At 70.3% G+C, this 57,671-nt stretch carries 48 protein-coding genes and 2 tRNA genes (2 of these 50 running past the window's edge); 31 read left to right on the top strand and 19 right to left on the bottom strand.

Going from position 1 to position 57,671, the window contains the following annotated elements; genetic code table 11:
- Window positions 1-566: the final stretch of an FAD-dependent monooxygenase gene (locus AB0E91_RS12615; RefSeq protein ID WP_361779342.1), read on the top strand. The gene continues 892 nt to the left of window position 1, outside the view; 566 of the gene's 1,458 nt are visible here — the last part of the coding sequence; its start codon lies off the left edge, out of view; it ends in the stop codon at window positions 564-566.
- Window positions 567-572: 6 nt separating this feature from the next.
- On the opposite strand, the gene AB0E91_RS12610 is transcribed toward AB0E91_RS12615, so the two are convergent.
- A complete protein-coding gene (locus AB0E91_RS12610; protein WP_361779339.1) occupies window positions 573-1,136 on the bottom strand; it encodes a PadR family transcriptional regulator in 564 nt (187 codons plus the stop codon).
- 114 nt (window positions 1,137-1,250) lie between these two features.
- Between AB0E91_RS12610 and AB0E91_RS12605 the strand changes: the two genes are divergently transcribed.
- Window positions 1,251-1,676: a nuclear transport factor 2 family protein gene (locus AB0E91_RS12605; protein ID WP_361779336.1), complete on the top strand. Its 426-nt coding sequence runs from the start codon at window positions 1,251-1,253 to the stop codon at window positions 1,674-1,676.
- 30 nt (window positions 1,677-1,706) lie between these two features.
- Here AB0E91_RS12605 and AB0E91_RS12600 read toward each other — a convergent pair whose 3' ends face one another.
- Both AB0E91_RS12600 and AB0E91_RS12595 read right to left on the bottom strand, forming a co-directional pair.
- Window positions 1,707-2,486, bottom strand: coding sequence for a GntR family transcriptional regulator (locus tag AB0E91_RS12600; protein WP_361779333.1), 780 nt, complete (start codon window positions 2,484-2,486; stop codon window positions 1,707-1,709).
- Window positions 2,483-3,025, bottom strand: a complete 543-nt coding sequence (locus tag AB0E91_RS12595; RefSeq protein ID WP_361779330.1) for a UTRA domain-containing protein — start codon at window positions 3,023-3,025, stop codon at window positions 2,483-2,485. The genes AB0E91_RS12600 and AB0E91_RS12595 overlap by 4 nt, the downstream gene beginning before the upstream one ends.
- 144 nt (window positions 3,026-3,169) lie before the next feature.
- Between AB0E91_RS12595 and AB0E91_RS12590 the strand changes: the two genes are divergently transcribed.
- Window positions 3,170-3,607, top strand: coding sequence for an ATP-binding protein (locus AB0E91_RS12590; RefSeq protein ID WP_361779327.1), 438 nt, complete (start codon window positions 3,170-3,172; stop codon window positions 3,605-3,607).
- Here the strand turns inward: AB0E91_RS12590 and AB0E91_RS12585 are convergent.
- Window positions 3,585-4,118 (bottom strand): NUDIX hydrolase, encoded by a 534-nt coding sequence (locus AB0E91_RS12585; RefSeq protein WP_361779324.1) that lies wholly within the window; start codon window positions 4,116-4,118, stop codon window positions 3,585-3,587. The two genes, AB0E91_RS12590 and AB0E91_RS12585, sit on opposite strands and share 23 nt — an antisense overlap.
- Before the next feature lie 837 nt (window positions 4,119-4,955).
- On the opposite strand from AB0E91_RS12585, the gene AB0E91_RS12580 reads away from it, so the two are divergent.
- Window positions 4,956-5,666, top strand: coding sequence for a DUF4145 domain-containing protein (locus AB0E91_RS12580; RefSeq protein ID WP_361779321.1), 711 nt, complete (start codon window positions 4,956-4,958; stop codon window positions 5,664-5,666).
- Window positions 5,667-5,753: 87 nt separating this feature from the next.
- On the opposite strand, the gene pepN (AB0E91_RS12575) is transcribed toward AB0E91_RS12580, so the two are convergent.
- Window positions 5,754-8,327, bottom strand: coding sequence for an aminopeptidase N (pepN, locus tag AB0E91_RS12575; protein WP_361779318.1), 2,574 nt, complete (start codon window positions 8,325-8,327; stop codon window positions 5,754-5,756).
- Between the two features lie 112 nt (window positions 8,328-8,439).
- On the opposite strand from pepN (AB0E91_RS12575), the gene AB0E91_RS12570 reads away from it, so the two are divergent.
- Window positions 8,440-8,931 carry a DUF1203 domain-containing protein gene (locus AB0E91_RS12570; protein WP_361779315.1) on the top strand — a complete coding sequence of 164 codons (492 nt, stop codon included), beginning with the start codon at window positions 8,440-8,442 and terminating at the stop codon, window positions 8,929-8,931.
- A 57-nt stretch (window positions 8,932-8,988) separates the two neighbouring features.
- Here AB0E91_RS12570 and AB0E91_RS12565 read toward each other — a convergent pair whose 3' ends face one another.
- Window positions 8,989-10,005, bottom strand: coding sequence for an aspartate-semialdehyde dehydrogenase (locus AB0E91_RS12565; RefSeq protein ID WP_361779312.1), 1,017 nt, complete (start codon window positions 10,003-10,005; stop codon window positions 8,989-8,991).
- Between the two features lie 308 nt (window positions 10,006-10,313).
- Here AB0E91_RS12565 and AB0E91_RS12560 point away from each other — a divergent pair, with 308 nt between their 5' ends.
- The gene (locus tag AB0E91_RS12560; RefSeq protein WP_361779309.1) at window positions 10,314-10,862 is read left to right on the top strand and encodes a sigma-70 family RNA polymerase sigma factor; all 549 of its coding nucleotides are present in this window, start codon (window positions 10,314-10,316) and stop codon (window positions 10,860-10,862) included.
- A gap of 1 nt (window position 10,863) precedes the next feature.
- A complete protein-coding gene (locus AB0E91_RS12555; protein WP_361779306.1) occupies window positions 10,864-11,664 on the top strand; it encodes a hypothetical protein in 801 nt (266 codons plus the stop codon).
- A gap of 99 nt (window positions 11,665-11,763) precedes the next feature.
- Here the strand turns inward: AB0E91_RS12555 and AB0E91_RS12550 are convergent, their stop codons facing one another.
- Window positions 11,764-15,075 (bottom strand): S8 family serine peptidase, encoded by a 3,312-nt coding sequence (locus AB0E91_RS12550; protein ID WP_361779303.1) that lies wholly within the window; start codon window positions 15,073-15,075, stop codon window positions 11,764-11,766.
- A 178-nt stretch (window positions 15,076-15,253) separates the two neighbouring features.
- Window positions 15,254-15,796, bottom strand: coding sequence for a CGNR zinc finger domain-containing protein (locus AB0E91_RS12545; RefSeq protein WP_361779300.1), 543 nt, complete (start codon window positions 15,794-15,796; stop codon window positions 15,254-15,256).
- A 136-nt stretch (window positions 15,797-15,932) separates the two neighbouring features.
- On the opposite strand from AB0E91_RS12545, the gene AB0E91_RS12540 reads away from it, so the two are divergent.
- From AB0E91_RS12540 to AB0E91_RS12530, 3 genes are read left to right on the top strand one after another with little or no spacing between them, the layout of a single operon-like run.
- Window positions 15,933-16,382: a VOC family protein gene (locus AB0E91_RS12540; protein ID WP_361779297.1), complete on the top strand. Its 450-nt coding sequence runs from the start codon at window positions 15,933-15,935 to the stop codon at window positions 16,380-16,382.
- A 2-nt stretch (window positions 16,383-16,384) separates the two neighbouring features.
- A complete protein-coding gene (locus AB0E91_RS12535; protein ID WP_361779294.1) occupies window positions 16,385-17,293 on the top strand; it encodes a pyridoxamine 5'-phosphate oxidase family protein in 909 nt (302 codons plus the stop codon).
- 9 nt (window positions 17,294-17,302) lie between these two features.
- Window positions 17,303-17,782, top strand: coding sequence for an NUDIX hydrolase (locus AB0E91_RS12530; protein ID WP_361779291.1), 480 nt, complete (start codon window positions 17,303-17,305; stop codon window positions 17,780-17,782).
- A gap of 207 nt (window positions 17,783-17,989) precedes the next feature.
- On the opposite strand, the gene AB0E91_RS12525 is transcribed toward AB0E91_RS12530, so the two are convergent.
- Entirely contained in the window at window positions 17,990-19,027 is a 1,038-nt protein-coding gene (locus AB0E91_RS12525; RefSeq protein WP_361779289.1) for a hypothetical protein, read from the bottom strand.
- 232 nt (window positions 19,028-19,259) lie between these two features.
- Window positions 19,260-21,845, bottom strand: a complete 2,586-nt coding sequence (pepN, locus tag AB0E91_RS12520; protein WP_361779286.1) for an aminopeptidase N — start codon at window positions 21,843-21,845, stop codon at window positions 19,260-19,262.
- Between the two features lie 138 nt (window positions 21,846-21,983).
- On the opposite strand from pepN (AB0E91_RS12520), the gene AB0E91_RS12515 reads away from it, so the two are divergent.
- On the top strand, window positions 21,984-22,646 hold the full coding sequence (locus AB0E91_RS12515) for a DsbA family protein (RefSeq protein WP_361779283.1): 663 nt from the start codon (window positions 21,984-21,986) through the stop codon (window positions 22,644-22,646).
- A gap of 208 nt (window positions 22,647-22,854) precedes the next feature.
- On the opposite strand, the gene AB0E91_RS12510 is transcribed toward AB0E91_RS12515, so the two are convergent.
- From AB0E91_RS12510 to AB0E91_RS12490, 5 genes are all read right to left on the bottom strand, one after another.
- Entirely contained in the window at window positions 22,855-23,493 is a 639-nt protein-coding gene (locus tag AB0E91_RS12510) for a response regulator transcription factor (RefSeq protein WP_361779280.1), read from the bottom strand.
- 37 nt (window positions 23,494-23,530) lie between these two features.
- Entirely contained in the window at window positions 23,531-24,721 is a 1,191-nt protein-coding gene (locus AB0E91_RS12505; RefSeq protein WP_361779277.1) for a sensor histidine kinase, read from the bottom strand.
- 5 nt (window positions 24,722-24,726) lie between these two features.
- On the bottom strand, window positions 24,727-26,910 hold the full coding sequence (locus AB0E91_RS12500; RefSeq protein WP_361779274.1) for an MMPL family transporter: 2,184 nt from the start codon (window positions 26,908-26,910) through the stop codon (window positions 24,727-24,729).
- Window positions 26,911-27,123: 213 nt separating this feature from the next.
- Window positions 27,124-27,771, bottom strand: a complete 648-nt coding sequence (locus AB0E91_RS12495; protein ID WP_361779271.1) for a superoxide dismutase — start codon at window positions 27,769-27,771, stop codon at window positions 27,124-27,126.
- A gap of 133 nt (window positions 27,772-27,904) precedes the next feature.
- Window positions 27,905-29,290 (bottom strand): amino acid permease, encoded by a 1,386-nt coding sequence (locus AB0E91_RS12490; protein WP_361779268.1) that lies wholly within the window; start codon window positions 29,288-29,290, stop codon window positions 27,905-27,907.
- Window positions 29,291-29,611: 321 nt separating this feature from the next.
- Here AB0E91_RS12490 and AB0E91_RS12485 point away from each other — a divergent pair, with 321 nt between their 5' ends.
- Window positions 29,612-30,193, top strand: coding sequence for a biotin transporter BioY (locus AB0E91_RS12485; RefSeq protein ID WP_361779265.1), 582 nt, complete (start codon window positions 29,612-29,614; stop codon window positions 30,191-30,193).
- A 107-nt stretch (window positions 30,194-30,300) separates the two neighbouring features.
- Here the strand turns inward: AB0E91_RS12485 and AB0E91_RS12480 are convergent, their stop codons facing one another.
- Both AB0E91_RS12480 and AB0E91_RS12475 read right to left on the bottom strand, forming a co-directional pair.
- Window positions 30,301-32,514, bottom strand: a complete 2,214-nt coding sequence (locus AB0E91_RS12480; protein ID WP_361779262.1) for a trypsin-like serine protease — start codon at window positions 32,512-32,514, stop codon at window positions 30,301-30,303.
- Between the two features lie 1,974 nt (window positions 32,515-34,488).
- The gene (locus AB0E91_RS12475; RefSeq protein WP_161183442.1) at window positions 34,489-35,913 is read right to left on the bottom strand and encodes an amino acid permease; all 1,425 of its coding nucleotides are present in this window, start codon (window positions 35,911-35,913) and stop codon (window positions 34,489-34,491) included.
- Window positions 35,914-36,161: 248 nt separating this feature from the next.
- Here AB0E91_RS12475 and AB0E91_RS12470 point away from each other — a divergent pair, with 248 nt between their 5' ends.
- The 5 genes from AB0E91_RS12470 (at window position 36,162) to AB0E91_RS12450 (ending at window position 40,033) form a co-directional block, all read left to right on the top strand.
- Window positions 36,162-36,647: a ribose-5-phosphate isomerase gene (locus tag AB0E91_RS12470; RefSeq protein WP_361779258.1), complete on the top strand. Its 486-nt coding sequence runs from the start codon at window positions 36,162-36,164 to the stop codon at window positions 36,645-36,647.
- A 130-nt stretch (window positions 36,648-36,777) separates the two neighbouring features.
- Complete coding sequence (locus AB0E91_RS12465) at window positions 36,778-37,587, top strand: DNA-formamidopyrimidine glycosylase family protein (RefSeq protein WP_361779255.1); 810 nt, start codon at window positions 36,778-36,780, stop codon at window positions 37,585-37,587.
- A 198-nt stretch (window positions 37,588-37,785) separates the two neighbouring features.
- On the top strand, window positions 37,786-38,955 hold the full coding sequence (locus tag AB0E91_RS12460; protein WP_361779252.1) for a PP2C family protein-serine/threonine phosphatase: 1,170 nt from the start codon (window positions 37,786-37,788) through the stop codon (window positions 38,953-38,955).
- A gap of 9 nt (window positions 38,956-38,964) precedes the next feature.
- Window positions 38,965-39,432 carry an HD domain-containing protein gene (locus AB0E91_RS12455; RefSeq protein WP_361779249.1) on the top strand — a complete coding sequence of 156 codons (468 nt, stop codon included), beginning with the start codon at window positions 38,965-38,967 and terminating at the stop codon, window positions 39,430-39,432.
- A gap of 406 nt (window positions 39,433-39,838) precedes the next feature.
- Window positions 39,839-40,033 carry a hypothetical protein gene (locus tag AB0E91_RS12450; RefSeq protein ID WP_018545110.1) on the top strand — a complete coding sequence of 65 codons (195 nt, stop codon included), beginning with the start codon at window positions 39,839-39,841 and terminating at the stop codon, window positions 40,031-40,033.
- 88 nt (window positions 40,034-40,121) lie between these two features.
- Here the strand turns inward: AB0E91_RS12450 and AB0E91_RS12445 are convergent.
- A tRNA-Gly gene (locus tag AB0E91_RS12445) sits at window positions 40,122-40,195 on the bottom strand.
- A gap of 160 nt (window positions 40,196-40,355) precedes the next feature.
- On the opposite strand from AB0E91_RS12445, the gene AB0E91_RS12440 reads away from it, so the two are divergent.
- The 5 genes from AB0E91_RS12440 to clpX all read left to right on the top strand — a co-directional run bounded on the left by AB0E91_RS12440 (window position 40,356) and on the right by clpX (window position 45,147).
- Window positions 40,356-40,432, top strand: a tRNA-Pro gene (locus AB0E91_RS12440).
- A 174-nt stretch (window positions 40,433-40,606) separates the two neighbouring features.
- Window positions 40,607-41,971 carry a trigger factor gene (gene tig / locus AB0E91_RS12435; protein WP_361779245.1) on the top strand — a complete coding sequence of 455 codons (1,365 nt, stop codon included), beginning with the start codon at window positions 40,607-40,609 and terminating at the stop codon, window positions 41,969-41,971.
- A 379-nt stretch (window positions 41,972-42,350) separates the two neighbouring features.
- A complete protein-coding gene (locus AB0E91_RS12430; RefSeq protein WP_031182283.1) occupies window positions 42,351-42,956 on the top strand; it encodes an ATP-dependent Clp protease proteolytic subunit in 606 nt (201 codons plus the stop codon).
- Between the two features lie 70 nt (window positions 42,957-43,026).
- Complete coding sequence (locus AB0E91_RS12425; protein WP_018545113.1) at window positions 43,027-43,692, top strand: ATP-dependent Clp protease proteolytic subunit; 666 nt, start codon at window positions 43,027-43,029, stop codon at window positions 43,690-43,692.
- Window positions 43,693-43,860: 168 nt separating this feature from the next.
- Window positions 43,861-45,147, top strand: coding sequence for an ATP-dependent Clp protease ATP-binding subunit ClpX (gene clpX / locus AB0E91_RS12420; RefSeq protein WP_161183435.1), 1,287 nt, complete (start codon window positions 43,861-43,863; stop codon window positions 45,145-45,147).
- Window positions 45,148-45,218: 71 nt separating this feature from the next.
- Here clpX and AB0E91_RS12415 read toward each other — a convergent pair whose 3' ends face one another.
- A complete protein-coding gene (locus AB0E91_RS12415) occupies window positions 45,219-46,256 on the bottom strand; it encodes a hypothetical protein (protein ID WP_361779240.1) in 1,038 nt (345 codons plus the stop codon).
- A 137-nt stretch (window positions 46,257-46,393) separates the two neighbouring features.
- Here AB0E91_RS12415 and AB0E91_RS12410 point away from each other — a divergent pair, with 137 nt between their 5' ends.
- The 9 genes from AB0E91_RS12410 to rodA all read left to right on the top strand — a co-directional run.
- Window positions 46,394-49,018: a valine--tRNA ligase gene (locus AB0E91_RS12410; RefSeq protein ID WP_361779237.1), complete on the top strand. Its 2,625-nt coding sequence runs from the start codon at window positions 46,394-46,396 to the stop codon at window positions 49,016-49,018.
- 338 nt (window positions 49,019-49,356) lie between these two features.
- The gene (locus AB0E91_RS12405) at window positions 49,357-50,862 is read left to right on the top strand and encodes a folylpolyglutamate synthase/dihydrofolate synthase family protein (RefSeq protein WP_361779234.1); all 1,506 of its coding nucleotides are present in this window, start codon (window positions 49,357-49,359) and stop codon (window positions 50,860-50,862) included.
- A gap of 11 nt (window positions 50,863-50,873) precedes the next feature.
- Window positions 50,874-51,233, top strand: coding sequence for a DUF4233 domain-containing protein (locus tag AB0E91_RS12400; RefSeq protein ID WP_199587156.1), 360 nt, complete (start codon window positions 50,874-50,876; stop codon window positions 51,231-51,233).
- 63 nt (window positions 51,234-51,296) lie between these two features.
- Window positions 51,297-51,710 carry a nucleoside-diphosphate kinase gene (gene ndk / locus AB0E91_RS12395; protein ID WP_361779231.1) on the top strand — a complete coding sequence of 138 codons (414 nt, stop codon included), beginning with the start codon at window positions 51,297-51,299 and terminating at the stop codon, window positions 51,708-51,710.
- Between the two features lie 338 nt (window positions 51,711-52,048).
- Window positions 52,049-53,068, top strand: coding sequence for a rod shape-determining protein (locus tag AB0E91_RS12390; protein ID WP_014672705.1), 1,020 nt, complete (start codon window positions 52,049-52,051; stop codon window positions 53,066-53,068).
- A 168-nt stretch (window positions 53,069-53,236) separates the two neighbouring features.
- Window positions 53,237-54,181 carry a rod shape-determining protein MreC gene (mreC, locus tag AB0E91_RS12385; RefSeq protein WP_361779227.1) on the top strand — a complete coding sequence of 315 codons (945 nt, stop codon included), beginning with the start codon at window positions 53,237-53,239 and terminating at the stop codon, window positions 54,179-54,181.
- Between the two features lie 13 nt (window positions 54,182-54,194).
- Window positions 54,195-54,869, top strand: a complete 675-nt coding sequence (gene mreD, locus AB0E91_RS12380) for a rod shape-determining protein MreD (RefSeq protein WP_361779224.1) — start codon at window positions 54,195-54,197, stop codon at window positions 54,867-54,869.
- A 134-nt stretch (window positions 54,870-55,003) separates the two neighbouring features.
- Entirely contained in the window at window positions 55,004-57,253 is a 2,250-nt protein-coding gene (gene mrdA / locus AB0E91_RS12375; RefSeq protein ID WP_361779221.1) for a penicillin-binding protein 2, read from the top strand.
- On the top strand, window positions 57,250-57,671 hold the beginning of the coding sequence (rodA, locus tag AB0E91_RS12370) for a rod shape-determining protein RodA (RefSeq protein WP_361779218.1). 778 nt of this gene lie beyond the right edge of the window; only the first 422 of its 1,200 coding nucleotides appear in the window; its start codon is at window positions 57,250-57,252; its stop codon lies beyond the right edge, outside the window. The genes mrdA and rodA overlap by 4 nt, the downstream gene beginning before the upstream one ends.

Below are 57,671 nucleotides of genomic sequence, written 5' to 3'. Positions count from 1 at the left end.
GCATGAACACCGGCCTCCAGGACGCGGCCAACCTGAGCTGGAAACTGGCGGCGGTCCTGAACGGCCAGGCGTCCCCCGCCCTCCTCGACACCTACCAGTCCGAACGCCACCCCGTCGGCCGCACGGTCCTGCGCAGCAGCGGCGGCATCATCCGCCTGGCGATGGCGAAACACCCCTGGTCCCTCGCGGCCCGCGAGGCCCTGGCGACCCTCCTGTCCGCGTGCCCGCCCCTGCGCCACAAGGCGACCTCCCAGATCACCGGCCTCGGCTACCGCTACCCCGCCCCACGCGGCGCCCACCCCCTGACCGGCCGCCGGGCCCCGGACATCGCCCTCGCGGAGAACACGCGGCTGTACGAGGCGCTGCGCGGCGGCCGCTTCGTGCTGATCACGCCGGGGCGGTACGAGGGGGCACGCCCGGCGAACCTGACGGCGGCGGAGTGGCGCAGCGGCCGTCGTACGACGCTGCTCGTACGCCCGGACGGCTATGTGGCGTGGGCGTCGGACGATGCGGACCCGGGGGAGACGGAGCGGGCGGTGCGGGAGCACGTGGGCGCGGCGGCGTAGTCGTTCTTATGGCCGACTTCGCTGTCGCTCGGTCAGAACGGCGACCGTACGCTCGCACCAGTCACGGTTGCCCTCCTCGTGGGCGAGGCCGCGCAGGCAGGTGAGGTACGGCCCGACGCGCTCGCCGTGCCGCAGGAAGTCCTCCTCGCTCCGGCCGCCCCGGAGGTTGCGCAACAGCTTGCCGAAGAGGTCGATCTTGGCCTGGGCGAAGGCGGCGCGCTCCTGGAGCCTGCCGATCAGGGTGCCGGTGTCGACGTGGTCGGCGGCCTGGACCTTGACGAGCAGGTCGTCCCGGATGAAGGACGGCTTGTCGGAGGCGCCCGCGAACGCCTCCAGCTCCGCGAGACCGGCGCCGGTCACCTGGAACAGCCGCTTGTTGGGCCGCCCCTCCTGCACGACTTCCCGCCCCGCGACGAGCCCCGCCCCTTCCAGCCGGGTCAGCTCGGCGTAGAGCTGCTGGGGCTGGGCGTACCAGAAGTTGGCCACACCGACGTCGAACGCCTTGGCCAGCTGGTAGCCGCTGAGCTCGCCGTCGAGGAGCGCGGCGAGAACCGCGTGCCGTAGTGCCATGAGGGCCGCTCCTCACATAACTCTGTTGCCTCGGTTACCTCTGTCGCCCGGCCGGTCGACCGTGCTACTCATATTAATGAGTACTCACATTCATGACTATGAAGGAGTGGGCCCGTGAACACCGCCGACCGTTTCCGCACCGCCGTCGAGAAGGGCGAACTCGCCGCCCTGGACGACCTCTTCACCGACGACATCCGCTTCTACAGCCCGGTGAAGTTCACCCCCTTCGAGGGCAAGCCGATGGTCCTCGGCCTCTTCGGCGTCCTGCTCCGCACCTTCGAGAACTTCCGCTACATCGGCGACCACACGGGCACGGCGGAGACGCACGCGGACCCCACCTCGACTCCCTCGGCGGTCCTCCTCTTCCGCGCGGAGGTGAACGGCCGCGAGATCCACGGCATAGACCTCCTCCACTTCGCCTCCGACGGCCGCATCAAGGAGTTCACGGTCATGGTCCGCCCCCTGTCGGCCGTCCAGACCCTCAGCGCGGCGGTCCTTGCGGGGCTGGTGGCGGACGGGTTGGTCCCGGCGCAGCCGTAGTCGACCGACTTCGGTAGCGGCTCGCCTCGCCTACTCGGCGGTGAACTCGTACTGCAACTCGTAGAGGTGGCCCGCCTTGACCATGACGGTGGCTTCCACGGGACGCTCCTCGTCGCTGTACACCGTGCGAAGCGTCCGCAGCACTGGAAGGTCGCTGGGCAGCCTGAGCACCTGATATTGCTCCTGGGTCGGCACCCTCGCGGAGACGCGGTCCACGCTCGTACGCGGGGGATGGCCGAGCTCGGCCAAGAGCGCGGGCGTGCCGCCCCTGATCTTCCGCTTCTCGGTGAGGGCGGTTCCGCGTGCGATGGCCATCGGGTAGTAGGACTTGACCAGTTCGACGGGTTCTTCGTCGAGGGAGAGGACCTGGTGCCGGAGCAGGACGGTCTCGTCGTCGGCGATGCGCAGGGCGGCTGCGACGTCGGCGGGTGCGGTCGTCTCCCGTACGTCCAGCAGTGTGCTGTGGGCCCGCGTTCCGAGCTTCGCGGTCTCGGTCAGCCAGCGGTATGGCTCACCGGGGCGGGCGGGGGTCATGTACGACGCGGGGCGGATCGTCCGCTGCCGGTGCTCGCGGACGGTGACGGCAGCTCCGGCCCTGCCGACCACCAACTGCTCGTCCTTCAGTATCTGCAGGGCCTTCTGGATGGTGGCGTTGGAGGCGCCGAACCGCTCCTTGAGCTGGGTCGTGGAGGGCAGGCTGGCCCCTGCGGCAAGGTCGCCGCTCATGATCTCGTCGCGCAGGTCGGCGGCGATCCGCTCATGGAGCGAGCGGCGGTCCTGAGTGCCGGTGTCGGTGGCGGGCATGGTCATCCGATCCGCATCTCGTAGCGCAGCCGCTGCCGGTGGGCCGGCATGACCATCAGGTCCGCCTGAATGGGCAGGTCGGCCTCGTCCAGTGTGACCCTGCTCAGCAGCAGAACGGGTTCGTCCGGCGCCATCCTCAGCGCCTCGCACTCCTCGGCGCCGGGCATACGAGCGGTCACGTCCTCCCGGACCCGTACGCCACGATGCCCGAGCTGCGCGAGCAGCGTGACGGCCCCACCGGGAATCTTCCCGCGCTCGGCGAGACGGGTGCCGCGAGCGATGTCGGCGGGGTAGTAGGTGTCCGTCAATTCACAGGGCACCCCGTCAAGTTCAATGACCCGACGCCGCACGACAACGACGTCCCCTTGGTGCACCCCGAGCAGCCCGGCCACCTCCTCCGAAGCCGCCACCTCCCCCGCGTGCAGGATGCGCTGCCCGCCCTTCCCGCCACGAGCCGCCGCCTCCGCACCCCACGCGTCCGGTTGTCCCTGCTTCCGAGGCGTCAGATACGGCATTGAGGTACTGACCCACCTGCTGTCGCTCACGGCGTCCTCCTGTGTCGGCGCTTGCCGGACTACACGGTAGGCGACCCGTATCGGGTGCTCTCATGCAGAGTACCTTTCTGCTTTTCGTGAATAGTGGTACGGTTCTGCCGATCTCGTATCCCGGTGGCAAGTAGGTGATGAGCCATGCCTTTGTTACGGCAACGACGATTCCCGCGCGCTCGCAAGTCGGTAGGAGCTGCACGGGTGTTCGTCATCGAGACCCTGCGGGAGTGGGGGTATGACGACCGGCACGACGACATCCGGCTGTGTGTCTCGGAGTTGGCCACGAATGCCGTGTTGCACGGTGTGCCGCCGGGGCGGGAGTTCGCCCTCGTACTCACCGGCGACGACGCCTTCATCCGGGTGGAGGTGCGCGACAGTGGTGACGGCGTTCCGGAAGTCAGGGAAGGCGGAGTCGAGCACTGCGGCGGCAGGGGGCTTCGCCTGGTGAAGGCGCTTTCCGATGACTTCGGCGTGACGACTCACACCCCCGGTAAAACGGTCTGGACGGTGTTCAAGACCGTCCAGACGGTGACGGACGCCCAGCTGCCCTGCCAAGTCAGCGGATCGCCTCGTCCATGAGCAGATACAGCAGCCCCACCAGGGAACCGCTGCTGATGATCTCCCGGCGGTCGATCATGCCCCGGATGTCGGCGAGGGCAATCCACTCGATCCGGTCCGACTCGTTCTTCTCGGTCGGCGGGCCCTCGTACGTCGCTCCGTCGGCGCGGAAGACGTGGTGCTGGGAGTCGGTGATGCCGTTGGCGGGTTCGGCGTAGATCAGCGGCTTGACGGGGGCGGGGCGCCAGCCCGTTTCCTCCAGGACCTCACGGGCGGCCGCGTCGGCGGGGGTCTCGCCCTCCTCGACCAGGCCCATGGGGAGTTCCCACGCCCAGGCGTCGGTGATGAAGCGGTGCCGCCACATCATCAGGACCTCGTGCCGCTCGTTGAGCACGGCGGCCACGGCGAGGTGGCGGAGCTTGACGACGTGGTGCTCCCAGCGGTTGCCGTCCGGCGTCTCGATGTCGGTGAGCCACAGGTTCACCCACCTGTTCTCGTAGATCGGACGTTCCCCGTGGATCTTCCACTGCATCGCTGCGGCCCTCTCGATCGACCTCCAGCATTGCAGGACCCCTGCGACTACCGCTGAGGTCATACCGATTCACGCCGGGGCGACGAGTGCTCTAGTCGGCATGAGGAACGGGAGCTCGAGTGATTGACCCTCGCTCAAGGCCGCGAGTGAGGGTCAATCGCCCCTCAGGTGGCTATGGGGCTAGCGGCAGTTGTTGTTGCCACCTCCCTGACCGCGACGCCTGCGCCAGCGGTTGAGCGCACTCCGGCCTGCGAGTACGCCGATAGGGGTGACAGTGCTTGCCGCGAGGTTGGCGAGGATGTCGACAAGGAAGCCCTGCATGTGCTCTCCATGGGCAGCTTGAAGCTACCCACCGGATGAGCGGGCTTGCAGCGAATGCCGCTTACGCGACTGGAAAATAACCCCGTCCTCGCCCAGGGACTGCCTTGGTCGTACGGCAGCAGGCTCATGGTAGCAACGAGACATCCAGCTCAGTGAAGCCTGCAGCCCTCATCTCATCAACGATCTGCCACCACCTTGTCGCTTCAACCTGGGGAGTGCGCGGGCACGCAGGGCATCTGAAGATGTACGAGTTACGTCCAATCATGGACCCCGGTTTGGCGTCGTGCATGGGCGACGCAAAGTACATGAACGCGTAAGTCATCCCACGGCTACCATCAGCTTCACGCCGAGCCATCGTCAGGCGAACCCGCGCGTGTTGGCCCTTGTCGGTGCAAACGATGGCCACCCGGTACTCCACTGCCATGCCGTCAGTCTCCTACGACTTCCCAAAACCGATGCATCCGGTTGGCTTGGCAGCGATGATCGAGAGTTCCATCACGAAGTTGGAGGGCTGATATGCCTAACCAGGAACATGTCCTTTCGTACGCGCGCTCGCTCGCCGAGACCCTTCGAGAAGACTTGGTGTGGAATCCTGGCCGGAATCAGGACGGTCGGGGCTGGTGGGAGATAAATGACCGCAGGCTGCTTCCGGCCCTGATGGCAAATGCGTTCGCCGGCATGGAGTTTCTGCGACAGTACGCGGGCGAGGACAGCTTCTGGACCTCCCGCGCTGCCGAGGTGTACCAGAGCAAGGGAGACAACCAATCCACTGAGTCGGGCGCACGCGCTGTTGGTGACGTCCTGCTCACCTGGGTTCGGCAGGTCGAAGCCGGCGTTGGTGAAATCGTGGGGGCTCGTGCTTGGTCGGAGGTCGGTCTGATCAGCACGGAGACGATGGGGCAGGTGCGTCGACTGCTGGAGGACAGGCAAACACATCCCGCGGCAGCCATCGTCTTGTGCGGCGCAGCTTTGGAGAGCGCTCTGCGGTCGCTGATCGAGGCCCGCGGGCTAGAGTTGACGGAGCGTCCTTCGCTCGGCGCATACACACGGCTTCTCCGTAAGGAGGAGCTGATCACGAAACAGGAAGCTAAGGATCTCGATCAGGTCGGCGGGCTCCGTAACGCAGCGGCTCACGGCGAGTTCGACGAGCTGAGTCGTGAGCGTGCTGGTCTTATGGAGCAGCAGACAAACCTCTTGCTCAGTAAGATCTCCGAGCTTCAGCTGTAGACCAGACAGGGCTTTGAAGCACCCCCATGACAACGGGCGCCCAGCCAAAAAACCGGGCGCCCGTCACGCAAACAACCGCAGGGCGAGTTACGCGGAAGCCCCCGCGTCCGCCGCCTGCGCCCGCAGCGCGCGCTCGATGCCCGAGCGGGACTCGGAGACCAGGCGACGCAGGGCCGCGTTCGGGGCGGCGGAGGAGAGCCAGGCGTCCGTCTTCGTCAGGGTCTCCCCGGAGACCTGGATCGCCGGGTAGAGGCCGACCGCGATCTGCTGGGCCATCTCGTGGGAGCGGGAGTCCCAGGCGTCCTTGAGGACCTCGAAGTAGCGGTCCGTGTAGGGGGCCAGGAGTTCGCGCTGGTCGGTCTGGATGAAACCGCCGATCACCGCTTCCTGGACGGCGTTCGGGAGCTTGTCGGACTCCACCACCGAGGCCCAGGCCTCCGCCTTCGCCTCGGCGGTCGGGCGGGACGCCCGGGCCGTTGCTGCGTGGCGTTCGCCCGCCGCCGTGCGGTCGCGGTCGTACTCCGCCGCGATCTCCGCCTCGTCGAAGCGGCCGACGGCCGCCAGGCGCTGGACGAAGGCCCAGCGCAGCTCCGTGTCGACGACCAGGCCCTCGACGGTCTGGGTGCCTTCGAGGAGCGCGTCCAGGAGGTCCAGCTGCTCCGGCGTGCGGGCCGTCGCCGCGAAGGCGCGGGCCCAGGCCAGCTGGTGGTCGCTGCCCGGCTCGGCGGTGCGCAGGTGGGTGAGGGTCGCCTCGGTCCAGCGCGTGAGCAGGGCCTCGCGGGCGGCCGGGTCGGCGTAGAGGTCGATGGCCAGCTTCACCTGCCGCTGGAGCGACTGCACGACACCGATGTCGGACTCCTTGGCGATGCCGGAGAGCACCAGGGAGAGGTAGTCGCGGGTGGCGAGTTCGCCGTCGCGGGTCATGTCCCAGGCGGAGGCCCAGCACAGCGCGCGCGGCAGGGACTCCGCGAAGTCGCCGAGGTGCTCGGTGACGACCGCCAGGGACTCCTCGTCCAGGCGGACCTTGGCGTACGACAGGTCGTCGTCGTTGAGCAGGATCACCGAAGGGCGGCGCACGCCGGACAGCTCGGGTACGACCGTCAGCTCGCCGTCCACGTCGAGCTCGACGCGCTTCACGCGCACCAGCTTGCCCGCGTCGTCCAGGTCGTACAGGCCGATCGCGATGCGGTGCGGCCGCAGGGTCGGCTCGCCCTTGGCGCCGGCGGGCAGCGCGGGCGCCTCCTGGCGGACGGCGAAGGAGGTGATGACACCGTCCGCGTCCGTCTCCACCTCGGGGCGCAGCACGTTGATGCCCGCCGTCTCCAGCCACTTCTTCGACCAGGTCTTCAGGTCGCGCCCGGAGGTCTCCTCCAGCGCGCCGAGGAGGTCGGACAGGCGCGTGTTGCCGAACGCGTGCTGCTTGAAGTACGCCTGCACGCCGTTGAAGAACTCGTCCTCACCGACGTACGCCACGAGCTGCTTCAGCACGGAGGCGCCCTTGGCGTACGTGATGCCGTCGAAGTTGACCAGCACGTCGTCCAGGTCGCGGATGTCCGCCATGATCGGGTGCGTGGACGGCAGCTGGTCCTGGCGGTACGCCCACGTCTTCATGGAGTTGGCGAACGTGGTCCACGAGTGCGGCCACCGCGAACCCGGCGCGGACGCCTGGCAGGCGATGGAGGTGAAGGTGGCGAACGACTCGTTCAGCCACAGGTCGTTCCACCACTCCATGGTGACCAGGTCGCCGAACCACATGTGGGCCAGCTCGTGCAGGATGGTCTCCGCACGCATCTCGTACGCCGCGTCGGTCACCTTGGACCGGAAGACGTACTGGTCGCGGATGGTCACCGCGCCCGCGTTCTCCATCGCGCCCGCGTTGAACTCCGGTACGAAGAGCTGGTCGTACTTCTTGAACGGGTACGCGTAGTCGAACTTCTCCTGGAACCAGTCGAAGCCCTGCCGCGTGACCTCGAAGATCGCGTCCGAGTCCAGGTACTCCGCGAGCGAGGGACGGCAGTAGATGCCGAGCGGCACGGACTGGCCGTCCTTCTCGTACACGCTGTGCACCGAGTGGTACGGGCCCACGATCAGCGCCGTGATGTACGACGAGATGCGCGGGGTCGGCTCAAAGGCCCAGACGTTGTCCTTGGGCTCCGGGGTGGGGGAGTTGGAGATGACCGTCCAGCCCTCGGGCGCCTTCACCGTGAACTGGAACGTCGCCTTGAGGTCCGGCTGCTCGAACGAGGCGAACACGCGCCGCGCGTCCGGCACCTCGAACTGCGTGTACAGGTACGCCTGTTCGTCCACCGGGTCCACGAACCGGTGCAGTCCCTCACCGGTGTTGGTGTACGCGCAGTCCGCGATCACGCGCAGGACGTTCCGCCCCTGAAGCAGCCCGGGCAGCGCGATCCGCGAGTCCTTGAAGACCTCCGCCGGGTCCAGCGCGTCACCGTTCAGCGTCACCTCGTGCACGGCCGGGGCGACCAGGTCGATGAAGGACTCGACGTTGTTCTCGGCCACGTCGAAGCGCACGGTGGTCACGGACCGGTAGGTCCCGCCCTCTTGCGCACCGGAAAGGTCGAGATCGATCTCGTACGAGTCAACGGTGAGCAGCTGCGCCCGCTGCCGCGCCTCTTCGCGAGTCAGGTTTGTGCCAGGCACGCGGTCATCTCCTCGTTATGTGTGGGTTGCGCCATCCTTCCACGCAACTTCCGCGAACGCGATGTCCATATCCCGCCGGTCACCGGGCCGCCCGGCGGCAAACCTGGGGAGCATGACCACCCACACGACGACCACTCACATCCCGCGCGCCATTACGGAGCCGGTCCTCGCCGAGCTGCGTACGGCCGACGACGCGGGACGCGCCCTCACCGCCGTCACCGACCCGGAGGGCGGCGCCCCGCTCCGCTGCTGTCTGCGCCGCAGCGAACCCGGGGAGCGCATCGCCCTGGTCTCCTACGCGCCCCTCCGCCGCTGGGCCGCCGAGAGCGGGGCCGTGCCGGGGGCGTACGACGAGCAGGGGCCGGTGTTCATCCACGCCGAGGCGTGCGGTGGTCCGGAGTCCGAGGGGCTCGCCTTCACCGAGGCGCACCGGGTGCTGCGGCGCTACTCCCGGGACGGCCGGATTCTCGGCGGTCGGCTGGTCACCCCGCCCGAGGACTTCGAGGCCGCGCTGAGCGAGGCGTTCACCGACCCCGAGGTGACGCTCGTGCACGTCAGGGCGGTGGAGTACGGCTGCTTCCTGTACGAGGTGCGCAGGCCGTAGGGGGCAGGTGTCGGGGGCGCGCGTCACTCCAGGCGCGCGCCCCCGATACCGGGCGGGTCAGCCCTTCAGCTCGGCCGCCACCAGCTCCGCGATCTGGACCGCGTTCAGCGCGGCGCCCTTGCGGAGGTTGTCGTTGGAGATGAAGAGGGCGATGCCGTTGTCCACCGTCTCGTCGGCGCGGATGCGGCCCACGTAGGACGGGTCCTGGCCGGCCGCCTGGAGGGGGGTCGGGATGTCGGACAGGGCGACACCCGGGGCCTCGGCCAGCAGCTCGGTCGCGCGCTCCGGGGAGATCGGGCGGGCGAAGCGGGCGTTGACCTGGAGGGAGTGGCCGGAGAAGACCGGGACACGGACACAGGTGCCGGAGACCTTCAGGCCGGGGATCTCCAGGATCTTGCGGGACTCGTGGCGGAGCTTCTGCTCCTCGTCGGTCTCGTTCAGGCCGTCGTCCACGATCGAGCCCGCCAGCGGGAGCACGTTGAAGGCGATCGGGCGCTTGTAGACCTGCGGCTCCGGGAAGTCGACCGCGCCGCCGTCGTGGGTCAGTTTGTCGGCGTCGGCCACGACCTTCTGCGCCTGGCCGTGCAGCTCCGCGACGCCCGCGAGGCCCGAGCCGGACACCGCCTGGTAGGTCGACACGACCAGCGCCTCCAGGCCGGCCTCCGCGTGCAGCACCTTCAGGACCGGCATCGCGGCCATCGTGGTGCAGTTCGGGTTGGCGATGATGCCCTTGGGGCGGTCCGCGATCGCGTGCGGGTTCACCTCGGAGACGACCAGCGGCACCTCGGGGTCCTTGCGCCACGCCGAGGAGTTGTCGATCACGACCGCGCCCTGCGAGGCGACCTTCTCGGCCAGCGCCTTCGAGGTCGCGCCGCCCGCGGAGAAGATGACGATGTCCAGGCCGGAGTAGTCGGCGGTCGCCGCGTCCTCCACCGTCACGCCGTCCAGTACGGTCCCGGCCGAGCGGGCGGAGGCGAACAGACGCAGCTCGGTGACCGGGAACTCCCGCTCCTCGAGGATCCTGCGCACAACCGTGCCGACCTGACCGGTGGCTCCGACGATTCCGACCCTCACGGCGACTCCCTTGGTTCTGGCTGTCTCTTGCTGCTGTGCCACATCGTTGACCGGGGCTTTTCCATCATGCGGCCGACCCCGGGCCCTCTGTCCAATTCTTTGCCCGGCTTCGCCCGGCCTGTCCCGAGGGGTGGGACACGATCACGGGGGCGGCCCGGTCCCCGACGACGTCCCGCCGACCCTGCCCGCGACCGACCCTGCCCGTGACCGCCCCGGCCACACGGCCGTGTGACGTACGCCTCGGCGGGCGCGGCCGAACGTTTCCCACCCCTGCCGCGTCGTAGGGGCGGACGGTGAGGGGGTGGCTGGTGCTGCGCGGAAGAGCGCGCCGCGGCCAGGGGGCATACGCCGGTGCGGAGAGCGCCGGGGACGATCCGCTGGACGCGGCACAGGAACGCCGGGTGCGGGCGGTGCTCGCGCTCGGCGGGGTGCCGCAGTCGGACCTGCCGGACGGGGTGCAGCAGGTCCGGCTGCGGCTCCTGGAGCGGGCCGCGAGCGGGCAGGAGGCGCCCCGGGACGTCTCGGCGTGGGCGGCGGTGGTCGCCTCCAACCTGGCCATGGACTGGCATCGCGCCAAGCGGCGCCAGGAACGTCTGGGGGAGCGCCTGGTCGCCCTGCGCGGGCCCGAGCAGCTCCCCTCCGGCGAGGAGGCCAGCGTGCTGTCCCTCGCCGTCGCCCAGGGGCTGGACGAGCTGCCGGACGCCCAGCGCCAGGTGGTGATCCTGCGCTTCTACGCCGACCTGCCGGTGCGCTCGATCGCCGAGCAGCTCGGCGTCCCCGAGGGCACGGTCAAGAGCAGGCTGCACACGGCGGTCCGCGCGCTGCGCGCCCGGCTGCACGAGGACGAGGTGGTGTGACATGACCGCCGGACACAAGGACCATGAGGACCACGAGGGCGACGAGGGCACGGGGGCCTACGGCGGACTGGACGCGCTGATAGCCGCGATCACCGGCGAGGAGCCGTCCGAGGAGGCCCGCCGGGACGACCGCTTCCGGCGCGAGCACCGCGCGGCCGAGGCGGACGTGGCCGTACTGCGGCGGGAGCTGACCCGGATCGCGGAGACGCTGGCCGGGGACGAACCGGCCGAGGAGGCACCCGAAGCGGCGGCCACCACCAAGACCACTCCACCCCGCCCATCCCGTCCACCCCGCCCCCGCCGACGCCTGCGCGCAGCCCTCCTCACCCTCGCCGCCTCCGCCGCCGTCGGCCTGTTCGGCGTCGGGATCTCCTGGCTGGGGGCCCACAACGCCGGGGGCGGTACGAGCGCGGACTCCGTCGCCTCGGGTGCCAAGCTCACCCCGGAGGGCGTGATCGCCTGCGCCCGCGCGGTCGCCGAGGGCACGGTCGAGCGGGTCGAACCGGCAGGGCAGGACGGGGCGTTCACCGTCTCCCTGAAGGTGGACCACGCGTACAAGGGCGCCGGTCACCCTGAGCTGACATTCACCGTCCACGGCACCGGCGCACCCCGCTATTACCGCACCGGCGTCCGGATGCTCGTCGTGGTGCCCGCCTCCTCCGCCGAGGACCCGGAGACCTTCCGCGCGGGCGACCCGCCCCCCGAGCCGGACGGCTCCCGGGACGACCTGGAGTGGGGCCGCGCCTGGGTCACCGGGGCGCTGCCGGGGGCAGGCCACCTGTCCTGCCCGGACGGAGGCTGAGCACGCGGAGGCTGAGCACGCGGAGGCTGAGCATGCCGGAGGGGCGGGCACCGAAGAAGTGTGCCCGCCCCTCCGCTCACGTCATCTCATGTCACCCCGTTACGGCGTGACCGAGCCGATCTTCACACTGCCGCTGCCCGCGACCGTGCCGTGCGCGTTCACCAGCCGGACCCGGCCGAAGAACTCACGCCCGGCCGGGGCCTCGGTGTTGGCCGTGACCTGGCCGGTGACGGTGGCCGAGGCGCCGGTGCCCAGCTCGACCGCCGTGTCCGGGACCGTCACGGTGCCGAGGGCCGCGGAGAAGAACAGGTCCCGGTAGTCGTACTCGGTCGTGCCCGAGGGCACCGCGTACCCGTCGACCTTGATCGTGTACGTCCCGGCGGCGGGGGACGGCACCGAGACCGCCTCCTCCGAGTCGCCGTCGGCGGACTGGGCGACCTGCTTGCCGTTCGCGTCGTACACGGTGAGGTCCAGGTCGGCGGACGGGTCGGAGACGTTGCCGATGGCCACGTCCAGGGACTCGGCGCCCTCCGGGACGGTCACGGTGGTGGTCCGGGTCTCGCCCTCCTTGATCGAGGGGCGGGCGGACTCCGAGGAGCCCAGGGGGCCGCCGACGAGCTTGCCGTCCAGGGCGGCGTACTTGTTGGTGACCTTCCAGGAGGCGTCGGCCGGGACGCCGGCCTTGGCCTCGGGCACCGTCACGGTCTCCGGGTCGAAGGCCGCGCCGAGGACGGAGACGTCCAGCTTGTACGGGTTGTCGAGGAGCGGCGAGGTGCGCCGGGCCTCCACCTCGACCTCCCAGACGCCGGGCTGCGGGTCGGCGTAGGAGCGCACGTCGGGCTTGCAGCCGTTGCCGTCGAGGTAGTTGTTGTAGCAGTACGGCGTGCTGGTGTTGTCCACCGGAGTGCCGTACGGGTGGATCGCGATGAACCGGGTCTGGCTCCCCGTCTTCAGGCCGCCGATCGCGACCTCCAGCGCCTTGGCGCCCGCGGGGACGGTCAGGAAGTAGGAGCGGGTGCTGTTGCGCTGCACCGAGCCGGTGAGGGAGCGGGTGTAGTCGACCGGGCTCGCCACCACGACCGTGCTGAGAATCTGCTTGTCGACGCCCTCGGTGAACGGGTCGTCCACCTCGAGGATCGCGCTCTTGAGACCGGCGGCCTTCGGAGCGGCCTGCACCTTGACGGTGACCGGCTGGTTCAGCGGGAGCCGCACCAGGGGGCTGCCGAGGACGCGGAAGGTGTGCTCCGGGTCGTTGACGAAGCGCAGCGTGTGCCAGACCGCGCGGTCGGGGCCGGAGGTGCGGGTCACCGTGACGTCGTACGTCTTGCGCTGGCCGCTCTTCAGGCCGCCCTCGCGGTCGTAGAGGCCGGTGCCGAAGCCGGGGGTCTTCAGGGCGTCGTCGAGCGCGGTGTCGACCGGGGCCTTGACCGTGTACTCGTGCGCGGTGGCGCCGTCCCGGATGGAGTCCCAGGCGTCCACGACGTCGATCAGGCCCGCGCCCTCCTCGTACGCCTGCGCGCCCTTGATGTGGTGCGCGGTCGAGGTGAGCGCGGTGCGCAGCACGGCCGGGGTGAGGGCGATGCCCTTCTGCTTGGCGGCGCTGAGCAGCAGTGCGCTCGCGCCCGCGGCCTGCGGGGAGGCCATGGACGTGCCCTGGAGCATCGAGTAACCGGCGGGCAGGGTGTAGCCCGCCTCGGCGACCGGGGAGCCGGGCAGCCAGGTCTGGGTGGTGTTGATCGCGGCGCCGGGCGCGGTGATCGTGGGCGTGAAGCCGCCGTCCTCACGCGGGCCGCGCGAGGAGAACGGCATCAGGGCGTACGGGGTCGTCACCGCCGAGCCGTAGTTCGCGGCCCAGGTCTCCTTGGAGATGGCCGCGCCGACCGAGATGACCTTGTCGGCGAGGCCGGGGTCGCCGATGGTGTTGGCGCCGGGGCCCGAGTTGCCCGCCGAGATGACCAGCTGGACGCCGTAGTCGTCGATGAGCCGGGTGTAGAGCGCGGCACGCGCGTTGGCGCCGTCGTTCAGCGCGGGCAGGCCGCCGATGGACATGTTGACGATGTCCACGCCCCGCTTGGTCACCAGGTCGATCATGCCCTCGGTGAGTGCGATGTTGGTGCAGCCGCCGGACCAGGTGCAGGCGCGCGAGGAGACGATCTTCGCGCCGGGGGCGGCGCCGTTCATCTTCCCGCCGAACAGGCCGTTGGCGGCGGTGATGCCCGCGACATGGGTGCCGTGCTCGGACTCGATCACGCCGATGTTGACGTAGTCGGCCGTGGCGCCCGAGGAGTTGTAGACGACGTCCTTGCGGATCTCGACCACGAACGGGATGCGCTCGGCGACGTCGGTCTTCGGGTCGTCGGTGCCGAAGTAGCCGATCTGGTAGCCGTCCTTGTACGGCTTCATCGGCGGGTTGTTCGTGAAGTCCAGGTCGTCGTCGGTGTCGACGCGGACCGTGCCGGTGGCCGGGTCGTACAGCACGCCCCAGGCGTCGGTGGTGTCGCCGTCGCGGTTGAGGTCGCCCTGCATGTCGCCGCCGGTGGTGGCGGACTCGTACAGGTAGTTGAACTTGTAGGCGCCGGCCGGGGCCTTGAAGGTCTCCGCGGCCGTGCCGGAGCCGACCGAGAAGGACGGGCCGGAGACGGCCGCGGTCATCCGCCGCCAGGTGCCGTCGCCGTCGCTCACCGGGTCGGTCGCGGTCACCCAGTCGACGATCTTGCGCTCGCCGGTGGTGGTCTTCTGCAGCGCCGGGTGGCCGAGGTCCACGCCGGAGTCGAGGATGCCGATGGTGACACCCCGGCCGTCGGCCTTGGGGTGGTCCTTGACGAAGTCGACGGCACCGGTCTCGAAGGACGGGTTGTACGGGTTCTTCGCCGGGGTCTTGCTGTCCGGCGCGGGGTAAGTGGTGGCCGTACGGCCCGACTTGGCGTCCTTGGCGGTGTCCGCGCCCGGGGCCGGGTCGTCCAGCGGGATCTCCTGGCGCAGGTCGATCGCCTGCACCGAGGAGAGCTTGGCGGCGGCGGCGATGGCCGAGGCCGCCTTGGCGGTGGGGACGGTGGCGCGGACGTAGCCGACCTTGTCGTAGGTGCGGCCCACGGTGCCGCCGTTCACCGCGTCCAGCTCGTCCGCGACCTGCTCGGTCTGTCCCGGCGCGGTCGCGATCATCATCGTGACGTTCTTGACGCCCTCCGCGCGGGCGTCGGCGAGCAGCGCCGCGTCGTCCGAACCGAGCTTGTCGTGCGCGGACTTGGGCTCGGACGCGGGCGCGGTGGCCGGGGCGGACGGCGCGTCGGCGGCGAGCGCGAGCGGCAGGGGTCCGGCCGTGCAGAGCGCGGCGACCACGCCCACGGTGAAGGCCGTACGGGCCAGCCGTCTCGGACCGGGTATCGGATCGCGCTCGGGGGTGTGGGTCATCGGCGTCCCTTGTGAGTGAGGAGTCCTGTGCCGGACGAGCGCACAGCCTTTCCCAAGAGACCGATTTTTGGGGTCCGTTGACCGAATCGATATCGATGTATGGGGAAAACCCGCGATGGGGTGGCGCGATAAGGGCCGGGTTACCCGCGGAATGCGACCGACTCCCTTTCTTCGCCGCTCAGTTCTCCTTGGTGCGGGCGTAATGCCGGGACGCCTTCGCGCGGTTGCCGCACGCGGCCATGGAACACCAGCGCCGGGTGCCGTTGCGGGAGGTGTCGAAGAAGCGCAGGACGCAGCTCTCGTGTGCGCAGACGTGAATGCGGTCGGGGGCCCGGGTGATCAGGTGCAGATAGTTCCGGGCGGCGAGCCACGCCGGTCCCCAGGACGGGTCCGTGAACTCCGGTTCCTCGCCCGGCCCTTCGGCGGTCAGCCGGACCCGTACCCGCCCGTGCCCGAGCACGGCGTCCACCAGCGGCGCGCCCCGCTCCGGCGGCCCGTCCACCGCGACGGCCAGCGCCTCCCGCGCCTCCCGCAGCTGCCGCAGCGTGCGCCCGTCGGCCGGGTACGCCTCCGCGAGGCCGTTCGACGCGAGCCACACCGCGAGGCCGTCCGTGTCGGTGAGCAGGTCCTGCGGTGCGCCGTCGCTGTTCCACCGGGTGTTGAGCAGGTCGAGCGCGAGCGGCTCGCCGATGAGCGGGCGGGGGTCGGGCGTCGCGGGCATGGGCACTCCTCTCACTAACCGCTCAAGCGTAAGTGACCGGTTGACGCGATCGAGTCTAACCTTCTAACGTTGTTGAAGAAGGTTAGACATCCTTGGCCGGCCGGCCCCGGCGCCGACCGGCCCGAAAGGGGCAGCCATGACTCTGCGCGCGGGCCACACCGGCCTGAACGTCACCGACCTCGACCGCTCGCTCGCCTTCTACCGGGACACGCTGGGCCTCGTCCCACTCGCCGAGAGCGAGCGCGGCGGACGCCGGTACGCGTTCCTCGGCACCCACGAGGGAGAGGGCCCCGTCCTCACCCTCTGGCAGCAGGCCGCCGGGCCGTACGACAGCGGCCGCGCCGGACTGCACCACCTCGCCTTCGAGGCGGAGTCCATGGACCGGGTCCGGGAGTACGAGGCGGCGCTCAGGGCGGCCGGGGCCGAGTTCGCCCATGCGTCGGTGGTGGCCCACCGGGAGGGCTCCGCCTCGGGCGGGATCTTCTTCCACGACCCCGACGGCACCCGCCTGGAGATCTACGCCGAGAAGGGCGCCGAGGACGCCCCCGCACCGGACGACTCCGCTCCGGCCTGCGGTTTCTTCTAGCCATGAGCACCCACAGCGGCACCTACGGCGTGTACCACGCGGGCTCGCTCGCCGTGCAGGAACGGGCGGGCGAACGCGAGCGCGCCGACCACGTCGGCCGCTCCCTCGGCCAGGACATCAGGCCGGTCGCCGCCGCCTTCCTCGGCCTCCAGCCCCTGCTGATCGTGGGCGCCGCCGATCCCGGTACCGGACGGGTGTGGGCCTCCGCGCTCTCCGGCGAGCCCGGCTTCGCCCGCGCCACCGGCCCCCGGCAGCTGTCCGTCGGCCCGGACCTGCCCCCGGTCGACCCGCTCACGACGGCCCTGGCCACCCCCGGCACCCCGATCGGCACCATCGCCCTCGACCCGCGCACCCGCCGTCGGATGCGCCTGAACGGCCGACTCCGGCCCACGGCACGGGGGTTCGCGGTGACGGCGGACCAGGTGTTCTCCAACTGCCCCAAGTACATCCAGCGCAGGGAGACGTACGAACGGGTCGAGGGGCGCGAACGCGGAGTTCCCGTACAGCACGATCAACTTGACCAGGCCGCCGTCGAGTTCGTGACCTCCGCCGACACCTTCTTCCTCGCCACCGTTCACCCCGGCGGGGCCGACGCGAGCCACCGGGGCGGCAACCCGGGCTTCGTGCGGGTGGATTCACCCCGCGAGCTGAGCTGGCGGGACTACCCGGGCAACGCCATGTTCCTCACCCTCGGCAACCTCCGTGCCGACCCGCGCGCCGGACTGCTCTTCCTCGACTGGGCGGCCGGCACCACGCTCCAGCTCACCGGCGAGGCGCACACCGAGTTCGGCGCGGACGGCGAGCGCACCGTCCGCTTCACCGTCACCGGGGCGATCGCCACCCCGGCGGCCGTGCCGCTGCGCTGGAGCGCGCCGGAGTATTCCCCGGCCAACCCGGAGTCGCCGCGCTAACGTCCCTGTATGCGACGGAAGTTGAGGGTGGCGGCCTACGCCGTGTGCGTCCGGGACGGACAGCTCCTGCTCGCCCGCTCGCCCGCCCCCGACGGCACCCCCGAGTGGGTGCTGCCCGGCGGCGGCATGGAGTTCGGCGAGGACCCGTACGACACCGTGCGCCGCGAGGTCACCGAGGAGACCGGCTATCGCATCGAGGTCACCGGCCTCCTCGGCGTGGACTCCCTCCGGCTGACCCTGCCGGACCGACTCCTCGGCCGCGCGACCGACCACCACGGGCTGCGGCTCGTCTACGCCGGGCACATCACCGGCGGCGAACTCCGCAACGAGGTGAACGGCTCCACCGATCTGGCCGCCTGGCACGACCTCACCGCCGTACCCGCCCTGACCCGGATCCCCCTCGTCGACACGGCCCTGCGACTGTGGCGCGAGCGGCCGCCGGCGGGGCACCTGGAGGCAGAGCCGCTCCGGGAGGCCCGGGAGAACTGAGAGGACGCGGGACCGCCGAGCCACTAGGGCCTGTCTTTCGGATCAGGCCGCTCCAGCCGAGCGAGCTTTTCGGCCGACCCGAGCGGGGGCTGGTGCGTGCAGCTGCAAGGCGGAGGAGGGAGTCGACGCGGAGCGTCGGCGAGTGACGACAACGCCGCAGATGTGCGTGCCAGCCCCCGCGACTCGGGCTGATCCGAAAGACAGGCCCTAGCGGGGGAGCACCACGACGTACGCCGCCGGATCGCGGTCGCCCGCCGCCATCAGGGCGGTACGGAGCACCGCCGCCTGCTGCTCCGCCGACTCCCGCAGCCTGCGCGGGGTGACATGGACGACCGTGATCCCGAGCCGCTCCAGGTGCTCCCGCTTGCGCGCGTACTCCGCCCATCGCTCGCCCTCGTCCCGGTGCGGGGCCCTGGTGTCCAGCTCCATCGCGACCGCCTGCTCGGGCCAGTAGGCGTCCACGCCGCCCAGGTAGGGGCCGCCGGGCAGCCGCAGGTCCACGTTCCACACCGGGTCGGGCAGACGGTGCTCGCCCACCAGCCGGTACAGCCGGTCCTCGGCGGCCGCCCTGCCCTCGGCCACGAGCGACTCCACCGCGTCCACCACGTGCGACCGCGACAGCAGCCGCGCCTGGTTCAACTCCCGCACCAGCGCGGCCGGTTCACAGTGTCCTTCGCGCACCGCCTCGGTCAGCAGCAGTCGTACGGTGTCCGCGTCCGTCAGCCGGGCCACCGCGTCGGCCAGCGCGCGCCGCACCGGCGCCACCGGCACCCCGGAGACCGCGTGCGCGACGGGCAGCTCCGCCGTGCGCCGCACCCGGACGTACCCGGCCGAGCGCAGCCGGCGCAGCCTCGGGACCAGGACGTCCACCCGGTCCGCCGAGGCGAGCGGCGGGGCCGCCGCGAAGCCGTACAGGGCGAGTGCGGCCAGGCCGGTGATCATCGCCTCCGCGTAGGGCGAGCGGTGCGGGTCGCCCGCCCTCGGCTGGGCCGGAACGCCCGGGGTCGACTCCCGCGAGGCGTACAGCAGGGCGCCGTGCAGCCGCTCCTCGCTGGTGGGGCTGCCGGAGTGGAGCAGGACGACGTTCGGCAGCAGCAGCCGCCACGGGCCCCCGACCCGGCAGCGCTCGTTCAGCTCGGCCGTCGTCACGCCGTGCGAACGCAGTTGGGCCGCCGACAGCACACGACGGTGCACCTCGGAGAGATGGCGGAGGGGGCGGGGGGAGAGCGGGGTGTTGTGCGTCATGCACAACGGAATGCCCGACCCCCGTCCCGCCTGTAACCCCTGTTACACGCTCGTCGAGGAATGCGGACAACACGGTACTAAAGGACGGGTGTTCGGATGCCGAGTAGGCACCGAAAACCCCTGGTCCGTTCGGGGGAGGACCAGGGGTTACGGGTGGGCGTGCCCGGATTCGGTAACGGTCACCGAGCGGCCAAGTTCAGGCCAAAGGTCGGGCTGAAGGCCGGGCTGAAGATCAGCGTCCGTCGGCCTTCGCGTCGCACGCCTGGGCGCGCAGCGCGCGGGCCAGGTCGTCCCGCGCCTCCAGCACCAGGCGGCGCAGTGCCGGAGCCGCTTCCGCGTGCTCCGCGAGCCACGCGTCCGTCGCGTCCAGCGTCTCCTGACGGTCCTGGTAGGCCGGGAAGAGCCCGCTCACGATGTCCATGCCGATCTGGATGGACCGCTCGCGCCAGATCCGGTCGATCGCTGCGAAGTACTTCTCCGCGTACGGCGCGGTCAGCCGGCGCTGCGAGGGCTGGGAGAAGCCCGCGATCGTCGCCCCGACCAGCGCGTTCGACAGCCGGTCGGACTCCACTACCTGCGCCCACGCCTGCGCCTTGACCGCCGCCGAGGGACGGGCCGCCAGGCACCGCACCTGGTGCCGCTTGCCGGAGGCGGTGTCGTCGCGGGACAGCTCGGCCACGAGCAGCTCCTCGTCGGCCACCCCGTGCGCGGCCAGCGGCTCCAGGAACGCCCAGCGCAGCTCCTGGTCCACGCTCAGCCCCTCGACGGTCTCGGTGCCGTCAAGGAGTGCCTTCAGCAGCGCGAGATCGGCGGGCGCGGCGGCGGCCGAGGCGAAGAACCGGGCCCAGGCCAGCTGGTGTTCGCTGCCCGGCTCCGCCGCCCGCAGCTCCTCCAGGGCACCCCGCGCCAGCAGGTCGGCGCCGGTCTCCCGCCACTCGGGCGCCGCGTACCGCTCCAGGGCCGTGCCCGCCCAGGCGTGCAGCATCTGGAGCACGCCGATGTCGGACTCGCGGCCCGCGAAGCGCAGCACCAGCTCCAGGAAGTCCCGCGCGGGCAGCAGCGCGTCCCGGGTCAGGTTCCACAGCGCGGACCAGGCGAGCGCGCGGGCGAGGGGGTCGGACAGCGCGCCCAGGTGCTCGCGCAGGGTCGCGAGGGAGGTCTCGTCGAAGCGGATCTTGCAGTAGGTGAGGTCGTCGTCGTTGACGAGTACCAGCTCGGGGGCCTCGGCACCGGCCAGTTCGGCGACGACGGTGCGCGGACCCTCGACGTCGGTCTCGACGCTCGCGTAACGCTCCAGCGAGCCTTCCGTGTCGCGCCGGTACAGCCCCACCCGCACCCGGTGCGGCCGCAGTTCGGGATGCGACTCGGGGGCCTCCTGCACCACGGCCAGTTCCGCCACCCGGCCCTCGTCGTCCAACAGCACCTGCGGGGTCAGGGAGTTGACCCCGGCCGTCTGGAGCCACGACGCGGCCCACGCCGTCATGTCCCGCCCGCTGGTCTCCGCGAGCACCGAAAGCAGGTCGCCCAGACGGGTGTTGCCGTACGCGTTGCGCTTGAAGTAGCGGCGGGCGCCCTCCAGGAAGGCGTCCTGTCCGACATACGCCACCAGCTGCTTGAGCACCGAGGCGCCCTTGGCGTAGGTGATGCCGTCGAAGTTGAGCTTGGCGTCCTGGAGGTCGCGAATGTCGGCCGTGATCGGATGCGTGGAGGGCAGCTGGTCGGCGCGGTAGGCCCACGCCTTGCGGCGGTTGGCGAAGGTCGTCCAGGCGTCCTTGAACCGGGTCGCGCCCACGTTCGCGAAGGTGCCCATGAAGTCCGCGAAGGACTCCTTCAGCCACAGGTCGTCCCACCACACCATGGTGACCAGGTCGCCGAACCACATGTGCGCCATCTCGTGCAGGATGACGTTGGCCCGCGCCTCGTACGACGTCTGCGTCACCTTGCCGCGGAAGATGTACTCCTCGCGGAAGGTCACCAGACCCGGGTTCTCCATCGCCCCGAGGTTGTACTCCGGCACGAACGCCTGGTCGTACTTCCCGAAGGGGTACGGGTAGTCGAAGTTCTCGTGGAAGAAGTCCAGGCCCTGCTTGGTGATCAGGAAGACGTCGTCGGCGTCGAAGTACGGCGCCAGACCCTTGCGGCACATCGCGCCGAGCGGGATCTCCAGCTTGGACCCGTCATCGAGGACGCGCTCGTAGGAGTCCGTGACGTAATGGTACGGGCCCGCCACCACGCAGGTGATGTACGTCGAGATGGGCTTGGTCTCCGCGAACTTCCAGACTCCGTCCGCGAGTTCACCGGCGCCGTTGCTCCACACCCGCCAGCCCTCGGGGGCCTGCACCTCGAAGCGGTAGGGCGCCTTGAGGTCCGGCTGCTCGAAGTTGGCGAACACCCGCCGCGCGTCGGCCGGTTCGTACTGCGTGTAGAGGTAGACCTCGCCGTCCTCGGGGTCGACGAAGCGGTGCATGCCCTCGCCGGTGCGGGAGTAGGCGCACTGCGCGTCCACGGTCAGCTCGTTCTCGGCGGCCAGGTCCGTGAGGAGTACCCGGGAGCCGTCGAAGACCTCGGCCGGGTCCAGGTCACGGCCGTTGAGCGTCACGGAGTTCACCGACGGCGCGATCAGGTCCGCGAAGGTGGAGGCGCCCGGCTCGGCGCAGCCGAAGCGGATCGTCGTCACCGAGCGGAACGTGCGCGCAGCGGCGGCGTCGTCGGCGTCACCGACGGCGGAACGCAGGTCGAGCGACACGTCGTACCCGTCGACGGACAGCAGCGCGGCCCGCTCCCGGGCCTCGTCGCGGGACAGATTCTCACCGGGCACGGCGGCACTCCCTTGTGGTCGCGAGATTCAGGCTCTGAACGGCACGATCCTGCCATGCGGTCCTGACCGGCGGCATCGGGGAATTGCGGGGCCGGAGGCGATGTTGCCGCCGGTAAAGACCGTTTCGCTAGGAGAGACATGTCCGAGACCGCGACCACGTCGGGCAAGACCCCGGTGGACTTCTGGTTCGACCCGCTGTGCCCCTGGGCCTGGATGACCTCCCGCTGGGTGCTGGAGGTGGAGAAGGTCCGCGACATCGAGGTCCGCTGGCACATCATGAGCCTCGCCGTCCTCAACGAGGACCGCATCGACGAGCTGCCCGAGGAGTACCGGGACATGCTCGCCACCAAGGCGTGGCAGCCGGTCCGGGTGGTCACCGCGGCCTGGCAGAAGTACGGCGCGGACGTCCTCGGCCCGCTGTACACCGCGCTCGGCACCCGTATCCACAACGACGGCGAGGGCCCGACCCGCGAGGCCGTCGAGGGCGCGCTCGCCGAGGCGGGCCTGCCCGCCGACCTCATCGACTACTTCGACCAGACCGACTTCGAGTTCGACGCCGAGCTGCGCGCCTCCCACAAGGAGGGCATCGAGAAGGTCGGCCAGGAGGTCGGCACCCCGGTCATCGCGGTCCCCGGTCCCGACGGCGAGCAGATCGCCTTCTTCGGCCCGGTCGTCACCCCGGCCCCCAAGGGCGAGCAGGCGGCCCGCCTCTGGGACGGCACCCTCGCGGTCGCCTCGGTCCCCGGCTTCTACGAGCTGAAGCGGACCCGGACGCAGGGGCCCGACTTCAGCAACCTCTGAGCAGCGGGCTCCGGCCCGGCGTCCCCGGACATCCCCGGGAGGGGAGAAGCCGCCGTCCTGCCGGTTCGGTTTGCGCCGGCAGCGGCGGCACCCCATGCCATGAGCGCCTCCTCGGACGGGCCGGCCGCACGGCCGCCGCCCCGGGGTCCTCCCCGTGCACGGCCGCGGATGTACCGCTTCCGCCGCCCCGCGTCCCGGCGGCGAGCCGCTACGGCCGCCGCAGCAGCCCCCGCTCCATGGCCACCACCACGGCCCGCGTGCGGTCGTTCACGTCGAGCTTCGCGAACAGGCGCAGCAGATGGGTCTTCACGGTGGCCTCCGAGATGACCAGGCGCCGGCCGATCTCCGCGTTGGTGAGGCCGTCGGCCACCGCGCGCAGGACGTCGGTCTCCCGGGTGGTCAGCGGATCGTGGACGGGCCGCCGCATCCGGGCCACCAGCTTCTCCGCCACCCGTGGCGCGAGCACCGTCTCGCCGCGCGCCGCCGAGCGGATCGCGTCGGCGAGCTGTTCGCGGGTGGTGTCCTTGAGCAGATAGCCGATGGCCCCGGCCTCCACCCCGCGCTCGATGTCGGTGTCGGTGTCGTACGTCGTCAGGATCAGCACCCGGGTGCGGGGATGCCGGGCGACGATCGCCGCGGTCGTGGCGACCCCGTCGAGGACCGGCATGCGCAGGTCCACCAGGGCCACGTCAGGACCGTGCCGGGCGACCAGGTCCAGCGCGGCCCGGCCGTCCCCGGCCTCGCCGACGATCTCGATGCCGGGTTCGCCGTCCAGCAGCGCCACCACCCCCGCCCGCATCACGGCGTGGTCGTCGACCACGACGACCCGCAGTCCCGCACCGCTCATGGCCTCTCCTCCCCGCCGGCCGGCGGCCTCACCGCGCTCATGGCCGCTGCCTCCCGCCCGACGGCAGCACCGCCAGAATCCGTGTCCCGTCGCCCACCGAGCTGGTCACCGTGAGCCTCCCGCCCAGCTCCGCCAGCCGCTTGCGCATGCCGTCGAGCCCGAAACCGGCGGACTCCTCCACCACGAACCCCCGGCCGTCGTCGGTGATCTCCAGCTCCACCCCGTCCGGCCGGCGGGCCAGCACCACCCCGACCGTGGAGGCACCGGCGTGCTTGCGCACGTTGGCCAGGGACTCCTGGGTGCAGCGCAGCAGCGCGATCCGGGTCTGCTGGTCGCAGTCCATCTCGGTCAGCTCCGCCTCCACGGCGAGACCGGTGTCCTCCGCGAACCGGTCCAGGACGCGGCACAGCGTCAGGGTCACCGAACCGGACGCGGCCCCGCCAGCCTGCCCGCCCGAGCCGACCAGCTCCCGCGCCTCGGCGAGGTTCTCCCGGGCCGTCGACTCGATCGAACGCAACTGCCGTGCGCTGCGCCCCGGATCACTCCCCAGCCCCGCCCGGGCCGCCTCCGCGAGGACCACGATGGACGCGAAGCCCTGGGCGAGGGTGTCGTGGATCTCCCGTGCCATCCGCTCCCGCTCGTCCGCCGCACCCTGACGCTGGTGCGCCTCGGACAGTTCGCTCTGGGTACGTTCCAACTCGGCGATGAGCCGGGCGCGTTCGGTGCTCTGCTCGACCACCGCCCGCGCCCACAGCCCGATCAGTACCCCCACCGCGACGACGATCAGCGTGCCCACCGCGGTCTTGCCGAAGAACTCCGCGGACCAGCCCTGCTGCACCCAACTCCCGGTCAGCGTGGTCACGGTGGCCAGGCCGAGGAAGCCCAGGGAGATCCGCGGGGTCCGCCCGAACATCCAGTAGTGCGGCAGCGTCACCATGAACAGTGCCGCGTAACTGGTTCCCAGGTACGCCAGCCCGCCGAGCGCCAGCACCAGCACGACGAGGTAGCCGTGCGGGCGCAGGACGGGGTTGTCCGGGAAGCGGTGCAGCACCGCGAAGGCCAGGGCCACACCGGCGAGCATCGCGAGCGCCGTGTACCGGGCGGGCCCGTCGCCCAGGGCGGCGATCCCGACGGCCATCCAGGCGAACAGCGCCCAGCACACGGTGTTCCACCGACGCAGCGAGGTGGCCCAGAAGGCATCCGTGGACGTGCCGGCGAGCGTCGTCATGGCGATCAAGGTACGTCGGCCAGGGCGGGAGCGGGGGCGGATTCGACGGCCCGCGCGGGGCGCACCGGCCACCAGGTCCGCTCGCCGAGCAGCAGCAACGCCGACGGCAGGACGAGGACGCGGACCACGAAGGCGTCGATGAGGACGGCCGCCGCGAGCACGAACCCGATCTGCTTCATCTCGATGATGTGGAGGAACACGAAACTGGCGAAGACCGTCGTCATCACCACGGCCGCGCTGGTCACCACGCCGGCCGAGCGCCGGATCCCGTCCAGCACGGCCTGCCGTGTCGAAACGCCAGCGAGCACGGCCTCGCGGATCCGGCTGACCACGAACACCTGGTAGTCCATCGACAGGCCGAACAGGATCACGAACAGGAACAGCGGCACCCGGGAGCCGATCGAACCCGTCGAGTGGAAGCCGAGCAGGCCCTCGGCCCAGGTGTGCTGGAAGACCAGGACGAGCAGCCCGAGCGCTGCCGCCGCCGACAACAGGTTCAGCACGACACCGATGAGACCGAGGACGACCGAGCGGAACGCGTACAGCGTCATCAGGAACGTCACCAGCAGCAACGCGCCGAGCACCAGGGGCAGTTTGCCGTTCTGATGGGCCGGATAGTCGGTGTAGCGGGCGACGTCGCCGGTCACGCCGTACTCCGCGCCGCCGATCCGGCCGACGGTGGCGGGCAGGTAGTCGTCGCGCAGGTGCTCCAGCGAGTCGTACGCCTGCGGGGAGTTGCCGAGGTGGGGCACGCGCAGCTCCAGGCTGGTGACACGGCGGTCGGCGGAGACCCGGACACGGGAGCCGGCCGCGAACAACGGGTCGGCGTCGGCCTTCCGGGCCAGCGCGCGCACCTGCGCGGCCACCTCGTCGGCCTGCGCGGCGCCCGCCCGTACGACGACCTGGTGGGTGACCCGTCGGTCGGGGAACTCCGCGTTGAGCCGGTCGTACACCCGCATCGCGGGGATCTCCCGGGAATGCGTGTCCCGGCTCATCTCGGTGATTTTCAGACCGCTGAGCGGGAGGACCAAGGCGGCCAGCGCGAGCAGCGAGCAGCACAGGGTGGTGAGCGGGTGCCGGGCGGCGGGCCGCAGCAGGGTCGACCAGAACCGGCCGCCGTCCGTGCCGCGGACCCGTCGGGGTGCCTTTCCGCGCGAGGCGCGCCTGCGGGCCCGGCGTTCGGCCCGCCTGCCGAGGAGGGTCAGCAGGGCGGGCAACGCGGTCAGCGAGCTGGCGACCGCGACCAGGACGACCACGATCGTGCCGGTGGCGAGCGACGAGAAGATGACGTCCGAGGCCAGGTACAGGGTGGCGGTGGAGGCGACGACGGCGAGCCCGGAGACCACCACGGCCCGGCCGGAGGTGGCCGCGGCCAGCTCCACCAGTGCCTCGGTGCTCAGCCGGCCGCCGCCGCGCGCGCGTTCCTCACGTTCCCGTTTGAGGTGGAAGAGGGTGTAGTCGACGCCCACGGCGAGGCCGATCATCAGGATGACGTTGGTGCCGACCCCGGCGTCGGGGCTGAGGTGGGAGGCGAGCATGGACAGGCCGACGGCGGCCGCGATCGACGACAGCGCGAGCAGCAGCGGCACCGCGGCCATGGTGAGAGAACCGAAGGCCACCAGCAGCGTGAGCAGGGTGACGGGCAGGGTCAGCTTCTCGGAGAGGGCGAGGTCGTCGCCCCGCTGCCGGTCGACGCCCTCGCTGATGGAAGGGCTGCCGGTCTCCTGGAGAAGCAGCGTGGGATACGCCTTCCGGACCGCCGCGGTCTGTGCGACGAGCGCGCCGACCTTGTCCTTCGCCAGCCGCTCCTCGCCCTTGAGCGACACCTCGACCATGAGGACGTTCCCGTCCTTCGAGCGGACGGGTGCCGCCACTCCCGCGACCTCGGGCAGCCGCTTCATCCGGGCGGTGAGATCCCGGGCGGCCGAGGGGGCGTCCGACCCGTCCAGCGCACCCGAACGGGCGGAGATCAGGACCTGCTCGGCCGCCGGCCGCTCCAGGTGACCTCCGACAGCCATGGCCTCGGCCCGGCCGGCCTCGCCGACCCGGTAGTCGGCGGTAGTGGCGCTGTGTGTACCGACGGCACCGCCCGCGCCGAGGCACAGCGCCACGAACAGAAGCCAGCCGACGAGCGCCCGCCAGGGGTGGCGCGCACTGACGCGTGCCATGCGTACAGTCAGGTTTCTCATGCCCGAGATCCTTGCCGCGCGGGGCATTTCGGCGGCACGGGTGTTCGGTCGGTCTTCGGGTCCACCGATCGGTGGACCCTCGGGGTACGGAAAACCCCCCGCGAGTCACGTCCTCGCAGGGGGTCTCCCTCATCCGCCCGCCCGCGTGAAGGGTGAGAAGACGATCACGAGGCGGGACGATCGACGGACCTCAGGGGTCCACGGGAACCGGCTTCAGGGAGCCAGCAGCAGCACGTCCGCCCGCTCCTTCGCGGCCGCGTACCGCCGGGCCACGTCCTGCCAGTTCACGACCTGCCACATGGCCTCGATGAAGTCGACCTTCTGGTTGCGGTACTGGAGGTAGAAGGCGTGCTCCCAGGCGTCGAAGACCAGGACCGGGGTCGAGCCCTGGCCTACGTTGCCCTGGTGGTCGTAGACCTGCTCCACGATCAGCCGGCCGCTGAGCGGTTCGTAGGCGAGGACGCCCCAGCCGGAGCCCTGCGTCGTCGCGGACGCCTTGGAGAGCTGGGTCTTGAAGTTCTGGAACGAGCCGAAGGACTCCGTGATCGCGTCGGCCAGTTCGCCCACGCCGTCCTGGGCCAGCGGCTCGCCGCCGCCGTCCTTCGGGCCGGTCATGTTCTGCCAGTAGACGCTGTGCAGGATGTGCCCGGAGAGGTGGAAGGCCAGGTTCTTCTCCAGGCCGTTGACCGAGCCCCAGGCGTCCTTGTCCCGCGCCTCGGCGAGCTGCTCCAGGGTGTCGTTGGCGCCCTTCACGTACGCCGCGTGGTGCTTGTCGTGGTGCAGCTCGATGATCTCGGGGCTGATCACGGGGGCGAGCGCGGCGTAGTCGTAGGGCAGTTCGGGCAGCGTGTAGACGGGCATGGACGGGTCCCCTCCGAGACTTATTGCAAAGGACTTGCAACTACACGCTAGCAACAAGAAGCGACCGGTGGGGGCCCGGGGCACGACAAAGGCCCCCACGTGTCGCTCGTGGGGGCCTTGGTCTTCTCCGGCTTCAGCGTTTGGCGCGCGCCCGCTGCCAGGCGTAGCCGCCCGCCGCCAGGGCCAGCGTCAGGCCGCCCGTGGACCACAGCTGGGCCCGGGTGTCCGGCTGCCGGGCCATCAGCACCAGGATCACGACCATGCCGAGCAGGGCGACCCAGGTCAGCCAGGGGAAGCCCCACATCAGGACGGCGGGCCGCTCGGCACCCGCGCGCTCGGCGCGGCGGCGCAGGATCAGCTGGGAGACGCCGACGAAGATCCAGACGACCAGGATCACCGCGCCGATCATGTTCAGCAGCCACATGAACACGTCGTCCGGGCGCCAGTAGCTGAGCAGCACGCACGCGAAGCCGAACACCGAGGAGACCAGGACGGCGATCCGGGGCACCCCGCCGGTCACCTTCGCCAGCGCCTTCGGGCCGAGACCCCGGCCGACCAGGGAGTGGAGCATGCGCGAGGAGCCGTAGATGTTGGCGTTCATCGCGGAGAGCAGGGCGGCGAGGACGACCACGTCCATGACGCGGCCCGCGCCGGGGATGCCGAGGGTGTCGAGGGCGGCGACGTACGGGCCGCGCGCCACGACCTCCGGGGAGTTCCAGGGGACGAGGGTGACGACGACGGCCATGGAGCCGAGGTAGAACAGCGCGATCCGCCACATGGTGGTGCGCACGGCGGTGGCGACACCCCGCACCGGGTCCTCCGACTCGGCGGCCGCGATGGTCACCGTCTCCAGGCCGCCGTACGCGAACACCGACGCGAGCAGGCCGAGGACCAGGCCCTGGGCGCCGTTCGGCAGGAAGTGGGTGAGGTGGGAGGCGCCGGGGGAGTGGGTGCCGGGCAGCACGCCCGCGATGGCCAGCACGCCGAGGACCAGGAACAGCACGATCGCGCCGACCTTCAGCGCGGCGAACCAGAACTCGAACTCGCCGAAGTTCTTCACGGCGGCCAGGTTCGCGCCGCAGAACACCACCATGAACAGGGCGACCCAGGCCCACTGCGGGGTGCCGGGCAGCCAGCCGCTGACGATCTTCCCGGCGCCGATGCCCTCCAGGCCGACGACCGTGCACTGCATGATCCAGAAGGACCAGCCGACCGTGAACCCGGCCCACGGGCCGATCGCCCGCTCGGCGTGCGCGGAGAAGGAACCCGAGGACGGGTACGCCGCCGACAGCTCGCCCAGCATCCGCATCACCAGCAGCACGAGGAAGCCGGAGAGGGCGTACGCGACGACGATGGAGGGACCCGCGGCGGCGATCCCCGCGCCGGAGCCGACGAAGAGACCGGCGCCGATCACGCCACCCAGGGCGATCATGGACAGATGGCGCTGCTTGAGGCCGGAGGCGAGGGGGACGCCCTGTTCCCGCTGCTGCGGTGGTTGCTGCGTGGTGGTGCTGGGCATGGGGCGGGGCTCGTCCAGTCCGGTAGTCCGACAGTGGGTAAAAAAACTCCACCAGTCTGGGCGGTTTCCGGGAGGAGGCGCGGAAAGCGCCCACGATACGGACAAATCGCTTACGGAATGTGTACGTCCACTTACCTGGGTGGTCCCGGCCACCCGGCCGGGGTGACGGGCATCACGCCGATCCCGGTGTAACCGGCATCCTTTGTCCGGAGCCCACCAAGCGCCTGTTCACGCCTTTGTCGAGCGCGGACGGTGATCGGGGGTTGGCCGCCGGTATAGCGTCGGTGAGTTGTCACCTGCCCACACACCCGCGGAGTCCCCATGAGCACCGCCAGCGTCCTCGCTCGCCCCGGCGCAGTCCTCGCCGACCTCATCCCTGCGTCCCGCGTGCGCGACGCCGCCCTCGTGCTCGGCGGCGCCGCCCTCACCGGTCTCGCGGCCCAGATCGCCGTCCCGGTGCCGGGCTCCCCGGTCCCGGTGACCGGTCAGACCTTCGCCGCGCTCCTCGTCGGCACCGCGCTCGGTGCCCGCCGCGGCGTCCTCTCCCTCGCGCTGTACGCGGTCGCGGGCGTCGTCGGCGTGCCGTGGTTCGCGGAGGGCGGTTCCGGCTCCGGCGCGGTCTCCTTCGGCTACGTCCTCGGCATGATCCTCGCCTCGGCCGCCGTCGGCGCCCTGGCCCGCCGCGGCGCGGACCGCTCTCCGCTGCGCATGGCGGGCACGATGCTCCTCGGCGAGGCGATCATCTACGCGGTCGGCGTCCCGTACCTGGCCCTCGCGGCCCACATGTCCCTGACCCAGGCGATAGCGGCCGGTCTGACTCCCTTCCTGATCGGCGACGCCCTGAAGGCCGCCCTGGCCATGGGCGCGCTGCCCACGGCCTGGAAGTTCGCCGCCAAGCGCTGACACCGGAACCGTCGGCGCCGGACGCCGGACGCCGGAAGCCCCGAGGACCGCAGTGGTCCTCGGGGCTTCTTTCATGCGTGCCGCAGTGCCGCAGTGCCGTTTCCGCGTCAGCGGGCGCTGGCGCCGAAGCGGGTGCCGACGGCGGGGAGGCCGCCGGTGCCCGGCTGGTAGGCGGTGACCGGAGCGGCGGTGCCGCCGGCGGTCACGTTGGACATCGGCAGGGCGTACAGGGCGCCGTAGGCGCTGGGACCGAACGGCATGCCGACGTAGAGCCGGGTGCCGGTGAAGCGGATGCTGGAGCCCAGCTTCTGACCGGCGGCCGGGGTGCCGGAGATACCGGCGCTGTCGCCGACCTGGATCCAGCGGTCGCTGGCGCCGGGGGCACCGAGCAGGGGGAACGTCTGGACGGACCCGGCGCCCGCCTCCGTACCGATGGCCTCACCGACGCTGCCGACGGCGAGCCTCATCGTGGCGGCGGTGCCGACCGCGCGGGGCGCGGTGTTGACGGCGGTCACGGACGAGCCGAACTGGTCACCGGCCTCGATGGTGCCGGAGACGTCGTCGTCGGCCGTGCCCGTGTCGATCGCCTTGAGCTGGGTGAAGGTGCCGTTGGCCTTGACCTGGAAGGTGATGACGTTACCGGCGTCGGCCTTGGTGGCGGTGTCGAGCGTGAGGTCCTCGCCGGGCGAGCCGACCGCGAGGATCGAGTCGGTGGCCGTGGCGGAGCCGGAGGGACGGTACGGGACCAGGGCGAGGGACTTGCCGAACAGGTCGCCCGCCTCGGCGCCGCCGGAGACGGTGTCGAGGTCCTGGTCCATGCCGAACAGGGCGGTGGGCTTGCCCTCGGAGTTCAGCTTCTGGTCGAAGACCATCACGTTGCCGGCGTCGGTGTCGGCGCCGATGGCGTCGTTGGGGGCGCCGACGGCGATGTGGTTGGCGTCGGCGGCGATGACGCTGCCGAACTTGTCGCCCGCCTCGGCGGCCCCGGGGACGCCGGTGCTGTCCTGGCTGATGCCGACGTTGGTGTTGGCGTGGGCGTAGATCACCGAGCCCGCGTCGGCGATGGTGCCGAGGTCCTCACCCGGGTCACCGATCGCGACGTAGGGCTCGCCGGAGGCGGTGGTACCGGCGGCGATGGCGGCGCCGAGCCGGTCGCCCGTCTCCGAGACGCTGCCCAGCAGCGCGCCGGCACCGGCGCCCTGCTCGAAGTGGGTGGCCTTCTGCGCGCCGGTGCCGACGCCGTCCGGGGCGCCGTAGAGCACGTCGGCCATACCGGCGTCGGTCGCGCTCCCGAGGTCCTCGCCCGGGGTGCCGACGACCAGGTCGGTGCAGCCGTCCTCGTTGTAGTCGACGGTGTCGATCGCCGATCCGAAGCCGTCGTTCGCCTCGGAGCCGCCGGACACCCAGTCGAGGTCCTGGTTGATCTCCGCCGTGCCCTTGCCGCCGCCGTAGACGACACGGACGAGACCCGCCTTGGCGTCACCGGCCACACTCGCCTCGGGGTCCGCGATCGCGATGTCCTCCACGCCGTCGCAGTTGAAGTCGGTGATACGGGTGGCACCCGCCTTGGAGCTGATCCAGCCACCCAGGTCGTCGACCCGGGTGCCGACGCCGTCGGTGCGCGTCTCGGTGCCGGGGACGCCGAAGCAACCGCCCTGGTAGGAACGGCTGCTGAGGGCGACGAGCTTGGCGCCGCCCGCCTCCGCGCGGACGACGGGGCCGCCGGTGTCGCCGGCGCAGATGGAGACGCCGTTCTTGCCGGTGACCGCGGCGGTGGTGGCGTCGGTGGCGCCCACGGTGAACGTGCCGGTGTGCAGCTTCATCGGCGCCCACTCGTCCGCGGTGCGGCCGTAACCGGCGACCTGGAGGTCCTCGCCGGTGGTGGCGGCCGTGGCGGACAGCGCGAGCGGGGCGACCGTGGTGACCGGCCGGTTCAGGCGGGCCAGCACCACGTCGCGGTCGGTGCGGGGCACCAGCTCCACCACCGTGCGGACCTCGCCCTGCGTGCCGGCGAGGTCCGTGCGGCCGATGGTCGCGGTGGTCTTCAGCGCGGGCTTGCCGGCGGGTACCGCGAGGCTGGTGGCGGGGTCGGTGGCGAAGCAGCTGGCGGCCGTGAGCAGCCACTCGGTGTCGACCAGGACTCCGGAGCAGCCGCGGGTGCTGTCACCGATGTCCAGGCGCGCGGTGGCGGCGTAGGTGGCGTCGGACGGAACGGTGCCGGTGACGGCCTGCGCGGGCGCGGCGGTCAGCACGAAGGGCGTCGCGACGAGAGCGGCGGCGATGGTGGCGAGCCGGAAGGGTCTGGCGTTGGGGGTGACCATGAATTCCTCGTGACAAAGGTCTTCGTCCGGAGAGACACCGGACGGCGAACAGCTGGGCGGACGGCGGGAGTTGCGCGGAAGCGCGGGTCTCCGCGAGCGCGGGGCCGAAGCTGTTCCTGTCGATGGTGTGGGTGTGCTCCTCGACGCCGACGGTCGTGTCGACCCGGGCCGAGGGGAGCCTGTCGGCCTGCGGGGAGTCGAAGCCTTCGCCGGTGACCGGCGCGCGCCGCGCGATTTTCGTCCCTGTTCAACGTCTTCGACGTTTCCGTCGGGTGCCCGGAATGTTCAGATATTGCGGGGCTCAGGACGTGGCCGGTCATTGTCCGCGACCGGCGGAATCGGGAGATTCTTTCAGGGCTTCGACTTAACCAAGCGTCCTGGTGGTCGGAGTGGGTCGACTTGCGGGATCGCATTCCCCACCCCCTCCATTGGCCGAAAACGGTCCTCCGTTCCCCCGCGAGAATGGAGATTTAACGGGCTTCTTGTTCACTCGGCGGCACTGCGTGCGGAAACGGGCAGACGGAGCAAACCTTGCGCTTCGGCGCGGTCGGCCGAGTTTCCGGACCTGCCGTCGAGAACCCCATGGGCTGCGCTATGTAATCGCAAAGGATTGATCTTTGTCCAGCCGTTTGGGTAGGGCAAAAACGCTCAAACCACCCCTATTGAAAGTGGTGTACCTCACAAGCGGGTGAGGGTTTAGATCATCTTCGATGGACGTCTTGCGGGGTTGGAGTGGTCGCGCAGGAGGGTAGGTGTGCGTGACACGAGTAATCATCCGGGATGTGGAACTTGGTCTTTTGCCCCCTCTTGCTTCGTGCTCGATGTGGTCGTCGGTGGAGTGAGGTCGGGTGATTCTTCGGATGCCCTTTAGGCGTATGAGATTGCGGCACGAATTTGTCGCGTCCCGGCTTGAGCGCCCGTGTGTTCCTGCGCGGAACTCCGGTCGGCGGGATTTCCGTCGCATGTGCGTTGGTCTTTTGGTCGATCTCAATGAGCGCTTTGGACACCGAGCTTTGGAGTGGCCTGCGTATTCTTGCCGCCCTCCTTTCGCCCTGGGGACACCTCCCCGCTCAGGCGCGGCGACGGCGAAGGGCAACCGCCGTCGGTCACGCGGCCCGCAAGGTGGGAGAGTCCGCGCAGCGGGGCCAGGGACGCGGCCCGCGTGGCCGTCACCGTTTTCCACTCCGCAGTACGCGCGTCCCGTCCCGCCGCCTACGCCGCCACGGCGTACCGTGCTGCCGTCGTCGCGGCACGCATGCCGCCGGAAGGGCAGCCCGGCTCACGAGGGCCGCCCCGCGCCCACGACGGCGCCCGGCGCACCGGTGGACTCGCCGCACACCCGGCGGCCAAAGGCCGCAGACGGACAGCGTCGGCGGTAACGCCCAGGTCCCCGCCACCGCCGCGGGAACGGCCAAGACCTGGCCAATGCCACGGCACCGCGCCGCCGCCCACAGTGCGTGCGACCGCGCGGACAGCGCGGCGGCGGTCGCCCGAGCGGGCCTGCCCGTACGCGGGTCGGGCCATCGAGATGGAGCAACTGCAGCGCCTGGACGAGGACATGAACCAGCGCACACGGGCACAGGTCGAACCGGCGCCGAAGTACCTCATCCACCAGGCGGAGTTGACGCCACTGGCAGGGGGACACCGGCGTTACCGCCGCCCTCGGGCGCAGGACCCGCGGCACAGCAGGCGGCCGTCCTCGGCGTACGGCCGCGCGTTCCGCGAACTGCTTCGCCGGCCGTCCCGTGGATAAGGCCCGCGGCACGACGAGTTCCGCCCCCTCGGCCCCAGGCGCCCGCAGCGGCCCGCACTGCCAGGCAGCCGGGACGGAATCCGGCCGACTCGTCCGGACACGACAAGGTCAAGGGCGCTTCTCGTCCCGCCCGCCACTCCGGACGGAGCCGCGCATGCCAGAGGGGAGGAAGCCCGTGCCGGGCTTCCTCCCCTCTCAGGTCGCTCGTGGTGTCAGCGGCGTCAGCCGACCGCCACCTTGTCCGTCTCCTCCTCGACCGCCGGAGCCGGACGCCCGCCGGCGACCTTCTCCTTGATCAGGGCGACGGCGATCACGACCGCGGCCACGCCGAGGGACAGCAGGACCGTGACGCGGCCGCTGCTCTCGCCCTTGGTGTCGGTGAGCATGTAGCCGAGGACGAAGACGATCAGCGCGGCGGTCGCCCAGGTGAGGTACGGGTACAGCCACATCTTGACGACGAGCTTCTCCGGCGCCTCGCGCTGGATGATCTTCCGCATGCGGAGCTGCGAGAAGCAGATGACCAGCCACACGAACAGGGCCACCGCACCGCTGGAGTTGACCAGGAAGAGGAAGACCGTCTTCGGGTAGGCGTAGTTGAAGAAGACCGCGAGGAAGCCGAACGCGACGGACGCGAGGATGGCCGCCATCGGCACGCCACGCGAGTTGGTACGGGCGAACGCCTTCGGCGCGTCACCGCGGTCGCCGAGCGAGAACGCCATGCGGGAGGCGGTGTACAGGCCCGAGTTGAGGCAGGACAGCACCGAGGTCAGCACGATGAACTGCATGATCTGGTCGGCGTGCGGGATGCCCAGGGAGCCCAGGGCGGCGACGTACGAGCCGTCCTTCGCGATCGACGGGTCGTTCCACGGCAGCAGCGAGACCACGACGAGGATCGAGCCCAGGTAGAAGACACCGATACGCCAGATGATGCTGTTGGTCGACTTGGTGACCGCGCGCTGCGGGTCCTCAGACTCGCCGGCCGCCAGCGTGGCGATCTCGCTGCCCATGAAGGAGAACACGACCAGCAGCACACCGGTGAGGATCGCGCCCGGACCGTGCGGCAGGAAACCGCCGTGCGCGGTCAGGTTCGACAGCCCGGCCTTGTCGCTGTGCACGCCCGGCAGCACGCCGAACACGGCCAGCGCGCCGATCACGATGAACGCGCCGATCGCCACGACCTTGATCCCGGCGAACCAGAACTCGAACTCACCGTAGGAGCCCACGGAGACCAGGTTCGTGGCCGTCAGGACGGCCATCACGATCAGGGCCCAGGCCCATTGCGGGACCGCCGGTATCCAGCCGTGCAGGATGCCCGCGCCGGCCGTCGCCTCGACGGCGAGGACGACGACCCAGAAGAACCAGTAGAGCCAGCCGATCGAGAAGCCCGCCCAGCGGCCCAGCGCCCGGTCGGCGTGCGCCGAGAAGGAGCCGGAGGTCGGATTCGCCGCCGACATCTCGCCGAGCATCCGCATCACGAGGACGACGAGCGTGCCGACGAGGGCGTAGGACAGCAGAATGCCGGGGCCCGCCGTGGCGATACCGGAACTGGAGCCGACGAACAGTCCGGCACCGATCACGCCACCGATCGCGATCATCGACAGATGGCGGTTCTTGAGTCCTGCTTGAAGTCCGGAACCAGGGGTCATGGACGGATTTCCTTTGCGCCTGTGGTGCATTTCCCGTACGGACCCGTGGGTGCCGCCTGAAACGACCTTGTACGGGGCCTCGCACGAGCGGTGTGCGAGGCGGTTCAGTGAATCCGAGGGGAACGAATTCGGGAACCTCTGAATCCGGATTGTTACTTGAGGTTTCCTTGAGCTTCTATGGCCTGGCTCACATATCCCCTACCGAACCCGGAGCTGCTGCCCGGAATCGGGCGTGTCACACTCGGTACATGCGCGTGTATCTCGGCTCCGACCATGCGGGCTACGAACTCAAGAACCACCTCGTCGACTGGCTGAAGGCGGCGGGGCACGAGCCCGTCGACTGCGGGCCCCACATCTACGACGCCCAGGACGACTACCCGCCCTTCTGCCTCCGGGCCGCGGAGCGCGCGGCGGCCGACCCGGGCGCCCTCGGCATCGTGATCGGCGGCTCCGGCAACGGCGAGCAGATCGCCGCCAACAAGGTCAAGGGGGTGCGTGCCGCCCTGGCCTGGAGCGAGGAGACCGCCGCCCTCGGCCGCCAGCACAACGACGCCAACGTCGTCGCGGTGGGTGCGCGGATGCACTCCGAGGAGGAGGCGACCAAGTTCGTCGAGGTGTTCCTCAACACCCCCTTCTCCGGTGACGAGCGTCACATCCGCCGCATCGACATGCTGACGAACTACGAGAACACCGGCGAGCTGCCGCCCATCCCGGCTCACCACCCCCAGTCGTAACACCGGGCCCCCTCCCGCCGTACCCGCCGCCCGCCGCACCCGTCACCCGGGCGCGGCGGGCGGTGGGGGTACGGGGACCGGGCACCCGGCGGAGCAACAGCAGGAAGACCGGCAGGAAGGACGCCCGGCCGTGCCAGAGGGGCACACCATCCACCGCCTGGCGCAGGACTGCGCCGAGCGCTTCGCAGGCACCGCGGCCCGGGTGAGCAGCCCGCAGGGCAAGTTCGCCGACGCCGCGGCCCTGCTCGACGGCGCCGCGCTCACCGCCACCGAGGCGCACGGCAAGCACCTCTTCCTCGGCTTCCGCGACACCGACTGGGTCCACATCCACCTCGGCCTCTTCGGCAAGGTCGCCCACGGCCCGGCTCCCGCGCCCCCGCCGACCGACACCGTCCGGCTGCGCCTGGCGAACGAGAACGCGTACCTGGACCTGCGCGGCCCCACCACCTGCACCCTGATCACGGACGACGAGAAGCGTGCCGTGCACGACCGGCTCGGCCCCGACCCGCTGCGCGCCGACGCCGACCCGGCCGCCGTCTACGCCCGCGTCCGCCGCAGCCGTACGACGATCGCCGCACTGCTCATGGACCAGAAGGTCATCGCGGGCGTCGGGAACGTCTACCGGGCCGAGGTCCTCTTCCGGCACGGCATCGACCCCTACCGCGCGGGCAAGGACATCACCCCGGCCGAGTGGGACGCGATCTGGGCCGACCTCGTGGACCTCATGCGCGAGGGCGTGCGCAACAACCGCATCGACACCGTGCGCCCCGAACACACCCCCGAGGCCATGGGTCGGCCGCCCCGCGTCGACGACCACGGCGGCGAGGTCTACGTCTACCGCCGGGCCACCCTGCCCTGCCACATCTGCGCCACCGAGGTCCGCACCGCGGGGCTCGCCGCCCGCAACCTCTTCTGGTGTCCCACCTGCCAGAAGGGCTGAGCAACCCGCCCGCGCGCCACGCCCGTTGATGACGGAACGGCCAATTTCCGCCGGGTGGCAGCGCGAACGCGCTCCGTACCGTTCACTGTGTAGTTGAAACGCCAATGTGTAGTTGAAACGCCAAGTGGAGCCTCGCACGGGGGACAAGTGGGACCTCCCGTGCCAAGCGGCTGGTCCGATGGATAGGGTCGCGAACTGATGGCAGCAGGAGAGCGGCGCGCGAAGGCCGAGACGTTCACGGCCCGGTGCAGGATGCAGTGGCACCGGGTCCGGGTCGCGCTGCGCCGAAGCGCCGTGGACTACTTCCGCGGCGACGGCCCCGACTGGATCGCCCTCGTCGGTCTCCTGATCACCATTCCCGTGCTCATGGCGATGACACTGGGCAACTCGGTCTGGTGCTCACCCGCCACCCTGGTCCTGCCCATCATCGCGGGCGGCCTGGTGCTGCGCCCGGCCAGCCTGCTCGGCCTGTACGCGGCGGCCGCCGCCGCGCTGATCGTGGAGTCCGTGAGCCTCGGGCCGTACACCGAGGGCCCCTCCAGAGTCACCCCCGGCGTCGTCCTCGTCGTCGCCGCGTGCGGCTTCTTCGGGCTGCTCACCGCGCAGTTCCGCAGCCGCGTCGGCGTGCCCTGGCGGCGCGGCGGCACCATGCTCTTCGACCTGCGCGAACGCATCCGCGCCCAGAGCGAGCTGCCCAAACTCCCGCGCGGCTGGCACCACGAGATGGCACTGCGCCCGGCCGGCGGCCAGTCCTTCTCCGGCGACTTCGTCGTCGCGGCCCGCACCAACGGCGGCCGCACCCTGGAGGTCGTCCTCACCGACGTCTCCGGCAAGGGCATGGACGCGGGCTCCCGCGCCCTGCTGCTCTCCGGCGCCTTCGGCGGCCTGATCGGCTCGCTGCCCCCGCATGCCTTCCTGACCGCCGCCAACGGCTACCTCCTCCGCCAGGACTGGGACGAGGGCTTCGCCACCTCCATCCACCTCGTCCTCGACCTGGACTCCGGGGACTACGAGCTGTACTCGGCGGGCCATCCGCCCGGCCTCCAGCTCTGCGCGGGCAACGGCCGCTGGGAGGAGAAGGCCGCCGAGGGCCCGCTGCTCGGGGTGTACGACGGCGCCCAGTTCGACGCCGTGAAGGGCTCGCTGCGCCCCGGCGACGTGCTGATGCTCTTCACCGACGGCCTGGTGGAGACCTCCGACCGCGACATCGTCGAGGGCATCGACCGCCTCACCGGAGAGGCCGACCGCTATGTCGCGGGCGGCTTCCACGGCGCCGCCTGGCACCTCATCGAGGCCGTCGCCAAGGACGTCAACGACGACCGCGCCCTGCTGCTCATCTGCCGCGAGGCGTCCGCCACTTCACGTTAGGGCCCGCATATGGACGACGAGCCGCTGACCCCGGCCCAGGTCGAGACCCTGGCCCGCGCCGCCCACGCCCGCCAGACGGACAAGGCGGGCCGCCCCTACGCCGAACACCTCGCGGCCGTCGCGGAGGGCGTACGGCGACTCGGCGGAGACGACGAACAGATCGCCGCCGCCTGGCTCCACGACGCCGTCGAGGACGACGCGTTGAGCGAGGAATGGCTCACGGCGGCCGCCCTCACCCCACGCACGAAGGCGATCGTACGAGCCGTCACCAAGCACCCCGGCGAGCCGCCCGAGGCGTACGCGCACCGCATTCTCGCCACCCCGGGCGCCCTGCTGGTCAAGCAGGCGGACCTCGCGCACAACGCCGACCCGGCCCGGCTCGCCGTCCTGGACGAGGTGACCCGGGAACGGCTGACCGCGAAGTACACGCGGATGCGCGCGCTCCTCGGCCTGGGCCTCGTGTCCGGGAATCCGTAGAACGCCCGGCGGAGGTCTCCGGGATATCGCCTTCAAATGCCCTGGGATTCGCCTGACTTGCCTTCTTGATTTACGAACCGGCGCTCCCGCGCGAGTCATCGTTCACCCTCGATGCCCCGATTCGTACCGACTGAAGAGGGCATATGGCTCCTTGGTGTCGGCCATTCGAATTTCCCTCGCGCGCGATGTGTGGATAGTGAAACCAACTCGGGTGTTTTCCCTCGCGGTCGAGTGGGCATGGTGCGCCGAATCGCCGTGCGGAGGATCGTCCGGGGCGGACGGATGGCCGACAACCTGTCAGCGGCCGCATACCTGGGGCCTGTTGGTGGCACGATGGTTCTGGCGGAGGTGCGCAGGGCGGTGCCTCCGGGCCCGGAGCGCCGACCGACCAAGGGTGTGATCAGTTGTGGCCATTTCACTGTCTGTGGTGCTGCTGTTGGCGATCATCCTTGTGGTGCTGATCCGCGGCGGGAACATCAAGGCCGGCCCGGCCATCGTGGCGATCCTCTTCGGCTTCTTCCTCGCCTCGACCGGCATGGCGCCGTCCATCAGCCGCTTCATGAACTCGATAGCGGAGACGATCAACTCGATCAGTTTCTGAGCGGATCGGTTTGCGGGCGGAGACCCGGCCCCGGGAACGCGTCAGGGCCGGGCGGAGGACGATGCCTCCGACCCGGCCCCGAGCCGTGTGGAGCGGGCGACGGGAATCGAACCCGCGTAGCTAGTTTGGAAGACTAGGGCTCTACCATTGAGCTACGCCCGCGAGAGCGCGCCGGCCGGTCGGTGACCGCGGCACTGGAGCATCGTAGCGGGTCCGCCGACGCGGAGGCCAACGTGCCGCCCGGCGCGGGTGTCCGCGCGCCACCACTCTTTATGCGGGCGCCCCAGGTGGCGTGGGCATGTACCCTACGTCTCGCACCAGACGGGGTGTGGCGCAGCTTGGTAGCGCGTCCGCTTTGGGAGCGGAAGGCCGTGGGTTCAAATCCCGCCACCCCGACCACGACTCACGGCGTTGTGATGATCGCCTTTTGGGGCGCTGACCGGCTGCGGTTACTATGCAAGCTGCGCGCCCGTGTGCCCGGCCTCATGGCTTACGTACTCCTCCGGGCGGCTATCCGCCGGGCCTCGCTGGCTCCGGCAGAACCCAAGAAGTCAGCCACAAGGAGACCGAACCGTGAAGAGCGCCGTGGAGACCCTGAACCCGACCCGGGTTCGGCTCACTGTCGAGGTGCCCTTCGAGGAGCTCAAGGACAGCCTCGACGCGGCGTACAAGAAGATCAACCAGCAGGTCACGGTGAAGGGCTTCCGCAAGGGCAAGATCCCGGCCCGCGTCATCGACCAGCGGTTCGGTCGTGGCGCCGTGCTGGAGGAGGCCGTCAACGACGCGCTCCCGAAGTTCTACACCGAGGCGGTCAACGAGGCCGAGCTGAGCCCGCTGGGCCAGCCCGAGATCGACATCACGGAGCTGAAGGACGGCGACACGCTGAACTTCACCGCCGAGGTCGACATCCGCCCCGCCCTCGAGATCCCGGACTACTCCGGCATCGAGGTCGAGGTCGACGCCATCGAGGTCACCGACGAGGACGTGGACAAGTCCGTGGAGCAGCTCCGTGAGCGCTTCGCCTCCACCTCCCCGGTCGAGCGCGCCGCCGAGGACGGCGACGTGGTCACCATCGACCTGACGGCCAAGGTCGACGGCGAGGTCCTCGAGGACGGCGTCGCCGAGGGCGTGTCCTACACCATCGGCTCGGGCGAGCTGCTCGACGGCATCGACGAGGCCGTCAAGGGCCTGTCCGCCGGCGAGGAGGCCACCTTCACCTCCGAGCTGAAGGGCGGCTCCGCCGCGGGCAAGGAGTCCGAGGTCACCGTCAAGGTCACCCAGGTCGCCGCCCGCGAACTGCCGGAGCTGGACGACGAGTTCGCGCAGCTGGCGTCCGAGTTCGACACGCTGGACGAGCTCAAGGTCGACAGCCGCAAGCGCCTGACCGACATGAAGCAGTACGACCAGGCCACCCAGGCCCAGGAGCGCGTGCTGGAGAAGCTCCTCGAGCTGGTCGAGGTCCCCGTCCCCGAGAAGCTGCTCGAGGACGAGGTCAACACCCGCAAGCACAACCTGGAGCACCACCAGCTCGGCCAGATGGGTCTGACCCTCGACAAGTACCTGGAGATCCAGGGCAAGACCGCCGAGGAGTTCGACACCGAGACCCGCGAGTCCGCGGTCAAGGGCATCAAGACCCAGTTCGTCCTCGACGAGCTGGTCAAGAAGGAGAACCTGGGCGTCAACCAGGAGGAGCTCACCGAGCACCTCATGCGCCGCGCCGCCTCCTCCGGCATGTCCCCCGACCAGTTCGCCCAGGCCGTCGTCGAGGGCGGCCAGGTTCCGCTCCTCGTCGGCGAGGTCGCCCGCGGCAAGGCCCTGGCCGTCGTGGTCGAGGCCGCCACGGTGAAGGACACCAACGGCGAGGTCATCGACCTGGACGACGAGGACGAGGAGACCACTGAGGTCACCGAGACCGTCGAGGAGACCCCGGAGGCCTGAGCCCCCGGCATCTCAGCCTGATCAGGGCCCCCGCGGAGCGCGTCTCCCGGGGGCCCTGCGGCGTACCTGAGGGGCAGCCGACCTGCTTTTGGGGGCGCGGGGAACTGCGCGAGAAGCGACCACGTGCCGCACCCGGACACGACCGCCACCACGCACCCGGCGGAGCCACAACGCACCCGCACCGGACAACGCACCGCAACCCCCCATGCCACTACGCCGGAGGCGAACACCCGCTTCTCCGGGATTCCCCGGGGGGACCAGAGCGTTAGGGTCCATGAATACGGGGAGCGGGGGAGTATCCCCGCCGAACCCCCGGCAGGACGACGTGAGACGGCCCGGCGCCGTCGTAAGACGAGCAGGTGGATACGTGACGAATCTGATGCCTACCGCCGCCGGCGAGCCCTCCATCGGTGGTGGCCTCGGCGACCAGGTCTACAACCGGCTGCTGGGCGAGCGGATCATCTTCCTCGGCCAGCAGGTCGACGACGACATCGCCAACAAGATCACCGCTCAGCTGCTCCTCCTCGCGGCCGACCCCGAGAAGGACATCTACCTCTACATCAACAGCCCCGGCGGCTCGGTGACGGCCGGCATGGCGATCTACGACACCATGCAGTACATCCCGAACGACGTGGTCACGATCGCGATGGGCATGGCGGCCTCCATGGGCCAGTTCCTGCTCACCGGCGGCGCCGCGGGCAAGCGCTTCGCGCTGCCGCACGCGGACATCATGATGCACCAGGGCTCCGCGGGCCTCGGCGGTACGGTCTCGGACATCAAGATCCAGGCCGAGTACCTGCTGCGCACCAAGAAGCGCATGTCCGAGCTGACTGCCCAGCACTCCGGCCAGACGGTCGAGGCGATCATCCGCGACGGTGACCGCGACCGCTGGTTCACCCCGGAGGAGGCCAAGGAGTACGGTCTCATCGACGAGATCATCACGCACGCCTCGGGTGTTCCGGGTGGCGGCGGCACCGGTGCCTGACCGGCCCGTCCGCGCCACGCACCGCCACCACTGAAAGCCCCCAGAACGCCACCAGGACGGTGAACACCCCATGAGCAACTTCCCCGGCGCCGCCAGCGGTATGTACGAGGGCCCCCGCCCCGACAGCCGTTACATCATTCCCCGCTTCGTCGAGCGCACCTCGCAGGGCGTCCGCGAGTACGACCCGTACGCGAAGCTCTTCGAAGAGCGCGTGATCTTCCTCGGTGTCCAGATCGACGACGCGTCCGCCAACGACGTCATGGCGCAGCTGCTGTGCCTGGAGTCGATGGACCCCGACCGCGACATCTCGATCTACATCAACAGCCCCGGCGGTGACATGACGGCCCTCACGGCCATCTACGACACCATGCAGTTCGTGAAGCCGGACATCCAGACGGTGTGCATGGGCCAGGCGGCCTCCGCCGCGGCGATCCTGCTGGCCGCCGGTACCCCGGGCAAGCGCATGGCGCTGCCGAACTCCCGTGTGCTGATCCACCAGCCGGCCGGTTCCACGGGCCGTGGCCAGCTCTCCGACCTGGAGATCATCGCCAAGGAGTTCACCCGGATGCGTGAGCAGCTGGAGGACATGCTGGCCAAGCACACCAACCGGCCGATCGAGAAGATCCGCGAGGACATCGAGCGCGACAAGATCCTCACGGCCGAGGAGGCGCTGGAGTACGGCATCGTCGACCAGATCATCTCCACCCGCAAGATGAACAACGAGGCGGTCCGCTGACCGCGGCCGTGTGTTTCTGGGCCGCTTTGGCAGGGTCCACGTCAAAGTGAACCCTGCCAAGGGGGCCCCGAACACGGCCCCGGGCAAGGTACCGTCGGACATAAGGCAGCACCAGGAGCCGCAGGGCCGTAGCGTCCAGGCGTCTCCCAGGCGAAGGGGAAGCACACCGTGGCACGCATCGGTGACGGCGGCGATCTGCTCAAGTGCTCGTTCTGCGGCAAGAGCCAGAAGCAGGTCAAGAAGCTCATCGCAGGGCCCGGTGTGTACATCTGCGACGAGTGCATCGATCTCTGCAACGAGATCATCGAGGAAGAGCTCGCGGAGACCAGCGAGGTGCGCTGGGAGGAGCTGCCCAAGCCCCGCGAGATCTACGAGTTCCTCGAGGGTTACGTGGTCGGCCAGGAGGCCGCCAAGAAGGCCCTCTCGGTCGCGGTGTACAACCACTACAAGCGGGTCCAGGCCGGTGAGAACGGTGGCGCGCAGGGCCGCGAGGACGCCATCGAGCTGGCGAAGTCCAACATCCTCCTGCTCGGCCCCACGGGCTCGGGCAAGACCCTCCTCGCGCAGACCCTGGCCCGCATGCTGAACGTCCCCTTCGCGATCGCGGACGCCACCGCGCTCACCGAGGCGGGCTACGTCGGCGAGGACGTCGAGAACATCCTCCTGAAGCTCATCCAGGCGGCCGACTACGACGTCAAGAAGGCCGAGACCGGGATCATCTACATCGACGAGATCGACAAGGTGGCCCGCAAGAGCGAGAACCCCTCGATCACGCGCGACGTGAGCGGCGAGGGCGTCCAGCAGGCCCTGCTGAAGATCCTGGAGGGCACCACCGCCTCGGTCCCGCCGCAGGGCGGCCGCAAGCACCCGCACCAGGAGTTCATCCAGATCGACACGACGAACGTCCTGTTCATCGTGGGCGGTGCCTTCGCGGGCCTGGAGAAGATCATCGAGGCCCGGGCGGGAGCCAAGGGCATCGGCTTCGGCGCCACCATCCGCTCCAAGCGCGAGCTGGCCGCCAAGAACATCTTCGAGGACATCATGCCCGAGGACCTGGTGAAGTTCGGGATGATCCCCGAGTTCATCGGCCGTCTCCCGGTCATCACCTCGGTGCACAACCTCGACCGCGAGGCCCTGCTCCAGATCCTCGTCGAGCCGCGCAACGCCCTGGTCAAGCAGTACCAGCGGCTGTTCGAACTCGACGGTGTGGAGCTGGACTTCGAGCGCGAGGCGCTGGAGGCCATCGCCGACCAGGCCATCCTCCGCCAGACCGGCGCGCGCGGCCTGCGCGCCATCATGGAGGAGGTGCTGATGTCGGTGATGTACGAGGTGCCGTCCCGCAAGGACGTGGCCCGCGTCGTCATCACGGCCGACGTCGTCCACTCCAACGTCAACCCGACCCTCATCCCCCGCGACTCCCGGGGCCGGGGCCAGGGCGAGCAGAAGACCGCCTAGTACGCGGCACGCGACACAGCACGCGAAGGGGCCCCCGTCCGGGAAGGACGGGGGCCCCTTCGCAGGCGCTCTCAGGCCGCGACGCGGATCTCCTTGCGCAGCCGCGCCACCAGGTCGGCGTCCGCCTCCAGATCACTGGGGCGGCCCGCCGCGAGCGTGGCGATGTCCATCGGCATCACGAACCCGATGGTGCTGTGGTCGCCCCACACACAGACGGAGACCGTCATCTGCGCGGGCATCCCCTTGGCGGTGCTGTTGGTGGCCACCTTGGCGTGCTGGCACTTGAGCACGGCGTCCCCGAGCGCCGAGGGCGTGAACGTCTGCGGCTCGCCCTCCAGCTTGTACTTGTTCGCCTGGTCCTTGTTCCCCTGGTCCTTCAGGTACGCGAACATCGCGTCCACGGTCTTCGCCGGATCGGCGACCGTGCCGTAGACCCCGCCGAACTCCATGAGCTTCTTGCTCAGCGGGTTCGCCTCGTTCCCGGCCGCGTACTCGGCGGTCACGTCCTTCGGGTCCTGCACGCCCCAGCTCTCGGCGTCCTTCAGGTCGTCCTGCGTCATGGCGCCCGCGTCGCTCTTGCCCTTGCTGTACTCCGAGAGCACCCGCGAGGGCGTCACCAGCTTGTGCGGGCCGTCGTCCGCGACCGAGCCGTCCCCGCCGCCGCTGAACGCGAAGAACGCGCCCACCACCACGGCGACCGCCACCGCGGCCGCCCCGACGATCAGCCCCGTCTTCTTGCTGCCCCCGGCCGGCACCGGCGCCTGCGGAGCCCCGTAGGAGGGCGCTCCGTAGGGCGGCTGCTGGCCGTACGGGTTCGGCTGCTGCGGCTGCCCGTAGGGGGCCTGCGGCTGCCCATAGGGGTTCTGCTGCGGCGGCACGCCCTGCGGCGGGTACGCGTAACCCGGCTGCGGAGCCCCGGGCGGGGGCGGCGGGGGCGGTACCGGAGCCCCGCCCTGCGGGGGATAGCCGTAGCCGGGCCGGGGCGCGGGCGGCGGCTGCTGTCCGTAGGGGCCCGGCTGGGCGTACGGACCCGGCTGCCCGGCCGGCGGGCCGTACGGACCCGGCTGCTGGGGCGGTCCGCCGTACGGTCCCGGCTGGTTGCTGCTCATTCCTCGCATCCCCTCCACACGCTCCTGTGTCCCCGCCATCCTGGCCCAGCCGTGACAGGGGCACGGCACCGGGGGCCGCACCGTTACAGAACAAACGCGTTTCGGGAGCACCCTCCGGCACCTCTAAACTGACCCCCGTGACCGAGAACGCTCAGCAGCAGCCATCAGCGCCCGACACCGAACTGCCGACCCAGTACGCGCCGGCCGATGTAGAGGGGCCGCTGTACGAGCGCTGGGTGGAGCGGGGCTACTTCGAGGCGGACGCGAAGAGCGACAAGCCGCCCTTCACCGTCGTCATCCCCCCGCCCAACGTCACCGGCAGCCTCCACCTGGGCCACGCCTTCGAGCACACGATCATCGACGCGCTGACCCGCCGCAAGCGGATGCAGGGCTTCGAGACCCTGTGGCAGCCCGGCATGGACCACGCCGGCATCGCCACGCAGAACGTGGTCGAGCGCGAGCTGGCCAAGGAGGGCAAGTCCCGCCACGACCTGGGCCGCGAGGAGTTCGTCGACCGGGTCTGGCAGTGGAAGGCCGAGTCCGGCGGCCAGATCTCCGGCCAGATGCGCCGCCTCGGCGACGGCGTCGCCTGGTCCCGCGAGCGCTTCACCATGGACGAGGGCCTCTCCAAGTCCGTCCAGACCATCTTCAAGCGGCTCTACGACGACGAGCTGATCTACCGCGCCGAGCGCATCATCAACTGGTGCCCGCGCTGCCTGACCGCGATCTCCGACATCGAGGTCGAGTACCAGGACGACGACGGCGAGCTCGTCTCCATCAAGTACGGCGAGGGCGACGAGACGCTGGTCGTCGCGACCACCCGCGCCGAGACGATGCTCGGCGACACGGCCGTCGCCGTCCACCCCGAGGACGAGCGCTACAAGCACCTCATCGGCAAGCTCATCAAGCTCCCGCTGACCGACCGCTCCATCCCGGTCGTCGCCGACGAGCACGTCGACCCCGAGTTCGGCACCGGCGCCGTCAAGGTGACGCCCGCCCACGACCCGAACGACTTCGAGATCGGCCAGCGGCACGACCTGCCGTCCATCACGGTCATGGACGAGCACGCCGTCATCACCGCCCACGGCCCCTTCCAGGGCCTGGACCGCCTGGAGGCCCGCTCCGCCATCGTCGCCGCCCTGCGCGCCGACGGCCGGATCCTCGCCGAGAAGCGGCCCTACGTCCACTCGGTGGGCCACTGCTCGCGCTGCAAGACCACCATCGAGCCGCGCCTGTCGATGCAGTGGTGGGTCAAGGTCGGCCCGCTCGCCAAGGCCGCCGGTGACGCGGTCCGCGACGGCAAGGTCAAGATCCACCCGCAGGAGATGGAGAAGCGGTACTTCGACTGGGTCGACAACCTCCACGACTGGTGCATCTCGCGCCAGCTGTGGTGGGGCCACCGCATCCCCGTCTGGTACGGCCCGAACGGCGAGGTCGTCTGCGTCGGCCCCGACGAGGAGCCGCCCACCGGCGAGGGCTGGCACCAGGACAGCGACGTCCTCGACACCTGGTTCTCCTCCGGCCTGTGGCCCTTCTCCACCCTGGGCTGGCCCGAGCAGACCGAGTCGCTCGCGAAGTTCTACCCGAACTCCGTCCTGGTCACCGGCTACGACATCCTCTTCTTCTGGGTCGCCCGGATGATGATGTTCGGCCTCTACGCGATGGACGGCACCCCGCCGTTCCACACCATCGCCCTGCACGGCATGGTCCGCGACCAGTTCGGCAAGAAGATGTCGAAGTCCTTCGGGAACGTCGTCAACCCGCTGGACTGGATGGACAAGTACGGCTCCGACGCGCTGCGCTTCACGCTCGCGCGTGGCGCCAACCCGGGCGTCGACGTGCCGATCGGCGAGGACTGGGTCCAGGGCTCGCGCAACTTCGCCAACAAGATCTGGAACGCGACCCGCTTCGCGCTGATGAACGGCGCGACGGTCGAGGGCCCGCTTCCCGAGCCGTCGGCGATGTCCGCCACGGACCGCTGGATCCTCTCCCGCCTCAACTCGGTGGTCGCCGAAGTCGACGCGCTCTACGAGGACTACCAGTTCGCCAAGCTCTCGGACGCGCTGTTCCACTTCGCGTGGGACGAGGTCTTCGACTGGTACGTCGAGCTGTCCAAGACGACCTTCCAGGCGGGCGGCGAGGCGGCCGAGGTCTCCAAGCGGGTCCTCGGCGAGGTCCTCGACGTCACCCTCAAGCTGCTGCACCCGGTGGTCCCGTTCGTCACGGAGACGCTGTGGACGACGCTGACGGGCGGCGAGTCGCTGGTCATCGCGGAGTGGCCTTCCGACTCCGGCTTCCGTGACGCGGCCGCCGAGCGGGAGATCGAGTCCCTCCAGTCGGTCATCACCGAGGTTCGGCGCTTCCGTGCCGACCAGGGCCTCCAGCCGGGCCAGCGGGTGCCCGCGCGGCTCACGCTGGACGGTACGGCCCTCGCCCCGCACGAGGCGGCGATCCGTCAGCTGCTGCGTCTCCAGCCGGAGGGGGAGTCCTTCACGGCGACGGCGACCCTGCCGGTGGCCGGGGCGGAGGTCGCTCTCGACCTCTCCGGCACGATCGACGTCGTGGCTGAGCGGAAGCGGCTCGAGAAGGATCTCGCCGGCGCGGAGAAGGAGAAGGCGCAGGCCACGGCCAAGCTCGGCAACGAGGCGTTCCTCGCCAAGGCGCCGGACGCGGTGGTCGACAAGATCCGTGGCCGTCTCGCCAAGGCGGAGGAGGACATCACCCGCCTCAAGTCCCAGCTGGACCGCTTGCCGCAGGCGTAAGCGCGGTACGAACGGCCCCCGGAGCTGTGAAGCCCCGGGGGCCGTTCGCGCGCCCGGGGGAGGGGACGCTCACCCGCGCGTGCGGGGTGCCTCCCCCAGAGGGGGTACCCCCAGCGCCCACCCGTGCCGCCCCAAGCGGCACGACTGCCCGCAGCTATGGTGTTTTTAGGGGCGCGGGGAACTGCGCGAACGGCCACGACGCGGCGGCAGCGGCCCACCGGCGGGACCGCCTACGGCGAGGCGTTTTTCAGGGGCGCGGGGAACTGCGCGACAAGCCACAAGCTGCCCGCACCCGGACCACCACGCGCAACCCCCTCACCCCTCCGTAAACTGACTCCGTGAGCGACGAGCAGCCCGGTAATGACAGTTCCGACCCCTTCGACGACATCATCGCGGAGGAGACAGACCGCGACCCCGACCTCGCCGTGATCGAGGCGGGAAGCCGCACCCTGCGTACCCAGGGCAGCCCCCCGCAGGCGGACGTGCCGGCCCGCCCCGAGGACCCCGAGGTCGACCGCGCCCTGCGCGAGGTCGAGACGGAGCTGGCGAGCCGCTGGGGCGAGACCAAGCTGGAGCCCTCCGTCACCCGGATCGCCGCACTGATGGACGTACTTGGCGATCCCCAGCGCACGTACCCGTCCATCCACATCACCGGCACCAACGGCAAGACCTCCACCGCCCGCATGATCGAGGCCCTGCTCGGCGCCTTCGAGCTGCGCACGGGCCGCTACACCAGCCCGCACGTGCAGTCCGTGACGGAGCGGATCAGCCTGGACGGCGCCCCGATCAGCGCCGAGCGGTTCATCGAGACGTACCAGGACATCAAGCCGTACATCGAGATGGTGGACGCCTCCCAGGACTACCGGCTGTCCTTCTTCGAGGTGCTGACCGGCATGGCGTACGCCGCCTTCGCGGACGCGCCGGTGGACGTCGCCGTCGTCGAGGTCGGCATGGGCGGCAGCTGGGACGCGACGAACGTGATCGACGGCGACGTGGCCGTGATCACCCCCATCGGGCTCGACCACACCGACCGGCTGGGGGAGACCCCCGAGCAGATCGCCGTCGAGAAGTCCGGGATCATCAAGCCGGACGCGACCGTGATCATGGCGCAGCAGCCGGTGGACGCGGCGCAGGTGCTGCTGAAGAAGGCCGTCGAGGAGAACGCCACCGTGGCCCGCGAGGGCCTGGAGTTCGGCGTGGTGGACCGGCAGGTCGCGGTCGGCGGACAGCTGGTCACGCTGCGCGGACTGGGCGGCGAGTACCCGGAGGTCTACCTCCCGCTGCACGGTGCCCACCAGGCGCACAACGCCGCCGTGGCCCTCGCGGCCGTGGAGGCGTTCTTCGGCGTCGGCGCCGAGCGCGCGCAGCCGCTGGACATCGACACCGTGCGCAAGGCGTTCGCGGCCGTTTCCTCGCCGGGCCGCCTGGAGGTCGTCCGCCGGTCCCCGACCGTCGTGCTGGACGCGGCCCACAACCCGGCCGGTGCGGAGGCCGCCGCCGAGGCGGTGCGCGAGGCGTTCGACTTCAGCCGGCTCATCGGTGTGGTCGGCGCGAGCGAGGGCAAGAACGTGCGCGGGCTGCTTGAGGCGTTCGAGCCGATCTTCGCCGAGGTCGTCATCACGCAGAACTCCAGCCACCGCGCCATGAACGCGGACGAGCTGGCCGCGATCGCCGTCGAGGTGTTCGGCGAGGACCGCGTCCAGGTCGAGCCGCAGCTGCCGGAAGCCCTGGAGGCCGCGATCACGCTGGCCGAGGAGGAGGGCGAGTTCGCGGGCGGCGGTGTGCTCGTCACCGGTTCGGTCATCACGGTGGGCGAGGCACGCCTGCTGCTCGGGAAGGGCTGAGAGGTTCCGTCGTGCGTACGCTCTGTTCATCGACGCTGATCGGTGAGTTCTTCATCATCGGTTTCGCGGGCCTGGTGGCCATGAAGGACCCCTCGCTCGCCATGTCCACGGTGTGGCTGGTGTGCGGGATCGCCATGGCCCTGTCCGTGCTGCTGTGCGGCATGGTGACCCGGCCGGGCGGCGTCGCCCTCGGCTGGGCCCTCCAGCTCGCGCTGATCGTCTCGGGCGTCTTCGTGCCGATGATGTACATCATGGGCGCGGTCTTCGCCGCCCTGTGGTGGGCGTCGGTGCACTACGGCCGAAAGGTGGACGAGGCGAAGGCCCGCTTCGCGGCCGCGGCCGAGCCCACCTCCACGCCTGACGCTGCGTGACGGGCGCCACGACACGCCCTGTAATCTCGTGCCACCGCACACGCCAGTCCTAAGGAGTCTTCCGTGACCCAGCGCACCCTCGTCCTGCTCAAGCCCGACGCCGTCCGTCGTGGCCTGACCGGCGAGATCATCAGCCGTATCGAGCGGAAGGCCGACTGGCGGATCACGGCGCTGGAGCTGCGCACGCTGGACCAGGACACCCTGGAGCTGCACTACGGCGAGCACAAGGGCAAGGTTTTCTACGAGCCCCTCGTCGAGTTCATGGCCTCCGGCCCCGTCGTCGCCCTGATCGTCGAGGGTGAGCGGGTCATCGAGGGTGTGCGGCAGCTCGCCGGTCCGACGGACCCGATCGCCGCGGCCCCCGGTTCCATCCGCGGTGACTACGGCGTCATCGTCCGCGAGAACCTGATCCACGCGTCCGACTCCGAGGAGTCGGCCGAACGCGAGGTGAAGATCTTCTTCCCGGGCCGTGTCTGACCGGTGCCCGGCGGCCCGTCCGGGCCACGCCGTGCGGAGTTTCCAAGAATTTTTCTGAGGGACCGTCAGACCGGCCGGAGGCCCCGGACCTGGGACGGCCGTACGATTTCGGCCGTCCCTCGGCATATGCGTTGGCGATCGGGGGAACGTGTGCCCCCGATGGGCCGTCTCCACAAGCGAGGCGCCGCGTCATCTGCTGACAATGGCGAAGACCCTCGCGCGATGTCCGTGAAGGCGCGTCTACGATGGAACCCTTCACGTCACCGCACCCACCTCGCCTACCTGAAAAGCCCTCAAAAGCTCGTGGGTAGGCCAGACGAATCCTGATGGGGAACTCAATGTCGTTCATCGGCCGTGACATGGCTGTCGACCTCGGGACCGCCAACACGCTGGTGTACGTCAGGGGTCGCGGGATCGTACTCAACGAGCCGTCCGTCGTCGCCATCAACACCAACACCGGTGGCATCCTCGCGGTCGGTGCCGAAGCCAAGAAGATGATCGGCCGGACGCCGGGCAACATCGTCGCCGTGCGCCCGCTGAAGGACGGCGTGATCGCCGACTTCGAGATCACCGAGCGGATGCTCCGCTACTTCATCCTGAAGATCCACAAGCGGCGGTATCTCGCCCGCCCGCGCGTCGTCGTCTGCGTGCCCTCGGGCATCACGGGCGTCGAGCGCCGCGCCGTCATCGAGGCGTCCTCGCAGGCCGGCGCGCGCCAGGTGCACATCATCGAGGAGCCCATGGCGGCCGCCATCGGCTCCGGCCTGCCGGTCCACGAGGCCACGGGCAACATGGTGGTGGACATCGGCGGCGGCACCACGGAGGTCGCGGTCATCTCGCTCGGCGGCATCGTCACCGCCCAGTCCATCCGCGTCGCGGGCGACGAACTGGACAACGCGATCATCCAGTACATCAAGAAGGAGTACAGCCTTCTGCTGGGTGAGCGCACGGCCGAGCAGATCAAGATCACGATCGGTTCGGCGTACGACCTCGACACCGACGAGCACACCGAAGTCCGGGGCCGCGACCTGGTGTCCGGCCTGCCCAAGACCGTCGTCATCTCCGCCGCGGAGGTGCGCAAGGCGATCGAGGAGCCGGTCAACGCGATCGTCGACGCCGTCAAGACGACCCTGGACAAGTGCCCGCCGGAGCTGTCCGGCGACATCATGGACCGGGGCATCGTCCTGACCGGTGGCGGCGCCCTGCTGCGCGGCCTCGACGAGCGGCTGCGCCGCGAGACCGGAATGCCGATCCACATCGCCGAGGACCCGCTCGACAGCGTCGCGCTGGGTTCCGGCAAGTGCGTCGAGGAGTTCGAGGCACTCCAGCAGGTGCTGGACGCGCAGCCGCGCAGATGACGTAACACTTCGATTCCGCCGTACGAGACGTTCTTCGCTCGTGCGGCGGATCGTTGATATAGAGGCATAAGCTCCCGCAAACGGACCGCTCGGATTGGCGCTTCCTTTCGTGTTGGCGTTTTTCCGGCAGTCCTCGAATTCCTATTGAGGAAGGCACGGCCGCCGCACGTGAGGGACACGAAAGAGAGCCGGCTGCTCCTGGTCCTGCTGATCGCCATCGCGTTCGCACTGATCACGGTGGACATCCGCGGGGGCCGGAACTCGCCGGTCGACGGCGCCCGGCAGGCCGCGGCCGCGGCGTTCGGCCCGATCGAGAACGGACTGGCCTCGGCGGTCGATCCGGTCGGAGAGGCCGTCTCCGCCGTCCGTGACTCCGGCACCCGCCACGACCGGCTCGCCGTACTGGAGAAGGAGAACGCGGCCCTCAAGGCCAAGCTCGGCAGCGACGACCGCAACCGCAGCCGCCTCAACCAGCTCGACCGGATGCTGAAGATCGCCGGCGAGGGCCAGTACGGCATCAAGGGCGCCCAGGTCGTCGCCATAGGAGCGGCCCAGGGCTTCTCCTGGACCATCACCATCGACGCGGGCGCCAACGACGGCATCAAGCGCGACATGACGGTGCTCAACGGAGACGGCCTGGTCGGCCGGGTCACCACCGTCGGCCCCGACACCGCCACCGTCCTCCTCGCCAACGACCCCGACTTCACCGTCGGCACCCGGCTGGAGGGCAGCGACGAACTCGGCTTCGCCTCCGGACAGGGCGACCGTCCGCTGCGCGTCGAACTCCTCAACGGCAAGGCCGAGGTGAAGAAGGGCGACCGTCTCGTCACCTTCGGCTCCCAGGCCGACAAGCCGTTCGTGCCCGGCGTGCCCGTCGGCGTGATCTCCCGCGTCGACCCCTCCGGCGGCGGTCTGACCCGCACCCTGTACGTCACGCCGTACGTCGGCTTCAGCAAGCTCGACATCGTCGGCGTCGTCGTCTCCGGACCCAAGAAGGACCCGCGCGACGAGGTCCTGCCCAGCAAGCCCAAGCCGGTCCCGACGCCGACCGTGACCGTGACGGTCACCCCCTCGGCCGACGCGCCCGAGTCCACCGACGAGCAGCAGCAGTAGGAGCCGAACCACCATGCGCGTCAACCGCATTCTGCTCGCCGCCGCACTGGTCGTCGTCGCCCTGGTGATCCAGGTGAGCGTCCTCGCCCGGCTGCACCTGCCCGGCGCCGTGCCCGACCTGCTGCTGCTCACCGTCGTCGGCCTCGCCATGGTCTACGGCCATGTCGGCGGCGCCCTCGTCGGCTTCGGCGCGGGACTCCTCGCCGACCTCGCCCCGCCCGCCGACCACGCGGCCGGGCGCTACGCGCTCGTGCTCTGCGTCATCGGCTACTGCGCCGGGCTCATCAGGCCGGAGAACGGCCGGCTGAAGTCCGCGACCGGCCCGATGGCCGTCGTGGTCGCCGCCGCCGTCGGCTCCACGCTGCTCTACGCGGGCGTCGGCGCCCTCGTCGGGGACACCGCCGCCCGCCATGTCGGCCTGACCGGGCTGCTGTTCTCCGCCGCGCTCTACGACCTGCTGCTCGCGCCGTTCGTCGTGCCCGGCGTCATGTGGCTGGCCCGCCGCACCGACAACGACCCGCTCACCGAGAACGGCCCGTCCGTCAAGGCCGGGAACATCTCCTCGGGCTGGCTCTCCTCCGGCACCGGCCTGCGCGTCGGCGGGCGCAGCGGCCTCGGCACCCTCAAGGCCAAGGCCCGCACCCGCTCCGCCCGGGTCGGACGCATCAAGGGGGTCAAGCGGCTGTGACAGCGGGCGAATTCACCCGGAAGAGTCAGCTTTGGGGGAACGGGCCGACACCGGCCCCGCGTTCATCGTTCGTACGCACACACGTTCACGTACGCGTCCACGCATCCGCGTCCGCGCACTGAGAGGGGGAGGCATTGACCAACATTCCCGAGACCGGGCGGACCCCACGGGTCCAGATCCGGCTCGTCGTCATCCAGATCCTCGTCCTCTCCCTCCTCGGCACTCTCGGCGGACGTCTGTGGTACCTCCAGATCCGCGAGGGCGCCGAGTACCAGCGCGAGGCGTCCGGCAACCACGTCCAGCAGGTCGTCGACCCCGCCGTGCGCGGTGACATCCTCGACGCCCGGGGCATCCCCCTCGCGGACAACGAGACCCGCCTGGTCGTCTCCGCCTCCCGCACCGACCTCCTCAAGCAGAAGGACGACGGCAAGGCGGTCCTCGCCAAGCTCGCCGGAGTCCTCGGCCTGAAGCCCGCGGACGTCGTGCAGAAGGTTCGGCTCTGCGACGCGAAGACCCCCCAGCCCTGCTGGAACGGCTCGCCGTACCAGCCGATCCCGATCACCGACGAGGCCACCCCCAAGCAGGCCCTCCAGATCCGCGAGCGCGCCGAGGACTTCCCCGGCATCACCGCCGAACCCGAGGCCGTGCGCCGCTACGGCGCCCCCGGCAAGTCCAACACCTCCCAGGTCCTCGGCTACCTCTCGCCCGTCACCGACGACGAGATCCAGAAGGCCAAGGACACCGACTCGCCCTATCTGCGCTCGGACATGGTGGGCCGCTCCGGCCTGGAGCGGCAGTACGACAAGGAACTGCGCGGCAAGGCCGGCGTCACCCGCTACGAGGTGGACAACCTCGGCCGCGTCATCGGCAGGGCCAAGGCCGACCCGGCCGAGTCCGGTTCCAACCTGGTCACCAGCATCGACTCCCGCGTCCAGCGCGTCGCGGAGTACGAACTGGACAAGGCCATGAAGGTCGCCCGCCAGCAGTTCGACAAGATCACCGGCACCAACTACAAGGCCGACTCCGGCGCCGTGGTCGTCATGGAGGCCAAGACCGGCCGCATCGTCGCCATGGCCTCCGCCCCCACCTACGACCCGAACGTCTGGGTGGGCGGCATCTCCGCCAAGGACTACAAGACCCTCACCGGCAAGAACTCCGACTACCCGCTGCTCAACCGGGCCATCCAGGGCCAGGCCGCACCCGGCTCCACCTTCAAGGTGGTCTCCACCGCCGCCGCGGTCGAGGCGGGCTACGACTTCGACGGCCGCTACCCCTGCACGAGTTCCTACTCGGTGGGCAGCCAGGTCTTCAAGAACTTCGAGGGTGAGAGCTTCGGCCCGATCCCGCTGGGCCGCGCGCTCGAGGTCTCCTGCGACACCGTCTTCTACTACCTCGCCGACCAGCAGTGGAAGAAGGACGGCGGCATCAACCCCAAGAAGGGCCAGCCGAAGGACTACTTCTACAAGGCCGCCCACCAGTTCGGCCTCGGCCAGGAGACCGGCATCGACCTCCCCAACGAGGTCACCGGGCGCGTCCCCGACCGCCAGTGGAAGCTCGACTACTGGAAGGCCAACAAGGACGCCTGGTGCAAGTACGGCAAGAAGAACGGCTCCTACGTCGAGATGATCGCGTACGAGAACTGCCTCGAGGGCAACAAGATGCGCGAGGGTGACTCGATCAACTACTCCATCGGCCAGGGCGACACCCTCGTCACGCCGATCCAGGAGGCCGTGATCTACGGCGCCGTCGCCAACGGCGGCACGATGTACCAGCCGACCATCGGCAAGGCGGTCATCAGCCCCGACGGCAAGACGGTCACGCCGATCAAGCCGAAGAAGACCGGCCGGCTGCCCGTCAGCAAGGCCACCCTCAAGGGCATGAACGAGGCCTTCGCGGGCGTCGTCACCCGAGGCACCGCCGCCTGGAAGTTCGGCGGCTGGCCGCAGGACAAGATCGCGCTGCACGCCAAGACCGGTACCGCCGAGGTCTACGGCAAGCAGACCACCTCCTGGCTGGCCACCTACTCCAAGGACTACACGGTGATCATGACGATCGCCCAGGCCGGTACGGGTTCCGGAGCCTCCGGTGAGGCCGTGCGCAACATCTACAGCGCGCTCTACGGCGTCCAGGGCGACGGCTCCATCGACAACAAGAAGGCCCTGCTGCCCGAGCCGCAGAAGACCCTGCCGAAGGTCCGCACCGACGGCACCGTCGTCGCACCCAAGATCGTCGGCGACCCCGCCAAGGACGTCGAGGCCGCCCAGAAGAACAACGCCAGCAACGGCGACGACACCCAGCCCGCGGCCACCGCGCCCACGGACAACACCAACAGCAACACCCGCAGGCGGCCCCGCCGGAGGGGAAGCCGGAGGACGCGCACATGACCGGCACCAACAGCTTCTCCGTCTCCGGATACGGCCCCGAGCGGGCCGGCTGGACCAGGCTCCTCGCCCGCGACTCCGTGGCCCGGCGGCTCGACTGGCCGATACTGTTCGCGGCCCTGACGCTGTCCCTGATCGGCTCGTTGCTGGTCTTCTCCGCGACCCGCAACCGCACGGAGATCAACCAGGGCGACCCGTACTACTTCCTGCTCCGGCATCTGATGAACCTCGGCATCGGGGTCGCCCTGATGATGGCCACGGTCTGGCTGGGCCACCGCGCCCTGCGCAACGCCGTGCCGGTCCTCTACGGCCTCTCCCTGCTCGGGGTGCTGCTGGTCCTCACCCCGCTCGGCGCCACCATCAACGGCAGCCGGAACTGGATCGTGTTCGGCGGCGGCTTCTCGCTCCAGCCCGCCGAGTT

The organism is Streptomyces sp. NPDC026659, assembly GCF_040638245.1.
Classification (GTDB): Bacteria; Actinomycetota; Actinomycetes; order Streptomycetales; family Streptomycetaceae; genus Streptomyces.
This window is presented reverse-complemented; position numbering and strand designations above follow the sequence as displayed.

Excerpts from the sequence above, each read along its gene's own strand:
- AB0E91_RS12430 (WP_031182283.1), top strand. The coding sequence starts at position 42,351 with ATGCCTACCGCCGCCGGCGAGCCCTCCATCGGTGGTGGCCTCGGCGAC.
- AB0E91_RS12610 (WP_361779339.1), bottom strand. The coding sequence starts at position 1,136 with ATGGCACTACGGCACGCGGTTCTCGCCGCGCTCCTCGACGGCGAGCTC.
- AB0E91_RS12485 (WP_361779265.1), top strand. The coding sequence starts at position 29,612 with ATGAGCACCGCCAGCGTCCTCGCTCGCCCCGGCGCAGTCCTCGCCGAC.
- AB0E91_RS12500 (WP_361779274.1), bottom strand. The coding sequence starts at position 26,910 with ATGAGAAACCTGACTGTACGCATGGCACGCGTCAGTGCGCGCCACCCC.
- AB0E91_RS12555 (WP_361779306.1), top strand. The coding sequence starts at position 10,864 with ATGACCGCCGGACACAAGGACCATGAGGACCACGAGGGCGACGAGGGC.
- AB0E91_RS12455 (WP_361779249.1), top strand. The coding sequence starts at position 38,965 with ATGGACGACGAGCCGCTGACCCCGGCCCAGGTCGAGACCCTGGCCCGC.
- AB0E91_RS12585 (WP_361779324.1), bottom strand. The coding sequence starts at position 4,118 with ATGCAGTGGAAGATCCACGGGGAACGTCCGATCTACGAGAACAGGTGG.
- AB0E91_RS12530 (WP_361779291.1), top strand. The coding sequence starts at position 17,303 with ATGCGACGGAAGTTGAGGGTGGCGGCCTACGCCGTGTGCGTCCGGGAC.
- AB0E91_RS12505 (WP_361779277.1), bottom strand. The coding sequence starts at position 24,721 with ATGACGACGCTCGCCGGCACGTCCACGGATGCCTTCTGGGCCACCTCG.
- AB0E91_RS12540 (WP_361779297.1), top strand. The coding sequence starts at position 15,933 with ATGACTCTGCGCGCGGGCCACACCGGCCTGAACGTCACCGACCTCGAC.
- AB0E91_RS12510 (WP_361779280.1), bottom strand. The coding sequence starts at position 23,493 with ATGAGCGGTGCGGGACTGCGGGTCGTCGTGGTCGACGACCACGCCGTG.
- AB0E91_RS12475 (WP_161183442.1), bottom strand. The coding sequence starts at position 35,913 with ATGACCCCTGGTTCCGGACTTCAAGCAGGACTCAAGAACCGCCATCTG.
- mreD (WP_361779224.1), top strand. The coding sequence starts at position 54,195 with ATGCGCGTCAACCGCATTCTGCTCGCCGCCGCACTGGTCGTCGTCGCC.
- AB0E91_RS12460 (WP_361779252.1), top strand. The coding sequence starts at position 37,786 with ATGGCAGCAGGAGAGCGGCGCGCGAAGGCCGAGACGTTCACGGCCCGG.
- AB0E91_RS12425 (WP_018545113.1), top strand. The coding sequence starts at position 43,027 with ATGAGCAACTTCCCCGGCGCCGCCAGCGGTATGTACGAGGGCCCCCGC.
- AB0E91_RS12415 (WP_361779240.1), bottom strand. The coding sequence starts at position 46,256 with ATGAGCAGCAACCAGCCGGGACCGTACGGCGGACCGCCCCAGCAGCCG.
- AB0E91_RS12590 (WP_361779327.1), top strand. The coding sequence starts at position 3,170 with ATGCCTTTGTTACGGCAACGACGATTCCCGCGCGCTCGCAAGTCGGTA.
- AB0E91_RS12580 (WP_361779321.1), top strand. The coding sequence starts at position 4,956 with ATGCCTAACCAGGAACATGTCCTTTCGTACGCGCGCTCGCTCGCCGAG.
- AB0E91_RS12490 (WP_361779268.1), bottom strand. The coding sequence starts at position 29,290 with ATGCCCAGCACCACCACGCAGCAACCACCGCAGCAGCGGGAACAGGGC.
- AB0E91_RS12525 (WP_361779289.1), bottom strand. The coding sequence starts at position 19,027 with ATGACGCACAACACCCCGCTCTCCCCCCGCCCCCTCCGCCATCTCTCC.
- AB0E91_RS12570 (WP_361779315.1), top strand. The coding sequence starts at position 8,440 with ATGACCACCCACACGACGACCACTCACATCCCGCGCGCCATTACGGAG.
- AB0E91_RS12390 (WP_014672705.1), top strand. The coding sequence starts at position 52,049 with ATGTCGTTCATCGGCCGTGACATGGCTGTCGACCTCGGGACCGCCAAC.
- AB0E91_RS12600 (WP_361779333.1), bottom strand. The coding sequence starts at position 2,486 with ATGACCATGCCCGCCACCGACACCGGCACTCAGGACCGCCGCTCGCTC.
- AB0E91_RS12550 (WP_361779303.1), bottom strand. The coding sequence starts at position 15,075 with ATGACCCACACCCCCGAGCGCGATCCGATACCCGGTCCGAGACGGCTG.
- AB0E91_RS12545 (WP_361779300.1), bottom strand. The coding sequence starts at position 15,796 with ATGCCCGCGACGCCCGACCCCCGCCCGCTCATCGGCGAGCCGCTCGCG.
- AB0E91_RS12495 (WP_361779271.1), bottom strand. The coding sequence starts at position 27,771 with ATGCCCGTCTACACGCTGCCCGAACTGCCCTACGACTACGCCGCGCTC.
- AB0E91_RS12515 (WP_361779283.1), top strand. The coding sequence starts at position 21,984 with ATGTCCGAGACCGCGACCACGTCGGGCAAGACCCCGGTGGACTTCTGG.
- AB0E91_RS12480 (WP_361779262.1), bottom strand. The coding sequence starts at position 32,514 with ATGGTCACCCCCAACGCCAGACCCTTCCGGCTCGCCACCATCGCCGCC.
- AB0E91_RS12535 (WP_361779294.1), top strand. The coding sequence starts at position 16,385 with ATGAGCACCCACAGCGGCACCTACGGCGTGTACCACGCGGGCTCGCTC.
- AB0E91_RS12470 (WP_361779258.1), top strand. The coding sequence starts at position 36,162 with ATGCGCGTGTATCTCGGCTCCGACCATGCGGGCTACGAACTCAAGAAC.